At 30.5% G+C, this 43,099-nt stretch carries 39 protein-coding genes; 26 read left to right on the top strand and 13 right to left on the bottom strand.

The annotated features are described in order from the left end of the window. The coding region (locus ACFDSN_RS00195; RefSeq protein ID WP_375237794.1) for a hypothetical protein at nt 1–536 on the top strand (536 nt) is incomplete at its 5' end. A gap of 39 nt (nt 537–575) precedes the next feature. Here the strand turns inward: ACFDSN_RS00195 and gdhA are convergent. Continuing rightward, nucleotides 576–1,919 (bottom strand): NADP-specific glutamate dehydrogenase, encoded by a 1,344-nt coding sequence (gdhA, locus tag ACFDSN_RS00190; protein ID WP_375237793.1) that lies wholly within the window; start codon nt 1,917–1,919, stop codon nt 576–578. Between the two features lie 204 nt (nt 1,920–2,123). Between gdhA and ACFDSN_RS00185 the strand changes: the two genes are divergently transcribed. Further along, a complete protein-coding gene (locus ACFDSN_RS00185; RefSeq protein WP_375237792.1) occupies nt 2,124–2,930 on the top strand; it encodes a glutamate dehydrogenase in 807 nt (268 codons plus the stop codon). 168 nt (nt 2,931–3,098) lie between these two features. Here the strand turns inward: ACFDSN_RS00185 and ACFDSN_RS00180 are convergent, their stop codons facing one another. The 4 genes from ACFDSN_RS00180 to ACFDSN_RS00165 all read right to left on the bottom strand — a co-directional run bounded on the left by ACFDSN_RS00180 (nt 3,099) and on the right by ACFDSN_RS00165 (nt 7,340). Next, nucleotides 3,099–4,997 carry an amidophosphoribosyltransferase gene (locus ACFDSN_RS00180; RefSeq protein ID WP_375237791.1) on the bottom strand — a complete coding sequence of 633 codons (1,899 nt, stop codon included), beginning with the start codon at nt 4,995–4,997 and terminating at the stop codon, nt 3,099–3,101. A 79-nt stretch (nt 4,998–5,076) separates the two neighbouring features. After that, complete coding sequence (locus tag ACFDSN_RS00175; RefSeq protein ID WP_375237790.1) at nt 5,077–6,003, bottom strand: PfkB family carbohydrate kinase; 927 nt, start codon at nt 6,001–6,003, stop codon at nt 5,077–5,079. 91 nt (nt 6,004–6,094) lie between these two features. Further along, nucleotides 6,095–6,736 carry a viroplasmin family protein gene (locus ACFDSN_RS00170; RefSeq protein WP_375237789.1) on the bottom strand — a complete coding sequence of 214 codons (642 nt, stop codon included), beginning with the start codon at nt 6,734–6,736 and terminating at the stop codon, nt 6,095–6,097. A 40-nt stretch (nt 6,737–6,776) separates the two neighbouring features. Further along, nucleotides 6,777–7,340 (bottom strand): phosphoribosylglycinamide formyltransferase, encoded by a 564-nt coding sequence (locus tag ACFDSN_RS00165; protein WP_375237788.1) that lies wholly within the window; start codon nt 7,338–7,340, stop codon nt 6,777–6,779. Between the two features lie 181 nt (nt 7,341–7,521). On the opposite strand from ACFDSN_RS00165, the gene ACFDSN_RS00160 reads away from it, so the two are divergent. The 6 genes from ACFDSN_RS00160 (at nt 7,522) to ACFDSN_RS00135 (ending at nt 12,251) form a co-directional block, all read left to right on the top strand. Then, complete coding sequence (locus ACFDSN_RS00160; RefSeq protein ID WP_013869581.1) at nt 7,522–7,755, top strand: acyl carrier protein; 234 nt, start codon at nt 7,522–7,524, stop codon at nt 7,753–7,755. Between the two features lie 12 nt (nt 7,756–7,767). Beyond that, nucleotides 7,768–9,018: a beta-ketoacyl-ACP synthase II gene (gene fabF / locus ACFDSN_RS00155; RefSeq protein WP_375237787.1), complete on the top strand. Its 1,251-nt coding sequence runs from the start codon at nt 7,768–7,770 to the stop codon at nt 9,016–9,018. Between the two features lie 6 nt (nt 9,019–9,024). Continuing rightward, nucleotides 9,025–9,762: a ribonuclease III gene (gene rnc, locus ACFDSN_RS00150; protein WP_375237786.1), complete on the top strand. Its 738-nt coding sequence runs from the start codon at nt 9,025–9,027 to the stop codon at nt 9,760–9,762. 107 nt (nt 9,763–9,869) lie between these two features. Then, on the top strand, nt 9,870–10,358 hold the full coding sequence (locus ACFDSN_RS00145; RefSeq protein WP_375237785.1) for an IPExxxVDY family protein: 489 nt from the start codon (nt 9,870–9,872) through the stop codon (nt 10,356–10,358). After that, the gene (gene pyk / locus ACFDSN_RS00140) at nt 10,358–11,785 is read left to right on the top strand and encodes a pyruvate kinase (RefSeq protein ID WP_375237784.1); all 1,428 of its coding nucleotides are present in this window, start codon (nt 10,358–10,360) and stop codon (nt 11,783–11,785) included. Before ACFDSN_RS00145 ends, pyk begins: the two co-directional genes overlap by 1 nt. Before the next feature lie 178 nt (nt 11,786–11,963). Continuing rightward, nucleotides 11,964–12,251, top strand: coding sequence for a hypothetical protein (locus ACFDSN_RS00135; protein ID WP_375237783.1), 288 nt, complete (start codon nt 11,964–11,966; stop codon nt 12,249–12,251). Here the strand turns inward: ACFDSN_RS00135 and dinB are convergent, their stop codons facing one another. Next, nucleotides 12,252–13,352, bottom strand: coding sequence for a DNA polymerase IV (gene dinB / locus ACFDSN_RS00130; RefSeq protein WP_375237782.1), 1,101 nt, complete (start codon nt 13,350–13,352; stop codon nt 12,252–12,254). A gap of 88 nt (nt 13,353–13,440) precedes the next feature. Here dinB and ACFDSN_RS00125 point away from each other — a divergent pair, with 88 nt between their 5' ends. Both ACFDSN_RS00125 and ACFDSN_RS00120 read left to right on the top strand, forming a co-directional pair. Beyond that, on the top strand, nt 13,441–14,103 hold the full coding sequence (locus tag ACFDSN_RS00125; RefSeq protein ID WP_375237781.1) for a lysoplasmalogenase: 663 nt from the start codon (nt 13,441–13,443) through the stop codon (nt 14,101–14,103). After that, nucleotides 14,084–14,551 (top strand): CYTH domain-containing protein, encoded by a 468-nt coding sequence (locus tag ACFDSN_RS00120; protein WP_375237780.1) that lies wholly within the window; start codon nt 14,084–14,086, stop codon nt 14,549–14,551. Before ACFDSN_RS00125 ends, ACFDSN_RS00120 begins: the two co-directional genes overlap by 20 nt. A 7-nt stretch (nt 14,552–14,558) precedes the next feature. Here ACFDSN_RS00120 and ACFDSN_RS00115 read toward each other — a convergent pair whose 3' ends face one another. The 3 genes from ACFDSN_RS00115 to ACFDSN_RS00105 all read right to left on the bottom strand — a co-directional run bounded on the left by ACFDSN_RS00115 (nt 14,559) and on the right by ACFDSN_RS00105 (nt 23,012). Continuing rightward, a complete protein-coding gene (locus tag ACFDSN_RS00115) occupies nt 14,559–14,933 on the bottom strand; it encodes a hypothetical protein (RefSeq protein ID WP_375237779.1) in 375 nt (124 codons plus the stop codon). A gap of 16 nt (nt 14,934–14,949) precedes the next feature. Next, nucleotides 14,950–17,301, bottom strand: a complete 2,352-nt coding sequence (gene pbpC / locus ACFDSN_RS00110; RefSeq protein WP_375237778.1) for a penicillin-binding protein 1C — start codon at nt 17,299–17,301, stop codon at nt 14,950–14,952. Between the two features lie 134 nt (nt 17,302–17,435). Next, nucleotides 17,436–23,012, bottom strand: a complete 5,577-nt coding sequence (locus ACFDSN_RS00105; protein ID WP_375237777.1) for an alpha-2-macroglobulin — start codon at nt 23,010–23,012, stop codon at nt 17,436–17,438. Nucleotides 23,013–23,232: 220 nt separating this feature from the next. On the opposite strand from ACFDSN_RS00105, the gene ACFDSN_RS00100 reads away from it, so the two are divergent. From ACFDSN_RS00100 to ACFDSN_RS00090, 3 genes are all read left to right on the top strand, one after another. Continuing rightward, nucleotides 23,233–24,786: an aldehyde dehydrogenase family protein gene (locus tag ACFDSN_RS00100; RefSeq protein ID WP_375237776.1), complete on the top strand. Its 1,554-nt coding sequence runs from the start codon at nt 23,233–23,235 to the stop codon at nt 24,784–24,786. A gap of 161 nt (nt 24,787–24,947) precedes the next feature. Then, nucleotides 24,948–25,889, top strand: a complete 942-nt coding sequence (locus ACFDSN_RS00095; protein ID WP_375237775.1) for an OmpA family protein — start codon at nt 24,948–24,950, stop codon at nt 25,887–25,889. A gap of 15 nt (nt 25,890–25,904) precedes the next feature. Beyond that, entirely contained in the window at nt 25,905–26,438 is a 534-nt protein-coding gene (locus ACFDSN_RS00090; RefSeq protein ID WP_375237774.1) for a hypothetical protein, read from the top strand. A 93-nt stretch (nt 26,439–26,531) separates the two neighbouring features. On the opposite strand, the gene ACFDSN_RS00085 is transcribed toward ACFDSN_RS00090, so the two are convergent. Next, nucleotides 26,532–27,281, bottom strand: a complete 750-nt coding sequence (locus tag ACFDSN_RS00085; protein WP_375237773.1) for an SDR family NAD(P)-dependent oxidoreductase — start codon at nt 27,279–27,281, stop codon at nt 26,532–26,534. Nucleotides 27,282–27,439: 158 nt separating this feature from the next. On the opposite strand from ACFDSN_RS00085, the gene ACFDSN_RS00080 reads away from it, so the two are divergent. The 12 genes from ACFDSN_RS00080 (at nt 27,440) to ACFDSN_RS00025 (ending at nt 39,971) form a co-directional block, all read left to right on the top strand. Next, nucleotides 27,440–28,441, top strand: coding sequence for an AAA family ATPase (locus ACFDSN_RS00080; protein WP_375237772.1), 1,002 nt, complete (start codon nt 27,440–27,442; stop codon nt 28,439–28,441). Nucleotides 28,442–28,532: 91 nt separating this feature from the next. After that, complete coding sequence (locus ACFDSN_RS00075; RefSeq protein WP_375237771.1) at nt 28,533–29,396, top strand: DUF58 domain-containing protein; 864 nt, start codon at nt 28,533–28,535, stop codon at nt 29,394–29,396. 50 nt (nt 29,397–29,446) lie between these two features. Then, nucleotides 29,447–31,147: a hypothetical protein gene (locus ACFDSN_RS00070; RefSeq protein WP_375237770.1), complete on the top strand. Its 1,701-nt coding sequence runs from the start codon at nt 29,447–29,449 to the stop codon at nt 31,145–31,147. After that, on the top strand, nt 31,147–32,151 hold the full coding sequence (locus tag ACFDSN_RS00065; RefSeq protein WP_375237769.1) for a VWA domain-containing protein: 1,005 nt from the start codon (nt 31,147–31,149) through the stop codon (nt 32,149–32,151). The genes ACFDSN_RS00070 and ACFDSN_RS00065 overlap by 1 nt, the downstream gene beginning before the upstream one ends. A gap of 27 nt (nt 32,152–32,178) precedes the next feature. Next, on the top strand, nt 32,179–33,216 hold the full coding sequence (locus tag ACFDSN_RS00060; RefSeq protein ID WP_375237768.1) for a VWA domain-containing protein: 1,038 nt from the start codon (nt 32,179–32,181) through the stop codon (nt 33,214–33,216). Between the two features lie 59 nt (nt 33,217–33,275). Next, nucleotides 33,276–34,094, top strand: a complete 819-nt coding sequence (locus tag ACFDSN_RS00055) for a tetratricopeptide repeat protein (protein ID WP_375237767.1) — start codon at nt 33,276–33,278, stop codon at nt 34,092–34,094. Nucleotides 34,095–34,113: 19 nt separating this feature from the next. Continuing rightward, entirely contained in the window at nt 34,114–35,874 is a 1,761-nt protein-coding gene (locus ACFDSN_RS00050) for a BatD family protein (protein WP_375237766.1), read from the top strand. An 11-nt stretch (nt 35,875–35,885) separates the two neighbouring features. Continuing rightward, on the top strand, nt 35,886–36,644 hold the full coding sequence (locus ACFDSN_RS00045) for a tetratricopeptide repeat protein (RefSeq protein WP_375237765.1): 759 nt from the start codon (nt 35,886–35,888) through the stop codon (nt 36,642–36,644). A 50-nt stretch (nt 36,645–36,694) separates the two neighbouring features. Next, nucleotides 36,695–36,988: a hypothetical protein gene (locus tag ACFDSN_RS00040; protein WP_375237764.1), complete on the top strand. Its 294-nt coding sequence runs from the start codon at nt 36,695–36,697 to the stop codon at nt 36,986–36,988. 88 nt (nt 36,989–37,076) lie between these two features. Next, nucleotides 37,077–38,657, top strand: a complete 1,581-nt coding sequence (locus ACFDSN_RS00035; protein WP_375237763.1) for a SulP family inorganic anion transporter — start codon at nt 37,077–37,079, stop codon at nt 38,655–38,657. A gap of 2 nt (nt 38,658–38,659) precedes the next feature. Beyond that, on the top strand, nt 38,660–39,319 hold the full coding sequence (locus ACFDSN_RS00030) for a DUF2490 domain-containing protein (protein ID WP_375237762.1): 660 nt from the start codon (nt 38,660–38,662) through the stop codon (nt 39,317–39,319). Between the two features lie 22 nt (nt 39,320–39,341). Next, nucleotides 39,342–39,971 carry a carbonic anhydrase family protein gene (locus ACFDSN_RS00025; protein WP_375237761.1) on the top strand — a complete coding sequence of 210 codons (630 nt, stop codon included), beginning with the start codon at nt 39,342–39,344 and terminating at the stop codon, nt 39,969–39,971. Between the two features lie 48 nt (nt 39,972–40,019). Here ACFDSN_RS00025 and ACFDSN_RS00020 read toward each other — a convergent pair whose 3' ends face one another. Continuing rightward, nucleotides 40,020–40,556 carry a CvpA family protein gene (locus ACFDSN_RS00020; RefSeq protein WP_375237760.1) on the bottom strand — a complete coding sequence of 179 codons (537 nt, stop codon included), beginning with the start codon at nt 40,554–40,556 and terminating at the stop codon, nt 40,020–40,022. Between the two features lie 51 nt (nt 40,557–40,607). Here ACFDSN_RS00020 and ACFDSN_RS00015 point away from each other — a divergent pair, with 51 nt between their 5' ends. Then, entirely contained in the window at nt 40,608–40,964 is a 357-nt protein-coding gene (locus tag ACFDSN_RS00015; RefSeq protein WP_375237759.1) for a hypothetical protein, read from the top strand. A gap of 48 nt (nt 40,965–41,012) precedes the next feature. On the opposite strand, the gene ACFDSN_RS00010 is transcribed toward ACFDSN_RS00015, so the two are convergent. Further along, nucleotides 41,013–41,795 carry an enoyl-CoA hydratase/isomerase family protein gene (locus ACFDSN_RS00010; RefSeq protein ID WP_375237758.1) on the bottom strand — a complete coding sequence of 261 codons (783 nt, stop codon included), beginning with the start codon at nt 41,793–41,795 and terminating at the stop codon, nt 41,013–41,015. A gap of 3 nt (nt 41,796–41,798) precedes the next feature. After that, nucleotides 41,799–43,085 (bottom strand): PAS domain-containing sensor histidine kinase, encoded by a 1,287-nt coding sequence (locus tag ACFDSN_RS00005; protein WP_375237757.1) that lies wholly within the window; start codon nt 43,083–43,085, stop codon nt 41,799–41,801. Between the last annotated feature and the right edge of the window lie 14 nt (nt 43,086–43,099).

Raw genomic sequence — 43,099 nt, 5'->3', positions numbered from 1 at the left:
GTGTTAATTGCTTTAGTTTACATAAGTCTCTAATTAGTAAAAAAAGTAAAGTAGAGTTATACTACAAAACTGACTCTCATTGGAATTCTTATGGCGCTTTTATTGGTTATAGAGAGATAATGAAAAAAATAAATAATGAAAAACAAGTTAAAGTAGAAACTATAAACAATTACACAATAACAAAAAACAAAAACTTTAATGGAGGTTTATCAAGAATGTTATTCTCTAATAAACTAGAAGATAGCCTTGTATTTAAAAGAAAAAAAGAATTCGCCATTAAAACAATTAAAAACAATTTCACTTTTAAGCATTTTAAAAATCCTAATGGAATTGGCAAATTATTAATCTATAGGGATTCTTTCACTGATAATTTACTTCCTTTTTTAAACAATACATTTAAAGAAGTTATTTCTATTAAAGGCCATAATTTAGATAAAGATCTAATAGACTCTTTTAAACCAGATGTAGTTATACTTGAAAAAATTGAACGAAATTTAGAAAATTTAACTAAAATGAAATCGCCTTTAAACTTTTAGCTTAAAGGCGATTTTTATTTTTTATTGTATCAACAAATACTAGACAACTCCTTGCGCTAACATTGCATCTGCAACCTTAACAAAACCTGCAATATTTGCACCTTTTACGTAATCTACAGAACCATCATTAGTCTTACCATATTCAACACAAGATTCATGAATATCACTCATAATTTGTTTCAGTTTAGTGTCTACCTCTTCTCTAGTCCAGTTAAAACGTAAACTATTCTGACTCATTTCTAAACCAGATGTAGCAACACCACCAGCATTAGAAGCTTTTCCTGGAGCAAATAATACTTTTGCATCTTGTAAAACTTCAATTGCCTCAGGAGTTGTTGGCATATTTGCGCCTTCAGCAACAGCTTTAACTCCGTTTTTAACTAGACCTTTGGCTTCTTCTCCATTTAACTCATTTTGAGTTGCACACGGTAACGCTATATCACAAGCTTCACTCCATGGGCGTTTTCCTTCAAAATATTTAGCTGAACTATACTTTTTAATGTATTCACTAATCCTTCCTCTTTTAACATTTTTCAGTTCCATTACAAATGCTAATTTTTCTGCATCTATACCAGACTCATCTAAAATATATCCACCAGAATCAGATAAAGTAATTACCTTAGCTCCTAATTCAGTCGCTTTTTCACAAGCATATTGTGCAACATTACCAGACCCAGAAATCACTACTGTTTTCCCATCAAAAGAGTCATTTTTAGTAGCTAACATATTTTTTGCGAAATACACACATCCATAACCTGTAGCTTCTGGTCTAATCAAAGAACCTCCATAAGATAAACCTTTACCAGTTAACACTCCGGTAAACTCATTTCTTAAACGCTTATATTGACCAAACATATAACCAATCTCTCTTCCTCCAACACCAATATCTCCAGCTGGAACATCTGTATTTGCACCAATATGCCTAGATAACTCACTCATAAAAGATTGACAGAAGCGCATAACTTCATTATCACTCTTTCCTTTAGGGTTAAAATCACTTCCTCCTTTTCCTCCACCCATAGGTAAAGTTGTTAAAGAATTTTTAAAGACTTGCTCAAAGCCTAAAAACTTAAGAATACTTAAATTTACAGAAGGATGAAAACGTAAACCACCTTTATATGGTCCTATAGCTGAATTAAACTCTACTCTAAAGGCTCGGTTTACCTGAGTATTTCCAGCATCATCGATCCAAGGAACTCTGAATATAATAGTGCGTTCTGGCTCTACCATACGCTCTAATAACATCTTATCTTTGTATTGAGGATTATCTTCAATAAAAGGTATTACTGTTTCTGCAACCTCATGAACCGCTTGCATAAATTCTGGTTCATTTGCGTTTCTTTCTTTTACACTATTTATAAAAGTTTCAATTTTATGTTCCATAAAAACTATTTATGTTATTACTATTTTGATTAAAAAATATATTACAAATATACATTATCTATAAAATTACACCTCTTTTTTTATATATTTTGAATTAGAAATTTTTAAAAGGCTAAAAATTAACAGATATCTTAAGTTTTGTTTGTTTGCTTGGAGGGTTTTTATATATTTGTTAACTTACAAGTAGCCTCTAAACAATTAATTATGCTTAAATTTAAATACTTAATAACTGCTTTATTAACATTTTTAGCGTTTCAGCTAGGGTTTTCTCAACTAGGATTCTCTCACGAAATTGGAGTTATTACTGGTCCAGTCGCTTTTCAATCTGATTTTGGTGAACGTAAAGATTTAGAAACTAATAAAGGTAATACAGGTATTGGAATAGGGTTGGTGCATTATATTAATTTTGCTTACAGGGCAGATTGTAATTGTTATACTGCAGACAATTATTTTAATGACCATTTTAAATTACGATCAGAGATTTCTTGGAATAAAACAAAACTAAATCATTTTGGAGAATGGGTAAAAGATTCTAGAACATCTTCTGATGCTTTTAAACTTAGAGCACACGAAGGAGAAGCTACTAATTTAGATATTGGTATGCAATTAGAATATTTCCCATTAAGTATTAGGGCTTTTCAATCTTTCTCTCCAAAGTTTGCTCCTTTTGTTAGTCTTGGAGCACACTATGTATCTTATAACCCTAAAGTAAGTACTAGTTATGTTAGCACAGGTGTACCTAATGATGTTGGAAATATTGAAGATGAAAATAATTTCTATAGCTTTTGGGAAAAAGGATCTGTCTCTGCAGAATCTGGATCTACCTGGTCTGTTGTAGCAAGTGTTGGAACACGTTATAAGATAAATGTTCTTGCAGACATAATGATTGATTTAAGATGGCAATATTATTTTAGTGATGATGTAGATGGATTAAACCATCAATTAGAATCAAATAAAAATAATGATTGGTTAGTTTGGTTAAACTTTGGATATATTTATTATTTAGATTAAAAAAGCATACAGCTTTAATATATTTTAAAAGTACTGCAAAATGCAGTACTTTTTTTGTCATAGCCTTACATCTATCTTCGTTAAGAAATCCATATACTATTCCATAAAAAAAGGAATTAGAGCTTAAATCTAATTCCTTTTTTTATGTGTTTAAATCTTAACTAATAGTTAATAAGCACGTTCTTTATTTCCTTCAAAGAAATTAATAAAAGCTCTATTTACAACTCTGTTTCCTCCATCTGTTGGATAATTACCCGTAAAATACCAATCTCCTAAATCGTTTGGACAAGCTATATGCAGATTACTAACCGGTTGAAAAATAATCTTAACCTCTGCTTTTACGCTTTCATGTGTTAATAATTCAGAAATTTTAGCAGAGATTTGCTTGTCTGTAAATGGTGCATAAATTTCTTGCACATAATTAACAACTTCGGAATCTTTTAAGTCAACTTGTGTTAGACATTTATTATAGACTTCTTCCACTAAATCAAATTTACCAGTATCTTTTAATAATGCCAAAGCAGCCTGAAAAGCCACTAAACTTTCCAAGTTAGCCATATCTATACCATAACAATCTGGATACCTAATTTGAGGAGCAGAAGACACAACTACAATACTTTTTGGATGTAAACGATCCATCATTTTAATAATACTTTTCTTTAAAGTAGTTCCACGAACAATACTATCGTCTATTATAACCAAATTATCTGTTGGTTTAATAACACCATAAGTAACATCGTAAACATGCGCAACTAAATCATCTCTACTACTATCTTCCGTAATAAATGTTCTTAACTTAACATCTTTAATTGCAATTTTTTCAATTCTAGGTCTTTCGCTTAAAATATCTATAACTTCTTGCTTAGACAATTCACCATTTCCAGCAATAATGTCCTGAGTTTTACGCTCATTCAGGTGTTCTTCTACAGACTCAATCATTCCAAAGAATGATGTTTCTGCTGTATTAGGTATATATGAAAACACTGAGTTTTTAGTATCAAAATTAATAGCTTCCAAAACTTCAGGCATAAGTAATTTCCCTAATTCTTTACGCTCTTGATAAATTTCGGCATCACTTCCTCTAGAAAAATAAATACGCTCGAAAGAACAGGATTTTCGTTCTAGCGGTTCTAAAATCCTTTCTATAGAAACTTCGCCTGACTTCTTTGTAATAATAGCACAACCAGGTTCTAATTCTTTTACCTGATCAAAATCTAAGTTAAAAACCGTTTGAATTACAGGTCTTTCTGATGCTACAACAACAACTTCATCATCTTTATAATAATATGTAGGTCTAATTCCTGCTGGATCTCTTAAAACAAAAGAATCTCCATGACCTAAAAGTCCTGCCATAGCATATCCACCATCCCAGTTTTTTGCTGCCTTTTTTAAAATTTTAACTAAATTTATACGCTCTGCGATTAATGGTGATGATTCAATTTTATTGTAACCTTCTTTTTTTAATTTCTTATAAATTTTAGTTACAGATGCATCTAAGAAGTGACCTATTTTCTCCATTATAGTAATGGTATCCGTGTATTCTTTTGGATGTTGTCCTAAATCAACTAAGTTTCCAAATAGATCTTTAACATTTGTCATATTAAAGTTACCAGCCAATATTAAGTTACGATGCATCCAATTATTCTGACGTAAAAATGGGTGTACACTTTCTACACTATTTTTTCCAAAAGTTCCATAACGTACGTGACCTAAAAAAACTTCGCCTATATAAGGAATGTTCTTTTTTTGAGCTGCAACATCATCTGCATATTCTGGATGATTGGTTAACTCCTCATTAATACGTTCGTTAATTTGAGCAAAAATATCTTGAATAGGTTGTTGCGCTATAGACCTAACACGACTAATATACCTTTCCCCAGGCTTTGTGTCTAATTTAATACTTGCAAATCCAGCACCATCTTGACCACGATTATGCTGTTTCTCCATTAACAAATACATTTTATTTACTCCATAAAAAGCACTACCATACTTTTTTTTATAAAATTCTAAAGGTTTAAGTAATCTAATTTGGGCAATTCCACATTCGTGTTTTAAAGCATCACTCATATTGTTATAGTTATAAAAGTTATGGTCGTATTTAAATTATATATAATAAAAAAGCGCTCAAAATTTTGAGCGCTTTTTGTTATTTCAATTCTATATCAAATTGTGTTAATTCTTTAAATTGTTGAAGTCGTGTTTTAACTTCTTCTGGTTTTAAACTTAGCATTCGTTCTGTTCCAAATTTTTCAACACAAAAAGAAGCAAGAGTTGAACCATAAATTACAGCGTTTTTCATATTCTCGAAAGAAATGTTTCCTGACTTAGCTAAATAACCTGCAAATCCTCCTGCAAAAGTATCTCCTGCTCCTGTTGGATCAAAAACCTCTGCTAAAGGTAAGGCTGGTGCATAAAACATATCATTATTATGAAAAAGTAATGCGCCATGTTCTCCTTTTTTAATAACCACATATTTTGGTCCCATCTCGTGGATTTTCTTTGCGGCATTAACTAAAGAATACTCACCAGATAATTGTCTTGCTTCTTCGTCGTTAATTGTAATAACATCTATTTTAGATATTACTTTCTTTAAATCGTCTAAAGCAATATTCATCCAAAAATCCATTGTATCTAAAATAGTCAACTTAGGTTTTTTAGTCATTTGTTCTAAAACACCTAATTGCACTAATGGATGTAAATTTCCTAACATTACAATTTCGGCATCTCTATAGGCTACAGGAACAACTGGATTAAAAGTTTCTAACACATTTAATTCTGTAACTAAAGTATCTCGAGAATTCATATCGTTATGATATTTTCCAGACCAAAAAAATGTTTTTCCGTCTTTAACAATTTCAACACCATCTATATTTACATTTCTATCCGTAAGTAAATCTAAATATTCTTGAGGAAAATCTCCTCCGACTACTGAAACAGCTGCAGAATCCACGTTAAACTGAGAGGCAGATAAACCAATGTAAGTTGCTGCTCCTCCAAGAATTTTATCTGTTTTGCCAAAAGGTGTTTCAATTGCGTCAAAAGCTACAGTTCCAACAATAACTAATTTACTCATAATTCTATTTTGAAATGAATTGCAAATTTACATAATTTTTTTAGGTTTGAAAGATTTGTTTTATACATATCCAAAAGAATAAACTTTAATATTATTTTCTTCCAAAATCTGCTGGAATTTCTCCCCAAGCTTTAGTTTCCCACTTTACTATAGTTGTAGTATACGTATTAGTTTTAAGCCAAACTTCTGCACGATCCACCAAATCAAAAACAGATTTGTTTTTTTCGTTTCTTTCTAATTTAGTGTTACACTTCTTTTTTCTAATCCAACTCATAGCAGTTCTAGAATCAGTATAAATCAAGCGTTCACTCTTGTGTTTTTTAAGAAAACTTAATCCATGAACTAAAGCTAAAAACTCGCCTACATTATTAGTACCTTGAGCAAAAGGACCTTGAATAAAAAGCTGTTGTTTACTTTTAGTGTCTACACCTCTATATTCCATAACCCCAGGGTTTCCACTAGAAGCAGCATCAACAGATATAGAATTATAGTTAGGTTTACCAATTTTTTTTAGTTGTTCTGGAGTTAGTTCTGTTTTAAAATTATCTTTTTTTCCTACATAATCAAAATAATTACCTTTAAAAGCTTCTTCAGCAGCCTCTTTAGATACAAAAGATTTGTATTGTGCTCCACTAAAATCTTTAATGAGTTTTTTACACACGTTCCAAGATTCAAAAACACCAGTTTTGTGTCCTTGCCAAATCACATAATACTTTTTTTTACTCTTACTCATTTATCTATAGTTGAAGAATCTAATTCTAATAAAACTAATTTTAGTTTAATAACTTCTCTACTACTTCCGGAAAGTGTTTCATTTCTAATTTATGAATTTTTGCTGCAACATCATCAGGTACATCAGTTATTTCAACTTTACAGGTTGCCTGAAAAATAATAGCACCTTCATCATAATTTTCATTAACATAATGTATAGTAATTCCGGTTTTCGTTTCTTTTTGATTTATAACAGCTTTATGAACATTCATTCCGTACATACCTTTTCCTCCAAACTTTGGCAACAATGCAGGATGTAAATTAATTACACTTTTGGGAAACTCTTTCAATATGACTTCTGGGAATTTCCATAAAAACCCAGCTAATATAATAAGATCTGGGTTTTCAGCTTTTAAGACATTAAGTATTACATCTGAATCAAAAAAAGCAGGTTTATTAAAGGACAACGCAGGTGTTTTAAGTACTTTACAGCGACCCAAAACTTTGGCATAAGGATTGTTTGTAATAACAAGAGTAACATTAGCATTTTCACTGTTTTGAAAAAACTTTATTAAATTTTCAGCGTTAGATCCACTTCCGGATGCAAAAATCACAATTCGTTTCATATACAGCCAATAGGTTAGGTTTACACAACAAAAAAAAGAATAATAATTACAATTTCGACGCAAAAATCCAATTATTTAAATAAAAAGAATTAAATTTAATTACACATTTTCAATCTAAATGTGTGTTTTAAATGAAAGTTTTATATTTTTGCGACTTAATTAAAACTTAAAATTAAAAATTATGTCAGACATTGCATCAAGAGTTAAAGCGATAATCGTAGACAAATTAGGCGTTGACGAAAACGAAGTAGTAACTGAAGCTAGCTTCACTAACGACTTAGGAGCAGACTCATTAGATACTGTGGAATTAATTATGGAATTTGAAAAAGAATTCGATATCCAAATTCCAGACGACCAAGCAGAGAACATTGCTACAGTTGGTCAAGCTGTTTCTTATATTGAAGCTGCAAAATAATTAAACACATTTATGGAACTTAAGCGCGTAGTAGTAACAGGATTAGGAGCTCTAACACCTATTGGGAATACCAAAGATGAGTATTGGAATGCTTTACTTGAAGGTAAAAGTGGCGCCGCACCTATTACGTATTTTGACACTGAACACTTTAAGACAAAATTTGCTTGCGAGCTTAAGGACTTTAACGTGACTGATTTCATTAATAGGAAAGACGCACGTAAAATGGACAGGTTTACACAGTACGCAATGGTCGCATCTGATGAGGCTATTGCGGACTCTAAACTGGATTTAGACAAAATCAACAAATTAAGAGTTGGTGTTATTTGGGGTGCTGGAATTGGTGGTTTAGAAACATTTCAAAATGAAATGATAAACTATTGTGAAGGAAATGGTGCACCTAGATTTAACCCTTTCTTTATTCCTAAAATGATAGCAGATATTGCTCCTGGAAACATTTCTATTAAGAATGGTTTTATGGGACCAAATTACACTACTGTTTCTGCTTGTGCATCTTCAGCTAACGCTATGATAGATGCTTTAAACTATATTAGATTAGGACATTGTGATGTTATTGTTACGGGTGGAAGCGAAGCTGCAGTAACTATTTCTGGTATGGGTGGATTTAATGCTATGCATGCATTATCTACTAATAATGAAGATCCTCAAGGAGCTTCAAAACCATTTGATGCAAATCGTGATGGATTTGTATTAGGTGAAGGCGCTGGTGCTATAGTATTAGAAAGCTATGAACACGCAAAAGCAAGAGGCGCTAAAATTTATGCAGAACTAGTTGGTGGCGGATTATCTTCCGATGCACACCATATGACAGCACCACATCCTGAAGGAATTGGTGTTATGGCTGTAATGCGTAATTGTTTAGAAAATGCAGGATTAAAACCAGAAGATGTAGACCATATTAATACACATGGAACTTCTACGCCTTTAGGAGATGTTGCTGAACTAAAAGCAATTACTGAAATTTTTGGTGATCATGCTAAAAACATCAATATTAACTCAACCAAGTCTATGACTGGTCACTTGTTAGGTGCTGCTGGTGCTATAGAAGCTATTGCTTCTATTTTAGCAATGCAAAACGGTATTGTGCCTCCAACAATAAACCACAAAACTGCTGACGAGAATATTGATTCTAGTTTAAACTTAACATTAAACAAACCTCAAAAAAGAGACATTAAAGTCGCTATGAGTAACACCTTTGGTTTTGGTGGACATAACGCTTGTGTTGTTTTCAAGAAATTAGATTAATTCCGAATGTCTATCATTCGAAACATACTTAAACTCCAGTCCTCTAAAAAAGACAGGGAATTTACTGTATCTATAACCCAACTTATAGGATTTAAACCAAAAAAAATAAAACCTTACAAAACGGCTTTTACACACAGATCTTTAAATCTAAGGAACGAAAAAGGTCATTCTGTTAATTACGAACGCTTAGAGTTTTTAGGAGATGCTATGTTAAGTGCTGTTATTGCAGATCATTTATACAAAGAAGTTCCTAGTGGAGATGAAGGTTACTTAACTAAAATGCGTTCTAAAATTGTAAGTCGTGAACATTTAAATGAGTTAGGTGAGGCTCTAAATTTAGTAAACTTAATTCAAAGTAAAATACCTAAAACACAATTTGGACGCAATATACATGGAAATCTATTTGAAGCTTTAGTTGGATCTATTTTCTTAGATAGAGGCTACAAACAATGTGAGAAATTTATTTATAAAACTATAATTATTCCGCACGTAGACATCCCAAAATTAGAAGGAAAAGTTATTAGTTATAAGAGCTTACTTATAGAATGGTGCCAAAAAGAGAAAAAAACATTTACTTATAATGTTTATGACGATACTGGCATTGATGAATTAAGACATTTTGCTGTGAAATTATTAATCAACGAAAAAGTTGTCGCAAAAGCAAGAGCGACTTCTAAGAAAAAGGCTGAAGAAAAAGCTTCAAAACGTGCTTTTTTTGTACTTCAAAAAGAAATAGAAGCTTAGTTATTTTTTTAACACTTAATTCTTTCATAATAAATTATAGTTAAGAAACACCTCACTTCATTAATAAAATCGTTTTAAATCATATATTTACAATTAATTAGTACAATATGGCGATTCTTAAATTAAGTTTAGAAGATTTATTTGAACACGAAGAATTTACACTAATTGCTATTCATTGTGATTTAGAACAATATAGGATTGCGTATTTACTTAATAAGCATCTAAAGACAGTACTTAAAAGAGAATATATAGATGTAGTAGACATTAAACAAAATACAAATTATGCGTTATTTGAATATCTTGATATAAATGCAGATATTATCTATAATTTAGTAGCGAATCATTGTAAGATTTCTACAGAAAAAACAATCCATTCAACTAATTTATTTTCGAAAGAAAAAAACAATAGCGAAACAACATATTACTTAATTCCTGAACAAAAAAAAGTGACATATTTTTTAAAAATAAACACAGTACTTACAAGTGCAAAAACTCAGGTAATTTTAAATAAAATATTAGAAATACCACAAGTTATTACCGCATACTATTTAAATGCAGAAAACTTAAAATCAAAAAATAATTTAATATTTCACTAATGTTAAAAAGTAAAAAAACTAAAATAGTTGCAACTCTAGGACCTGCAACAAGCGATAAAAGTGTACTAAAAGCAATGTGTGATGAAGGCGTTAATGTCTTTAGAATAAATTTTTCACATGCGGATTATACAGATGTGGAAGAACGTGTAAAAATGATTCGTGAATTAAACGATGAATTTGGCTATAACGTTTCTATTTTAGGCGATTTACAAGGTCCTAAATTACGTGTTGGCGTAATGAAAAACGAAGTTATAGTAAACGAAGGTGACGAAATTATTTTTGCTACAGGAAAACGTTTTGAAGGCACAAAAAAACGTGTTTATATGACTTACGATAAGTTTCCTCAAGATTCTAAAAAAGGTGAACGTATTCTTTTAGATGACGGAAAATTACATTTCGAAGTGGTTTCATCTAACCAAAAAGACGAAGTTGTAGCTCGCGTTATTCAAGGTGGACCTTTAAAATCTAAAAAAGGTGTAAACCTTCCTAATACCAACATTTCTCAACCTGCTTTAACAGAAAAAGATATTGACGATGCTATTTTCGCATGTCAAATTGGTGTAGATTGGATGGCATTATCATTTGTACGTCATGCAGAAGATCTAATCCAATTACAAGAATTAATTAAAAAACATAGTGAACATAAAATTCCAATTATAGCTAAAATAGAAAAGCCTGAAGCAGTTACAAACATAGATAAAATTGTAGCTTATTGCGATGGTTTAATGGTAGCTCGTGGAGATCTTGGTGTAGAAATTCCAGCAGAAGAAGTACCATTGGTACAAAAACAATTAGTACTTAAAGCAAAGCAAGCGCGTATTCCTGTAATTATTGCTACACAAATGATGGAAACAATGATTACTAGCTTAACACCAACGCGTGCAGAAGTAAACGATGTTGCAAACTCTGTAATGGATGGAGCAGATGCAGTAATGCTTTCTGGAGAAACAAGTGTTGGAAAATATCCAGTACAAGTAATCCGACAAATGGCAAACATAATTCGTAGCGTAGAAGATTCGGATTTAATTAACGTACCTCATGATCCACCAACTATTAGAACAAAGCGCTATATAACAAAATCTATTTGTTATCATGCCGCTTTAATGGCAAACGAAATTGATGCCGCAGGAATTTCAACATTAACAAATTCAGGTTATACTGCGTTTCAAATTTCAGCATGGAGACCTAAATCTCATATTTTAGTGTTTACATCTAACAAACGTATTTTAACGCAATTAAGCCTACTTTGGGGCGTAAAAGCATTCTTTTACGACAAGTTTGTAAGTACAGATGAGACTATAGAAGATGTAAATAAAATGGCTACTGAATTAGGCTATTTAAAGAAAGGAGATATGCTAGTAAGCTTAGCAGCTATGCCAATACAAGAAAAAGGAATGGTAAACACATTAAGAGTTTCAGAAATATAACTTTGTATGGCGTTACTTGATTCTAAACTTAATTCAGTAAACTAGCTACATTACAAAACGCTTTAATTATTTAGTTAATTGAGGCGTTTTTTAATTTAAAATGAACTTTTTTAAGATAAACAGTAGTAAAATTTACAATTATTTTGTTTATTTAACTACTACTTAAACCCAAATCCAAATGTCTACTACAATTCAACATATAGAAAAAGAAGAAATTAAAGCCTTAAACTTCCCAAAAGAAGAAGTTTTAAAGACAAAAGCAGAACAAGAAGCTAGAGCTGTAATTTTAAAACGTGCTTTATCTTTAGGGAACTTAGAACAGGTTAAAGTTAAAATAATATTTCAAGATAGTATTAATGTAAAAAGTGTAGAAACTACTATTTGGGGTTTAACGACAACTGGCGTGATTTTAAAAGAATCTACTGTGGTTCCTTTAAATAGAATTCTAGAAGTTTTAGAGAAATAACTAAAACTTAAACTCTAACTGAACACTTATAGGTTTTTCAATCTTAGGTGTTTTTTTCTTTTCGGTATTTAGATTAGATATAGAAATTCCTAAAAGACGTACAGAGTTACTCATTTTTTCTTGATACAATAAATCTTTTGCGGTTTCAAGAATAATAGCATCATCACTAATAAAATAAGGTAATGTTTTACTTCTTGTTTGTAGCGTAAAATCGCTATACTTAATTTTAAGTGTTATTGTTTTTCCTGCTACGTTACTTTTTTTTAATCGTCTTGAGACTTCTTCTGCAATTTGCTTTAAACGTTCTAACATAAAAATTTCAGACGACAAATTCTCATTAAATGTACGTTCTGCTGCTAAAGATTTTCTAATTCTGTTTGGTTTCACTTCGCTATTATGAATTCCTCTTACAATGTGATAATAGTAGTTGCCAGATTTTCCAAAATTACTCTGTAAATACTCTAAAGTTTTTCTTTTTAAATCCAAACCTGTATAAATTCCTTTTTGATACATTTTTTCGGCAGTAACTTTACCGATACCATAAAACTTTCTGATATCTAAAGCTTCTAAGAATTCTAAAACCTCTTCAGGATTAACCGTTTTTTGTCCGTTAGGTTTGTTATAATCACTAGCTACTTTAGCTATGAATTTATTAATACTAATTCCTGCCGATGCAGAAATGCCAACTTCATTTAAAATACGCGTTCTAATTTCTTCGGCTAATAAAGATGCACTTGGATTTCCTTTTTTGTTTTCGGTAACATCTAAATAGGCTTCGTCTAAAGATAACGGTTCTACTAGATCTGTATAATCGTTAAAAATACGCCTAACTTGTTTGGATATTTCCTTGTATCTGTCATAACGTGGTTTTACAAAAATAAGTTCAGGACATAGACGTTTTGCTAAAGCACCAGAAATTGCACTTCTAACACCAAATTTGCGCGCTTCGTAACTTGCAGCACTAACAACACCTCTGGTTTCACTGCCGCCAACAGCTAATGGTTTTCCAATAAGACCTGGATTATCCATTTGTTCTACAGATGCATAAAATGCATCCATATCTACATGAATAATTTTTCTAATTGGAAATGTATCTGACATAATTTGTAAGGCAAAACTAAATATTAAAACCTGAAGCAAATAAAATTACTTATATTATATTTACTTAAGTAAGTTACACTAATAAACTATGGGTTTAAAATATTTTATTGCATTAATTATAATAGCGGTTGGAAGTTATATTTATGCTTCAAACAAAGCACTTACAACGTTAGCTATTATTTTAAAGCCTTTAGCTACTCTATTAGTTATCTTAATTCCACTAATATATTCAAAAACTCAAACCAAGTATAAAACACATATTATATTTGGTTTGATTTTCTGCTTAATTGGCGATGTATTATTGCTATTTAATTCTATGTTTATATTTGGATTAATTGCATTTCTAATTGGACATTTAATTTTTATTAAAGGATTTATTTTAAAAGAAGGATTCTTAGTTAATTATAAATCGTTAGCCATATTAATTTTATACGCTTGCGGTTTCTTCTGGTTTATTAAAAATGATTTAGGCGACTTACTAATTCCTGTTATTTTTTATATGACTTGCATCCTACTTATGGCTTGGCAAGGCATAAATTTATTCCTATCTAAATCAGATTATTTTTCCAAGTTAATAATTATTGCTGTTTGCTTGTTTGTTTTGTCTGATACTATTTTGGCTATAAATAAATTTAAAAACACATTACCTTTTGCCAACGAATTAATTGGAATTACTTATTGGTCTGCTATAACATTAATAGGTTTGTCTACAACACACTTTACACATCGAAATGCAAGAAATAGAACGTAAATTTTTAGTAAAAACTTCCGATTATAAATCTGAAGCTTTTAAACAAACCAGAATTACTCAAGGATTTCTTAACACACATCCAGAACGCACAGTTAGAGTAAGAATTAAAGGAAATACTGGTTTTATAACCGTAAAAGGAAAATCTAACCAAAGTGGAACGTCTCGTTTTGAATGGGAAAAGGAAATACCTTTAAATGAGGCTGAAGAATTACTACAACTTTGCGAAACTGGCGTAATAGACAAAACACGTTACGAAGTAAAAAACGGACATCATATTTTTGAAATCGATGAATTTTACGGAGATAACGAAGATTTAATTGTTGCTGAAGTAGAGTTGAATAATGAAAATGAAGCCTTTTCAAAACCCAATTGGCTTGGAGAAGAAGTAACTGGAAATATTAAATACTATAATTCACAGCTAAGTAAGAAACCTTTTAAGGATTGGTAGGTTTATTTTAATTAAAATCTAATTTTATATTTTCACAATCTAACTCAGGATTAAACAATTTTATTTTCCAATTAGGATCATAAGCTTGCTTCATATAAGCATCTATCACAGTATTGTATGAGTTGATTTTATCAATTAATTCTTTTGAAATTTCACAACCTAATTTGTGTATTTTTAAGCTATATTTTTTTAATATTATAGCCTCACAGGCATAATCGTTTAATTCACCATAAACAATCCAATACATTTTTGTGTTATAATGAATATCATTTATAGCCGATGCTTTTGAAATTTCTTGCCCATCAGGAAGTTTCAATTCTTGTGCCTTACTATTAAACATAAATAATATTAGTAATATAAAAAGTGCTTTTTGTAAATCCATTATTTATTATTTTAACTTACTCACTAACCTCAAACTCTCTTAAAATCTCATTTCCCTTTTCGTCTATAACGGTTACCAAATGAGTTCCTTTTTTAGGCTGAATTGCTATTTCGTGTATAGATTTAGTGGTTTTTATATACTGATTATCAATATACCAAAACAATTTTTTTTCTGGTGTATTACAAGCTACTTTAAGAACTAAATCTTTAATCACCTCATCCAAACCTTTAGGTAAATAAACCACGCTGTTTTTCTTTGGATAAATAAACTGCATATTCGGTTGGCTTTCAGAAATACAATCGTTTCTAAAAGGCGGCATATCTTTATAAAACGGATTTTTGGACTTATAATAATACGCCATCAACGCAGGTAATTCAAACCAAGATGTAGACGTCATATTCTGTAAAGTTTCGCAAGAAGAATTAACTTGATACAATCCAGATTGATCTAAGTGTATTTGTTTATGATATTTACAAGGTGCTAATTTTAATCCAGATGTTGGAATAAATTCTTTTACCGTTTCATTACATAAATCGGTTGCTCTGGATCCGCTTTTTTTACAAATTGAAACTTCTGTCATATCATCAAAAGGCTTACTAAACCAACTACTTTTTGGTAAAGCATCAAATACATCAAACAATAATGGCGCAGCGGCTTGTACACCAACTAATCCTGGTCTTCCTTCGCCATCTGCATTTCCAACCCAAACACCAACTATATAATCTTTGGTGCTTCCAATTGCCCAAGCATCTTTAAAACCATAACTGGTTCCTGTTTTCCACGCAATTTGCTTAGAATCATCAAAAAACGACCAATTTTCGTCTTCTTCAGGTCTATTAACTTCTTTTAAACTATCAAACGTTAAATACGTTGCTGCTGCTCCAAAAATGGTTTTACTATGCGTTAAATCGCCAAAATTAACCTTGTAATTAGCAAACAAGTTTGGTTCAGAAAACTCCTTGGTATAATACTGACTAGAAAATTCATTATAATGATTTATTGTCCCAGCAAAACCTGCATAACTTTTGGTTAAATCCCATAAATTACTTTCTGCTCCACCAAGAATTAGAGTTAATCCATAATGATTTGCATTTCTATCTATATCCTTCAATTTTAAAGCCTTTAAATAATGGTAGAATCTATCCAATCCAAAATCTTGAAGCATTTTTACACTAGGAATATTTAAAGAACGAGACAAAGCTTTTTTTGCAGGAACTGCGCCATCAAAAGTTTTGTTATAGTTTTGAGGTGTATAATTCCCAAATTGAGTTGGTACATCTGGAATTAACATGTTTGGTAACAACTCGCCCGCATCTATTTGTGCAGCATATAAAAATGGTTTTAAAACGCTTCCAGTACTTCTACCTTTTGTAATAATGTCCACATCTTTTTGATGTTGTTTTGTGGTTGGTGTATTTCCAATATAGGCTAAAACATTTCGTGTTTTTACATCTAAAACAATAACTGCAGCATTATAAATTTCATTTTGCTTTAAATTATTATAATGTGTTTTCACTAAATCATTTACTTGGTTTTGTAATCTTAAATCTAAAGTCGTTTGAATTTGCTCACCATTATTACTTAAACTTAAACGTTGCAATAAATGTGGCGCAATTTGAGGTAAAGCATAAGGTTTTTGAGGTAACGTTTCCTGAATAGCTAACTTATAAGTTAAATTGTCTATAAGCTCTGCTTCCATTAACTTTTTTAATAATCTATTACGTTTTTTTAATAATCGTTCCTGATTTTTTCCTGGAAAAATTAAACTTGGTGCATTAGGCAAAACTGCTAGTGTAGCACTTTCTGCCCAAGACAAATTTTTAGAATCTCTATTAAAATAACGCCAAGAAGCAGCTTCTAAGCCTACTACATTTCCACCAAAAGGCGCATTGTTAGTGTAAAACTTTAAAATGACCTCTTTAGAATACTTAACCTCAACACGAGTTGATAATATTAATTCTTTAATTTTTTCAAAATAGGTTCTGGGTTTGTTTTTTCGAGATAACCTTACTACTTGCTGCGTTAATGTACTTCCGCCTCTTTTAATTGAATTAGATTTTAAGTTTTGTTGAATTGCTTTAAAAATAGAAATAGGATTAAAACCTGGATGCTTATAAAAATATTCGTCTTCAAACTGAAGTAAACAAATTTTAAATTTCTCAGGAATTGTATCTGTTGCTGGAAAACGCCATTGGCCATCTTTTGCAATTTTTGCGCCTAATAACGTATTATTAGAACTTGTAATTACTGTAGATGTTGGATTATTAAATAACTCTTTTGGCAAACATAACGCATACCAAATTAAAGCTATAACTAATATTATAGCTTTAATTTTATGCTTTTTAAGGTATGTTATTAGGTTTTGCATAAGTATTTTAATTTCAAATGAAACCTCTCGACTGTGCTCGAGGAGACATTCTAGTAACTTCATAATTATATATTATCTTAGTGCTGTCTGGTCGAGCGCAGTCGAGACCTCAAGATATAATTAACAATTCAAACCTATTTCACTACTTCAATCCATTGTCCTTTATTCCTTACTAAAAAGTCATTGTCATACATTGCTTCAGCTTGTAGTCCAGGTAAGTAATATGTTCCTAAATACGATGCATTAAGCATAACATTAAATGTTTTTGATCTACTATTTCCTGTTCCTAAGTCAAAATAGAAATTTACACGATCGTCTCTAATATCTGTATAATCTGCCTTACTTGTGGTTGTACTTCCAAAAGACGTAAATCTAGTGTTTACAATATCCCAACCAGATGGAAACAATTGTGTTAATGCAACATCATTAACGTTATAATTTTTCTGATTAGTAATAGTTACACTTGCTATAAAGTCTTGTCCTTGCATCAACTTAGAAATATCAATCCTGTTTCCTTTTAAATCTTTATAAACTATTGAAGCAGATAAACCGCGTTGTTCAGTAAGTTCTTCGCCTAAAGGTAATTTTCCTGAATTTAACACACGAACAAAAACGATATTGTCTTTATTATTTTTAAGCTGAAGTGAGTTCTCGCCATCATTCACTTTTAAAACACGTTGAGCAATAGCATTTTTAGTAGAAATAGTTTCGGATTTCCCATTAATTGTAAACGATACATCTAAAGCTTTTCCTCCATTAGCATTTACCATTTTTGCCATAGACATTAAGCAATATGCAGTAGTTTGTGTACTCATCCATCTATTACTAGATAAATCTTTAGCCAATTCTTTAGCTAATTCTCTAGTTCTACTGTCTTTAGTAATTACCATAGTTTCTAGAGCCATAGCTTTGTTTCTATCGCGAGAGCCATAGGTGTAATAATTATACTTTGGTGCTTTAAAATTAATTGAAGCTGTATTTATAATAGCTTGACTTGCTTCTTTCTGACTTGCCAACGCATAAGCTGCTGCTAAACGCCATTTTGCCGTATTAGAAATTTCTTTAAATTCTCTTAATCTATTCATTGCTGCCAATTCTGGTTGTCCAGCTAAAGCTAATGTATAAAGTCTGTAAGCTTGAGCAACATCACTTCTGTATTGGTTATAACTTGGTCGCCAATTACGAGCAGCATCTTTTTGGTAACGCAACCAATTACTCTTAAAAGTAAGCGGTAAAACATAGCCTTTTTTCTCAGCTTCTATTAAAAAATGACCAGCATAACTTGTTCCCCAATCGTTAGCTGTGTTTTGACCAATCCAGTAACTTAATCCGCCATTTGGTTGTTGAAAATTTCCTAAACGTTTGATTCCTTTTTTAATGTTTTCTGTAATTTCCTGCCTCTTATTGTAATCAATATCAAAAATATCGGTTAAATATAATTGAGGGAAAACTGAAGATGTTGTTTGTTCTACACAACCATGCGGATACTGAATTAAGTATTCCATACGTTTACTAAAATTCATTGGTGGCAAAGTAGAAAACTCAACCGTTGCAGAGTTTGTTCCATCAACACCAAACGTATTAAAATTAGATATTTGATTTGCGTTTGCTTCTAACTCAACATCTATAGCTTTAGATGTGATTGGGTTAGCATTTATAACATCTATTTCTACTTTATATGATGCTTTTTCGCCATTTCCTTTAGCGATAACCTCAATAGTATTAAAACCTTTTGCTTTGCTGACATCTAAATTAAAATATGTCATTTTCTCGTCTGGATTAGAAAAAGTAATACGTTGTGTATTTTCTCCAACAACTTTAATTCCGTTGCTTAATTTTAAGCTTACCGTTACACTTTTAACGTGTTTTTCCATAGCAAAAAGCGTAACAGGTAATGTTACTTTCTCGCCAGGACTTAACTTACGTGGTAAACTGGCTAAAACCATTAAAGGTTTTTTTACAGATGTTGTTTTATCTACTTTACCATAAGCTTCTGTGTTTTCGTCTCCAGCAATAACCATAGTTCTAACTGAGCCTACATAATTTGGTAATTTAATTTTATGTGATTTTGTATCACCTTTGTCAATTGTAAAAGGTCCTAAAAATCGAACTACAGGTTTAAATCTGTTTGCCTTTTTATTCTTTCCTTTTTCTAAATTGCCATCTCCACCAATAGCAAATACTTGCTCTATACTTCCAGAATAAGCTCCAATAACCTCATCGAACATATCCCAAGTTTTTACACCTAAAGCTTCACGCGTGTAAAATGCATCCCAAGGATTTGGTGTTTTAAATCGTGTTAAATCTAATAAACCTTCTTCAACTAAAGCAATAGTGTAAGTCATAGCTTTATTGTTTTTTTCTGAAACCTTAACCGTAAATTCTTGTTCTGGTTCTAAAGAGTTTGGCATATCTAAAACAGGTTCCAAAATGGTGTTTTTATCTTGAACCATTAATGGAATAAGTCCGTACATACGTAGTGGCAAATCGTTTGCAGTAGATGCGTGCGGTTGCAACAACGAAATATTTACAAACACATTTGGCGCCATTTCTTTAGTTATAGGAATTTTAACTTGTGTCTCGCCTTTAGAAGACTCAACCCATTGATAATCTAAAACCTCGCTTCCGTTTTCTACACTTACTAAAGCACGACCATTTGTTCCTGATGGAAATGTAACTGTTGCTGTTTCGCCAACATTATAATTGTCCTTATCTGCTGAAAATACTAACATTTTAGCAGCTTCTTTATCTCCACCAGATTGACGTTTCCACCAATTTTTGTAGAAATATGTTGTTTTTCCTGTAGCGTGACCACTTTTTGGATCTCTAACACGAATTAAATAGCGTCCGCCTTCATCATCTGGAACATTAATTTTAAATGATGCTTTTCCGTTAGGGTTTGTAGAAACCTTAGCATCCATATAAGGTTTATGAAATGTACTTGATGTATATTTTGATAAATTATCTCGTGAAGAGTTCCACCACCATCGCCATTCTATCTTATAAACTTTAACTTCTAAATTGTTGCGTTTTATTGGTTTTCCATCTTTATCTACAGTAGCTATGTCAAACGTATGACTTTGGTCTGTATCAAAAGAACCATACACTTTTTCTTTAGGAGATTTTAATCCTACAAAACTTTCATAAGGTGCATAAGGCATTGTAAAAGCATCTATAGAAAAGTCGCCTCCATTCTCAAATGCTCTAACTAAAAACTGAGCATTTAACATTCCTGGTGCGTTTTTACCAATTTTAAGTGGATTATTAATTGCTATGTTTCCTTCTTCATTAACTTTAGCATCTAAAAGTGTCAATTCTTCTGTGTTAAAACGCTTAGTTGGATCGTTAAAAACATAATTTTTATAGTTCTTAAATCCTGAATTATTAACGCTAAACTTCGCTTTAACTTCTGTTCTTAGATTTTTTGCTGGCGCTCCATGTAACCAATTAACTTGAAGTGTTCCTTTTGCCGGTTTTGAAGTACTAAGGACATCATCTTCAAAATTAATTTTAAGCTTTAATCTATTTGGTTTTACGGTTTCAACTTTTAAAGTTTTATAAAATTTAGCGCCACCAACACTTACTTTAGCTGACCAGTTTCCAGTTTTATCGTCTGGATTTGTGGGAATTGTAAATGCATAAACATGATTTAAGTGATTAGTTGTAATCTGTTTATTAACTAATTTTCCAGTAGCGTCTGTAACTTCTAATTTTACAGGATGATTATCTGGTAATGGATTTGCAATATCATTTAGCATAAACGTAAAAAAAACACTATCTCCTGGACGCCAAACGCCACGTTCCGTATATAAAAATCCTTTTAACCCTTTTTGAAGTGTTGCTCCAGAAACATCAAACTTACTTAGAGATAAACTATTTCCGTCGTTGAGTTTAAGGTACGTGGTGTTTTTTCCTTTTGAAATTATTGCGAATGATGCATACTTAGGTGAGTTTAGAACTACAAAACCATCGGCATTTGTAGTAGTAGAGATTAACTCTTGCTTTTGGTAATTATATAAAGTGACTTTTGCATCGGATTCTGGTTGTGTATTTAAAATATTAGAGACCGCAAAATGATATGTATTATCTGATCCACGTTTTACAATAACTCCAAGGTTTGATGCAATTAAATTTTGAGAAACAATACGATTTCTATTATAGTAAGCTTCATGACAAGGATTATCTCTTTCTCTCCAATTATAAGGGTAATCTTTATAATTGTACGTTAGATTATCCCAATAAGCTTCTTCTCGTTCTTCATCGTTAGCATTTTGTAAATCAATGTCATTTTCTTGGTAATCGTCGTAGTAATAATCGTCTTCGTAATAGTCATCGTCATTAGAGTTATTATTTGTGGTAGCTACATCACAATTAAATAGCGCATATTCTTTTTTGTATTCTAATTCTACACGATAAATAGCTCCTTTTTCTGCCTGAAAAAAGTTAGCTAAATCTATACTGTAATTTTTAAATTTTCCGGTATTGTCAAAATCATTCTCTATTAAAGTAATGGTTTGCTTGGCGACACGTCTTCCAACTTGACGAATACTGTTGCTATTATTTGAATTTAAACTATTATTTTGTAAAAATTGTAAAACATTATTTTGATACACTTTAATTACTCTAACATCTACCTTTTTTAAATTTACGGCTTCAAAATTAAAATTCAGTTTTTCAGAATTTGGTAAAAACACACCAGAAGTCACCAATCTAACTTGTGGTTTCAAATCTTGAAATGCAATAGTTTCAGAAAAAGAAGTTTTTAATTTATAGCCATCTGTATTTTTAATTCCTTGGAATACATCAACTAATAAATTACCAGACAACTTATTATTTGGATATACTTTTAGAACATTTCCATCTACTACATATTTAGCCGATTTACTTTTTTGGATATTAACTAAACCATCAAAATTCTGCTCCTTTTTTAAAGGATCAGAAAAATTAATACTTAAATACTGCTCTGGTTGTTGTAAAACCTCAACATTAATAATCTTAAAATTGTTTTTCCCAGGAATTGCAATTGTATTTTCACCTTTATTATCTGCATTTATAGCACTTCCATTCCATTTTACATTAATTTCAGAATCGTTAATTTCTCTTTTAATACTATCTATTTTAAATTCAAAATAAGTTGCTAAGTCATTAGATTCATTCCATTCAATTTTTAAATCATTATTGTTTTGTGAAGCTGATATTAATTCTTTGGCTTGATTTGGAGATATAACATCTACAGATTTTAATTCACCTAACAAATATTGCCATTCACGAGAATATGATTGCAAATTTTTAGTGTTAATAGAAAAATTAGGTTTTTTTGTTTTAAACTTAAATACGTACTCAGACAAGTCACTTTCAATTTTTGGAAACATTTTATCCAAGAGTAATGTCACTGTATATTCTGTATCTGCTTTAAACGTTGTGTTTGGAGTAAATAAAAACGAGTTATCGTTTTTAGCAGTTATTATCCCGCCTACTTTAGGTAAAATAGAAATTAAGTTAAGATCTAAAGGTTTATCCGCATCCCAACCTTTTACCGGCTTTGCTAAACTAACTTGAATAGGATTAACTACAGATTGTAATCCAGTTGTAGTGTAGCTTACATATTCTCGATATTTAAAGATATTATCTTGTGGCTCTTGACTCTCTTTTTTACAAGAAAAACTAAATACACAAATTAGAATTAGTGTTAAAATAGATTTAAATTTCATAGAAATAGATGGTTTTTAATTAATGACTATAATTTAAGTTACGTTCAGAATTAAATTATAGATGTAGGTAATGCATTAAAATTACATTTTTTTCATTAATTATAAGCTAGAAATACATAATATAACTCAGAATTTTATTAAACCAATATGCATCTTACAAGAAGTATAATTATTAGTATATTTGCATAAAATTTTAATAAAACTTAAAAATCAAGATATTATGGCAGACGTTTCGGCTCAATTCGGAATTAAAGAGGCTTTACAACAGCTTGGAATTAAAGATCTAAACCACGGAACTTCAACTGGTTCTAATAACTTTGGTAGCGGAGAAGCAATAGCTTCTTATTCTCCAACAGATGGATCTTTAATTGGAAAAGTTACTACAACTACAAGAGCAGATTATGATAAAGTTATGGATGCTTCAACTACAGCTTTCAAATCTTTTAGAACAATGCCTGCACCACTAAGAGGTGAAATTGTTCGTCAATTTGGAAACAAATTAAGAGATTTAAAAGAGCCATTAGGTAAATTAGTATCTTATGAAATGGGTAAATCTTTACAAGAAGGTTACGGAGAAGTTCAAGAAATGATTGATATCTGTGATTTTGCTGTTGGTTTATCAAGACAATTAAACGGACAAACAATTCCTTCAGAAAGACCAGGACACGTAATGAGAGAGCAATGGCATCCAATTGGTGTTGTTGGTATCATTTCTGCATTTAACTTTCCAGTAGCAGTTTGGGCTTGGAATACAGCTTTAGCTTGGATTTGTGGAGATGTTTGTGTTTGGAAAGGTTCAGAAAAAGCACCAATCTGTGCTGTAGCTTGTCAAAACATTATTGCAGAAATTTTAAAAGAAAATAATTTACCAGAAGGAATCTCTTGTATTATTAATGGAGATTACAAAGTTGGTGAATTTATGACTACAGATTCTAGAATACCTTTAGTATCTGCAACTGGTTCTACAAGAATGGGACGTATAGTTGGTGCAACTGTAGCAGAACGTTTTGGAAAATCTTTATTAGAATTAGGAGGAAACAACGCAATTATTATTACACCAACAGCTGATTTAAAAGTGGTAGTTCCTGGTGCAGTATTTGGAGCTGTTGGAACTTGTGGGCAACGTTGTACTTCTACTCGTCGTTTAATTATTCATGAATCTGTTTACGATAAAGTTAGAGATGCTATTGTTGGTGCTTACGGGCAATTAACTATTGGTAACCCATTAGACGAAAAGAATCATATTGGACCATTAATTGATCATGATGCTGTAAATACATATTTAGCTGCTATTGAAAAAGCTAAAGCTGAAGGCGGAAACGTATTAGTTGAAGGTGGCGTTTTAGAAGGTGAAGGATACGAATCTGGATGCTACGTAAAACCAGCAATTATTGAAGCTGAAAACCATTTCGAAATCGTACAACATGAAACTTTTGCTCCAATTTTATATTTAATGAAATATAGCGGAGATGTTGAAAACGCAATTGATGTTCAAAATGGTGTTGCTCAAGGATTATCTTCTGCAATTATGACAAACGAAATGAAAGAAGCTGAAAAATTCTTATCATTTTCAGGATCTGATTGTGGTATAGCAAACGTGAATATTGGAACTTCTGGTGCTGAAATTGGTGGTGCTTTTGGAGGAGAAAAAGAAACTGGTGGCGGACGCGAATCTGGTTCTGATTCTTGGAAAGTTTATATGAGAAGACAAACTAATACAGTTAACTACTCGGACGAATTACCTCTTGCTCAAGGAATTAAGTTCGATTTATAGTAGAATTTATTTTATAAAAACAAAAAAGCCACCTAAATTTAGGTGGCTTTTTTGTTTTTTGTCGATTCTTTAAATGGTTTTACCGAATTTATTTTAGATAATCGTCTAAATAAATACAAAAATTGTAGCTTTAATAGAAATAAACCAATAGCTACACTAAAATGAATAAAAAATCATCTTATCTATTAGGTATCATTTTAACCATAATAATCGGTTGTTTTCTTCAGTATTTCTTATGCTGTAAAAACTGTAAAGATACATGTCAAGCTAAAAAGGAATCAGAAAAAAATATTGATGTAATTACAGAAACGCCTGTAATTAAACCAACATCTAAAAACAGTTTTAACATTTTAGATAATAGTAGTGGTTTAGCTTTTAAAGCAGATAACAATTTTATTTTTTTAAGAGACAGCTTCAACATTAAAGATTCTTTATCTTCTAATATGGATAATCAAATAGATAAACTAGCTGTTTACTTTAACGATAATTCTAATAAAAGATTAAACATTGAAAGTTTATACAATTCAAACGAAATTAATAATTCTATATTTCCTAATTTAGGTTATGCTCGTGCTAATAGCATTAAAAATTATTTTGTCTCAAAAGGAATGTCTTCTAAACAAATGAATATTTCTGGTCGATTAGATGACAATTTTATATCGGACTCCTTAAATGTATTTTATGGACCTGTTAATTTCACTATTAACGCTTTAAAAGGTGGCAGCAATAATAAAGAACACCTTAAAAATCTTAAAGATAGTTTAGTTGCTAATCCATTAACACTTCATTTTAAAACAGGTTCAAATAAGCTTACACTTTCTAATGTGCAAAGAAAAAAAATAGCCAATTTATTAACCTATGTAGAAAAATCTGATAATGATAAACTTATTGTAACCGGACATTCAGATAATACAGGTCTTAGAGATAATAACATTGCACTCTCATTTGAAAGAGCAGATTTTGTTAAAAATATTCTTATCGAAAATGGTATTTCAGAAACATATATGACTACAGATTCTAAAGGTCCAGATATGCCTATTGCAGATAATACAACTAAAGAAGGTAGAGCAAAAAACAGACGAGTAACCGTAACTATTAACTAACTTAAATATTTAACTATGATTTGGTGCATACTAATCCCATTACTAACAGGTCTAATTTGTGGTATTCTTGGCTACTTATTAGGTAAAATGCTAAATAAAAATGGTCAATTTGACGATTCTGTTTATAAAAATAGAATTTCAAAATTAGAAACAGATTTAGAACTTTGTGAAGCAGCTCAATCAAAACCAAATTCAGGAAACACTACTGCTTCAACAAACATAGCTTCTTCTATGACGCCAGCTACAACAATAGTTTTTAATAGTGATGCTGCTAAAGCTGTTTTTGGAAAAAAAATCAAAGAAAATGATTTAACTGTTGTTGAAGGTATTGGTCCAAAAATTAAAGAATTATTTCATAACCATAACGTAAACACTTGGCAAGCCTTATCTGAATGCTCTTTAGAAAAATGCCAAGAGGTTTTAAACTCTGGTGGAAATAGATATAAAATACATAAGCCAGCTTCTTGGCCTAAACAAGCAGGAATGGCTGCACAAGGAAAATGGCAAGACCTTAAAGATTGGCAAGACCAATTAGATGGCGGAAAATAACCAACCACTTATTGTAAACTAAACCAACCTAAAAATCCGTTTTATTTTTATAAAACGGATTTTTTTATTGGATTAGTGTTTTTAAGAATAAATCTAATCTTTCTTTACAATAGTACTACTTGCTTGTGCAGTACAAAACACTAATAAATCAGCAATATTTACGTGGCTTGGTCTAGAAACTACAAACTGTATAATTTCTGCAATATCTTCGGCTTGTAAAGCTTTAAAACCAGTATATACATTATTAGCAGCTTCGTTACCTTTAAAACGCACTTGAGAAAACTCTGTTTCTACCATTCCAGGATTAACAGCACCAACTTTAATTCCGTATGGATTTAAGTCTATGCGCATACCTTCGGTAATTGCTAAAACTGCGTGCTTAGTAGCACAATACACATTTCCTTTTGGATACACTTCTTTACCAGCACTAGAACCAATATTAATAATATGTCCGCTTTTTCTATGTGTCATTTGTGGAATAATGGCTTTACTAACATAAAGTAAACCTTTTACGTTTATATCCATCATTGCATCCCAATCTTCTGTATTTCCAGTTTGTATAGGATCTAATCCGTGCGCATTTCCAGCATTATTAATTAGAATATCTATTTCACTAAATTTTTCGGGTAGAGACGCTATAGTATTTACAACATCTTCATTGCTTCTAACATCAAAACACAAAGTATGTACTTGTGTTAATTTAGATAAAGCCATTTTTATAGTTTGCAGGCGTTCTTCTCTTCTACCACAAATTATTAGATGAATACCATTTTTAGCAAATTCAAAAGCAGTTGCTCTTCCTATCCCACTTGTTGCTCCAGTAATTAAAGCTGTTTTAGTCATTTTTTAAAACTTTTTACTAAGTTATTAAAAGCAAAATAGACCAAATTGAATATGTTAAAATATTTTTAACCAATTGTTAACAGCTTTGCGCCTTTTTTTTTAATTATTTGCACCTACGAAAAATTTTATTTTATTTCGCCCACAAATTACACAAGGATATGGAAGAAAATGCAACAATAGACATTAAATCTATTAACGAAAAAATTGAAAAAGAAAGTGCTTTTGTAGACTTATTAACACTTGAGATGAACAAAGTTATTGTTGGTCAAAAAGGAATGATTGAGCGCTTACTAATTGGTCTTTTAGGTCAAGGACATATTTTACTTGAAGGAGTTCCTGGATTAGCAAAAACATTAGCAATTAATACATTATCTAAAGCTATAGATGCAAGTTTTAGTAGAATACAGTTTACGCCAGATTTATTACCAGCAGATGTTGTTGGTACGCTAATCTATAATATGAAAGAAAACGACTTTAAAATTAAGAAAGGTCCAATTTTTGCAAATTTTGTATTAGCAGATGAGATTAATCGTGCGCCAGCTAAAGTGCAATCTGCTTTATTAGAAGCAATGCAAGAAAAACAAGTGACTATTGGAGACGAAACTTTTGTTTTAGATAAGCCGTTTTTAGTAATGGCAACTATGAATCCTGTAGAACAAGAAGGAACATATCCGTTACCAGAAGCACAAGTGGATAGATTTATGCTAAAAACAGTTATAGATTATCCAAAACAAGATGAAGAACAACTTATTATGAGAGCCAACTTAAAAGGTTCTTTTGAGAAAGTTAATCCTGTAGTTTCTATTGCTCAAATTAAATCAGCTCAAAATGCTGTTCGTGAAGTTTATATGGATGAAAAAATTGAGAAGTATATTCTTGATATTATTTTTGCTACACGTTACCCAGAAAAATACAGATTAGACGATTTAAAACCGTTAATTTCTTTTGGAGCATCGCCACGTGGAAGTATTAACTTAGCTACAGCAGCAAAATGTTATGCTTTTATAAAGCGAAGAGGTTATGTTATACCAGAAGATGTTAGAGCGGTTGTTTACGATGTATTAAGACACAGAATTGGTATTACTTATGAAGCTGAAGCTGAAAACATTACTTCGGAAGATATTATTACCAAAATTGTAAACGAAATTGAAGTACCATAGTCAGTAATTTAGTCAATAGTACTCAGTAAGTAATTGCTTACTCAAATTATGACTAAAAGAATTACTAACTAACACTGCATACTTTAAAATAATGGATACTAAAGAATTACTTAAAAAAGTTCGAAAAATAGAGATTAAGACAAGGCGTTTGTCTGATCATATTTTTGGAGGCGAATACCACTCGACCTTTAAAGGTCGTGGTATGACTTTTTCTGAAGTAAGACAATACCAATTTGGAGATGATGTTAGAAATATAGATTGGAATGTAACCGCACGCTACAACGAACCTTATGTTAAGGTTTTTGAAGAAGAACGCGAATTAACTATGATGTTAATGGTAGATGTTTCGGCTTCAGAATTATTTGGTACGGATCAACAAATTAAAAAAGAAATTATAACAGAAATAGGTGCAACATTAGCTTTTTCAGCAACACAGAATAACGATAAAATTGGTTTAATTTTATTTACAGATCAAATAGAGTTATTTATTCCACCTAAAAAAGGAAGATCGCATGTGCTTAGAATTATTAGAGAACTTATAGAGTTTAAACCACTAAGTAAGCAAACCAATATTTCTGATGCACTTAAGTTTTTGTCTAACGTAATGAAACGAAAAGCTATTGTTTTTGTTTTAAGTGATTTTATTGCTGATGACTATAAACAAACACTTAAAATAGCAGCTAACAAACACGATATTACTGGAATTAGAGTTTTTGATAAGCACGAAGAAAGTATTCCAAACCTTGGAATGGTGCAAATGCAAGATCAAGAAACGGGTGAGTTAATGTTAGTGAATACCAATTCTAAAAAAATACGTCAAGATTACGCAAACTATTATAGTAACAAAGTAAATTTTTATAAAGATACATTTGCAAAATCTGGTGCTGGCGCTATTAATTGTAGAACAGATGAAAGTTATGTTAAAAAATTATTAGGCTATTTTAAAAGAAGATAATCTCTGGTCGAGCATAGTTGAGACCTATAAATACGATTTTAGATTTATTAATGACAAATTATAAAAATACATATATCAAAAACAAGCAGACTAAAAACTTAGTTCTGTCATTTTTATTTGCATTTATTTATTTCTTCGCATTTAGCCAAGTTAAATCTTCTGTAGACTCTACTTCTGTAAAAATAGGACAAGAAATTATTTATAAAATTGAAGTTGAAACAGATTCTACTAATAGTGTCGTTTTTCCTGAAGGACAAACTTTCTTACCTCTAGAGATGATAGAATCGTATAAAACAGATACGGTTAAAAAAGATGCTAAATTTCAACTTATAAAAAAATACGGACTAACACAATTTGATTCTGGACGCTATTTTATTCCAAAGCAAAAAGTAATAATTGGAGATAAAACGATTCTTCTAGATTCACTTTTAGTAGAAATTAATCCTGTTAAAATTGATACTACAAAACAAAAACTATATGATATAAAACCTATTATTGAGGTTAAATCACCTCGTAGTAATTGGTGGAAATATGTTTTGATAGCATTCTTAATTGCAAGTATTCTTGGGTTTTTACTGTATTGGTTTATTTGGCGTACAAAACCATTAACCGAAGAAGAAAAAATAGCTCTATTACCGCCATATGACAGAGCTCAATTAGCCTTAAAAAAACTTGATGAGTCTGGTTATTTAGAAAAAGAAGCTATAAAAGATTATTATTCAGAATTAACTTTAGCTATTAGAAAATATTTAGATGAGAAAGTTTATGATAAAGCTTTGGAAAGTACTACAGACGAATTAATTTCTAAATTAAATTTACTTAAAGAAGGCAATCAAATAGATTTAAGTCAAGATTCTTTAAAAAACTTAGAATCAATATTAAAACGTGCCGATTTAGTAAAATTTGCTAAATCTGCTCCAGATATTGAATTGGCTAAATTAGATCGTAAAGTAGTAGCAGAAGAAATAGATCACGTAAAAGAGGCTTTACCAGAACCAACAGAAGAAGAGAAATTACTTGACGAAAAATATAAAAAAGAACAAGAACGCAAACAAAAACGAAATAAAGTTATATTAACTATTGCTATTATCTTAGCTTTAATTACAGCAACATTTATTGGTTTTGGAATTAAATACGGTTTTAGATATACTGTAGATACTATTATACAAAAAGACACTAAAAGTTTACTTGAAGGCGAATGGATTACTAGTGACTATGGTTTTCCTCCTATTCATATAGAAACACCAATAGTTTTAAAACGAACTATTTTAGAATTGCCAGAAGAGTATAAAGACAAAGTAAAAACTTCTGTATTTACATACGAATTAAAAGAGAAGTTTACTGTAGTAGCATCCACAACTCAATTTAGTAAACCTAAACAAAACCCTCAAGATCCAAATGCAAAACAGGATGCACCAAAGATTGATGTAGAACAAGCGGTAGAAGGTAGTTTAAAACAAATTGAAGCTAAAGGGGCAAGAAATATTCTTTCTACTAACGAGAAGTTTACAACACCAAATGGTGCTGAAGGTTTAAAAACTGCTGGAACTTTAGAATTACCTATTACAGAAGGCTCTGATGTTTATGTGTATGGTAACTTCACTATTTTAACTTTTGAAGCTGATAAAGATCAAGTGTTACAACAGATATTTATAACCTATTTAAAAGATGACGTTTATTTAAAAGATATTCACGAGCGTATTATAAACTCTTTAGAATTAAAACCTAAAGAAGATAAAAACGATAACTGATGCTAGAAGGAATTACATTTGCTAGTCCATTATTTTTCTGGTTATTACTGGTTTTACCATTAACCATAGTTTGGTATATTCTAAAAAACAAACAACAAACTGCTGAATTAAATATATCTAGCTTAAAAGGTTTTAAGGTAACCAACTCTATTTTACCAAAGTTAAAACATTTGCTTTTTGGATTACGTTTGTTAGCTTTAGGTTTATTAATTACAGCTCTAGCAAGACCACAAACATCTCAAACTACATCAAAAACTAAGACTACAAAAGGAATAGATATTGTAATGGCAATAGATGTTTCAGCAAGTATGTTAGCAAAAGATTTAAAACCTAACCGGTTAGAGGCTTTAAAAAATGTAGCTTCAGAATTCATAAAAGGAAGACCTAACGATAGAATTGGTTTAGTTGAATACGCAGGAGAAAGCTATACAAAAACACCAATTACAACAGATAAAAGTATCATTTTACGTTCTTTAAATGACATTAATTTTAACACATTAATAGATGGAGGAACTGCTATTGGAATGGGTTTGGCCACATCTGTAAACCGCTTAAAAGACAGTAAAGCAAAAAGTAAAGTTATTATTTTACTTACCGATGGTGTAAATAATTCTGGCTCTATAAATCCAGAAATCGCAAGCGAATTAGCTAAAGAATACGGTATAAAAACATATACTATTGGATTAGGAACAAATGGAATGGCTTTATCTCCAGTATCTATTAGACCAAACGGAAGTTTCCAATACGGAAGAACCAAAGTAGAGATAGATGAAGTGTTACTTAAAAAAATAGCTACTACAACTGGCGGAAAATACTTTAGAGCAACTAATAATAAAAAATTAGAACAGATATATAATGAAATTAACAAGCTAGAAAAAACAGATGTGGAAGAAATAAAATTCACATCTTACCAAGAGTTGTTTCGTCCGTTAGTTTATATAGCTTTAATGTTACTTTTATTAGAATTAACACTACGTTTCAGCGTGTTTAGAAGTTTTGTGTAAAAAAAAATAATATAGATATTAATACAAATGATTCAATTTGAAGAAAAAATATGGTTTTGGGTTTTACTTATTATTCCAATATTATGGTTGGGGTTTTTAGTGCTTCAATTTTGGAAAAAAAGAACTCAAAAACAGTTTTCTAACCCAGAATTATTAAAAAAATTAAGTCCTAATAAGTCCTTTTTTAAATCTATTTTAAAAATCTTCGTTTTAAGTTTAGCGTTTGGATGTTTTACGATTGCTTTAGTAAATCCAAAAATGGGAACTAAATTTAAAGATGTTAAACGAGAAGGCTTAGATATTGTTTTTGCGGTAGATGTATCTAAAAGTATGCTAGCAGAAGATATGGCACCAAATCGCTTAGAAAAATCTAAACAATTGGTTACTCAAATTATAAATAGTTTAGCTAGCGATCGTGTTGGGATTATTGCTTACGCAGGAAAAGCATTTCCTCAACTTCCAATTACAACAGATTATGCTGCTGCAAAAATGTTTCTTCAGAATATGAACACAGATATGATGTCTTCTCAAGGAACAGCAATCAACGAAGCTATAGAATTAGCAAAAACGTACTATGATAAAGAACAAGAATCAAATCGCGTTCTAATTATAATTTCTGATGGAGAAGATCATAGTACAGCTTCCGAAGATATAGCAGAAGAAGCGCATGATGAAGGTATACAAATTTTCACTATTGGTGTTGGAAATGTAAAAGGCGGACTAATTCCAATTAAAAGAAATGGTATTGTCCTAAACTATAAAAAAGACAGACAAGGTGAAACCGTAATCACTAAATTAAACGAAGAAACCTTAAAAAGTATAGCTAAAGCGGCTAATGGAATTTATATAAATGGAGCAAGCACTAAAACAGTTGTAGATAGTATAAAAACACAATTAGACCAATTAGACAGAACCGAATTAGAAGCAAGTCAATATGCAGATTTCGAAGACCAATTTCAGTGGTTTTTAGGTCTAGGTTTTATATTTTTACTAATAGATATTTTTCTTTTAGAACGCAAAACAGCTTGGTTAAAAAAATTGAATTTGTTTAATGAGAATTTATAAGTCTTTTAACTAAATACTATATGTTAGTTTCTTAATTTAGATACTCCAAATCCTTAATAATGAAATACTTTTTTACATATATTTTACTTTTTATAAGCATAGTTAGTTTTGCTCAGGACGAAGATCAAACTCAAGAAAAGTTAAACAATAAAACTATTTCTTATATAGCTCAAGCAAATAAGTTAGCAGATTCAAGTTATATTGAAGCAGAGGCTATTTATAGAAAAGCTATTTCTACAAAACCATCAAGCGTAGCAGGCACATCCAATTTAGCTCATAGTTATTATAAAAACAAAAATTATGAAGAGGCTTTATTTCGTAATCAGCAAGCAGCTAAAAATTCATCAGATAAAATAGAAAAACATAAAGCATTTCATAATATTGGAAATATATTAATGAAAAACAAAAAGTGTAAAGAAGCTGTAGAAGCTTTTAAAAATGCACTTAGAAATAATCCTAAAGATGATGAGACACGTTACAATTTAGCTCTAGCACAAGAATGTGCCAAAGGACAACAAGACGAGCCACAGGAAGAAGACGAAAATGGTGATGATAATAAAGACAAAGAGGAAAACCAAGATAAAGACAACAAAGAAAATAACGATAAGAAAGAAGAAGATAAAAGTGATGATGGTGATAAGAAAGATGAAGAAAACAAAGATAAAGATGATAATGGAGATCCTAAAGAAGATAAGAAAAATGAAGGTGACAAAGGAGATCAAGAACAACAGCAGCCACAACAACAAAAAGGTAAATTATCTCCACAGCAAATTAAGAATTTGTTAGAGGCAATGGAAAACGAAGAGAAAAAAGTACAAGAAAAAGTAAATGCTCAAAAAGTAAAAGGAGCAAAAGTACAAACCGAAAAAGATTGGTAAACAAGTAATAGTTTAAACATTGAAGGCCTTAAAACACATACTATTTATTTGCTTTATACTTGGTGCTACAACATTACAAGCACAAGTTAGTTTTGAAGCGCTTGTAAGTAAGAAAAAACTTGGCGTTAATGAACGTTTAAGAGTAGATTTTAAAATGAACCAAGATGGTGATAATTTTAGTCCGCCAAGCTTTGCAAATTTTAATATTGTTGCTGGACCAAATCAATCGGTTAGTCATTCTTGGGTAAATGGAAAAAGAAGTTTTAGTAAAACCTACAGTTACTTTTTAGCACCTAAAAAACAAGGTCGATTTACTATTAAGCAAGCGAGCATTGAAGTTGAAGGCGAAACTTACAAAACAACACCAATAAACATTACTATTACTAAAGCAGTAAAAAAACCAAAAGACAGTAATAGTGCTGACTATATTGCTGATAATAATATACATTTAGTAGCGCAGATATCTAAAACAAAACCATACCTAAACGAAGCTGTTACTGTAGAATATAGACTTTATGTTGCACCAAATACAGGAGTAAGTAATTGGAGAGAAACAGACAGTCCAAAATATAATGGCTTTTGGAGTCAAAGTACAGATTCTAAAACACAAAACGTACAACGTGGTGAATATAATGGAGAAGAATATAGATATGTAGTTTTAAGACGAACAATTTTATATCCTCAAAAAACAGGAGAATTAAAAATAGAGCCTCTAAGTTTAGATATTACCATAGATATACCAACTAATAGACGTGACTTTTTTGGGAATAGGTTAATGCAACAAGTACATAAAACGATTAGTGCAAAAACAAGAGTTTTAGATGTAAAACCATTACCTGAAGAAAACAAACCTGATAGCTTTACTGGCGCAGTTGGAAACTTTAATTTTAAAACAACCTTATCTAAAACAGAACTTAATGCTACAGAATCTTTAACATTAGCATTAGAAGTTGCAGGAAAAGGAAACTTAAAATTATTTAATCTTCCAAAAATAACGTTACCTAGCACTTTAGAAGTTTACGAACCTGAACATTCTGAAAGAATAAGTACCAATTATAATGGAATGCAAGGTCGCATTTCGGATAATTACACTATTGTTCCTCAATACAAAGGAAAATATCCTGTGCCAACAATTAACTTTTCTTACTTTGATCCAAGTACAGAAACTTATAAAACAGTTACATCTAAAGATTTAACCATTAATGTTATAAATGGACCAAATGTTGAAGAGAAAACAACAGCATTAAATAATAACTCTAAAGAAACAGGGAACAATTATACATTTGCCGACATTAAAACAGAAACCGATTTTATAAATAAAAACGCTATAAAATTCTTTAAATCTACCAACTTCTGGATAGTTTTAGTGGTATCACTCTTAGCTATTCCAATAGCATTGTTTATTAGACGTAAAAAAGAAGATTATGCCTTAGATGTAGTTGGTAGCAAAACTAGAAAAGCAAACAGATTATCTAAAAAATATTTAAGTTCTGCTAAAAAATCTTTAGGAAAAAAAGAACCATTTTACATTGCCTTAGAAAAAGCGTTACACAATTATTTAAAAGCAAAGCTTAGAATTGAAACTAGTGAAATGAGTAAAGACAAAATTTCAGATCTCTTAGATAAAAGAAAAGTGGAAAGTGAAACAATCTCTAATTTTATTTCGATTTTAGAAAACTGTGAGCAAGCAAGATATTCTCCATTTACAGATGTTACAATGCAACAAGACTTTAGTAAAGCCGAAAAAAGCATTACAGCTATAGATAAAGAGATTACTTAAACAAAAACTTTATGAAACATATTATATACATATTAATGTTTTGCTTTAGTTTAATATCTACTGCTCAAAACACATCGCTTTTTGAAAAAGGTAATACATTTTATAAAAATGGAAAGTATGCCGATGCCATAAGTGTATATAGTTCAATTTTAAAAACTAATCAACATTCTGCAGAGCTGTATTTTAATCTTGGAAACTCGCATTATAAATTAAATCATATTGCACAAAGTATTTATAACTACGAAAAAGCATTATTTTTAAAACCTACAGATAAAGAGATTAAACAAAATTTAGCATTTGCTAATGCTATGAAAGTTGATGCAATAGAAGTTTTACCTGAAATTGGTTACACTAAATATTTCAATAAATTTACAAGTGTTCTAAAAACCGATACTTGGGCTGTTTTAACTGTAATTTTCTTTGGGATATTCGCAGTATTACTAATCATTTACTATTTTACATTAAGTACCAAAACAAAGCGTATTTTATTTACATCAAGTTTTAGTTTTCTAATATTAACACTTATTACATTAAGTTTTTCTTATTACAAAGACAATCAAGAAACAGCTAAAAGCCCTGCTATTATTTTTGCGAAAGAAACTAATGTTAAAACAGAGCCAAACTTTAAAAGTCAAGATGCTTTTTTACTTCACGAAGGCACAAAAGTAAATGTTTTAGAAACTGAGAGTAATTGGACTAAAATTAAATTAAGCGATGGTAAAACAGGTTGGATTCTAAAAGAAGATTTAAAACAGTTGAGTTTCTTTTAGAAAAAACAAGACAATATGTTATATTTACTTTTTAATTTCTTTTATAGAATATGTTTAAACGTTTACTTTCAATAAGTTTTATACTATTATTTATAGCAACAATATCGTTGCCATCTATAGTATTACTTATAGATGATTCTATAGACATTACATTGTTATTAGATATTTCTGAAGAGGAAGAAGAGAATGAGAAGAATAAAGAATTAGAAATTTTCCAAGTAAACATAGAAAAATCTAAAATATTTCATCAAAATAAAAAACTAAAAAACAAAACAAATTACGTGTTTAAAACATATCCAACACCTTATTTAAATCTAATTTTCCCTCCTCCAGAATTGGTATAGTAATTTCTGTAATTATTTTTTAGCTAATAAAAATTAGCATTTTCCTTATCAGTTTGTAATATAAATTACAAACACAATTTATTTATGTATGTTTAAAACATTAAAACAAGATATCCCATCAAGTATTGTTGTGTTTTTTGTTGCATTACCTTTATGTTTAGGTATTGCATTAGCCAGTGGTGCGCCACTTTTTTCAGGATTAATCGCCGGTATTATTGGTGGAGTTGTCGTTGGGGCATTGAGTGGCTCTAAAATTGGCGTTAGTGGTCCAGCAGCAGGTTTAGCCGCTATTGTATTATCAGCAATAACAGACTTAGGAAGCTTTGAAGTTTTTCTAGTAGCAGTAGTTTTAGCCGGAATAATACAAGTCCTTTTTGGAGTACTTAAATTAGGTATTATAGCTTATTACTTCCCATCTTCTGTAATTAAAGGTATGTTAACTGGTATAGGAATCATTATTATCTTAAAACAAATCCCACACTTTTTTGGCTTGGATAAAAATCCAGAAGGTGGCTGGGATTTCTTTCAAAGTGATGGTCAAAATACCTTTTCAGAAATTCTTAATATTGGGGAATATCTTCAAACAGGTTCATTACTAATTGGATTAATTGGTTTAGCAATTCTATTACTTTGGGATAAAGTATTATCTAAAAAAGGCAAGATATTTACCATTATTCAAGGTCCACTAGTTGCTGTTGCTATTGGTATTATTTTTTATATAATAACAAAAGGTAATTCAACTATAGGTATTGAATCGTCACATTTAGTTAGTGTTCCAGTTCCAGACAGTATAGACTCATTTATAGGTCAATTTAGTTTTCCAGATTTTAGTGCTATAACAAATAGTGCTGTATGGTTAATTGCATTTACTATGGCTTTAGTTGCCAGTCTTGAAACCTTATTGTGTGTAGAAGCAACAGATAAATTAGACCCAGATAAAAACGTAACTCCTACAAACAGAGAACTGTTAGCGCAAGGAACAGGAAATGTAATTTCTGGATTAATTGGTGGGTTACCAATAACACAAGTAATTGTTAGGAGTTCTGCGAATATTCAATCTGGTGGAAAAAGTAAACTTTCTGCAATTATACATGGTTTATTATTACTAGTTTCGGTTGTTATTATTCCTAATTTATTAAATAAAATACCTTTATCTGTTTTAGCTGCGATATTATTAGTTGTTGGTTATAAACTAGCAAAACCAGCAGTGTTTAAAACTATGTGGAATGCAGGATGGAGACAATTTATCCCTTTTATAATTACAGTAGTAATACTTCAATACAACTTGCTATTAGGTGTAGGAATTGGTTTAGCTGTTGGAATTTTAATTACTTTATTTCAAAGTTTTAAAAATAGTCATTTTTTACATAAAGTAGAGGAAAATACAAATAGCGAACATCATGTTAAAATGACATTAGCTGAAGAAGTTACATTCTTTAACAAAGCAACAATCTTAAAAGAATTAGATGCATTACCTAACAACACCTATTTAGAATTAGATGTTAGAAAAACAAATTACTTAGATTATGATGTTATAGAAATTCTTGAGGATTTTGCCTATAAAGCAAAACAAAGACAGATTGACATTAAATTGATATCTGAACGTGGAACAGTTGAAAATCCAGATAGTTTTATTGAGTTTTTTAAACTAAGACCAAAGATTACTTAATTATGAAAAAGCTACTTTTAATTTTAAGTTTAAGTTGCTTGCCATTATCTAACTTTGCTCAAGACAGTGATTTTGGAAATTGGCTAATTTATATTGGAAGCAAGCAATTAAACGAAAAGTGGAATTTGCATCACGAAATCCAATATAGAAATTACAATGCTATTGGAGATTTAGAACAGCTTCTATTAAGAACTGGATTAGGTTATACTTTTAAAGAGAGTAAAGCTAATTTACTATTAGGTTATGGCTACATTTTAAGTGAGAATTACACAACTAGTTCTGACGATAAAACATCTATAAACGAGTATCGGATATTTCAGCAATTTACAACTAAACAAAGCTTAGGTAAATTAAATATTTCTCACCGGTATAGATTTGAACAACGTTTTGTAGAAGATGATTACAAAATGCGTTTTCGCTATTTTTTAAGTCTAAATCATCCAATAATTAAAATAAAAGATGGCGAAAAACAAGTCTATGTTTCAGCATATAATGAAATCTTCTTAAATACAAAATCAAGTGTTTTTGATAGAAATCGTTTGTATGGTGGATTAGGCTATAAATTCAATAAAAAATTAAAAATAGAATTAGGTTATATGAATCAATTCTTTGAAAATTCAGGAAGAGATCAATTAAATATCATCACATTCTATAATTTCTAAACCTTTATAAAATATATTAAAAATGAAAAATCAAGCGATAACAAAAAATATTCAAGATAGTTTAACTCCAGACAATGTATTAACTGATTTATTAGAAGGTAATCAACGTTTTACAACTAATAAAAATGAGGCTGTAGACAATACTGCACTTATTTCTCAAACAACAACTGGTCAATTTCCAAAAGCAGTTGTATTATCTTGTATAGACTCTAGAGTTCCAGTAGAAACTGTTTTAGATCAAGCTATTGGAGATGTTTTTGTTGCACGTGTAGCAGGAAACTTTGAAAATGCAGATATTTTAGGAAGTTTAGAATACTCTTGTAAAGTTGCAGGAAGTAAATTAGTGTTAGTTTTAGGCCATGAAGCTTGTGGTGCAGTAAAAGCAGCTTGCGATGGTGTAGAACTTGGAAATATAACTCATTTATTAAGTAATATTTTACCAGCTGTTAAAAAGTCTTCTGATGAAGTTGATGGCGATTTAGATTCTTCTAACAAAAAATTCGTTGCAAAAACAGTTGAAAACAACGTAATGTTAACTATAGATCGTATCCGTGAAAAAAGTCCTATTTTAAAAGAAATGGAAGATGTGGGAGATATTAAAATTGTTGGTGGTGTTTATAGTTTACAAACTGGAAAAGTAGAAATGATTTAATCAATTTTGAACACCAATAAAAAAAGCGAACTAATTAGTTCGCTTTTTTTATTTATCTATAACTTCTTCTAAAAGAGTTTTTTCATCCTCAACGCTATCTTCATCTGCTTTAATAATATTTGGAAATATTAATGGTGCTAAAGCTTTAACTGGTTTGTAAAGTATAGACTCTTCTAAGTCTTCTTTTTCTACAAAAGGAATAGTGTTATTCATTTTACTAAAAACAATTAATAACACACTTACAATTAATCCAATTTTAAGCGCCCCAAAAACGCCACCTAATAATTTATTTATAATTCCTAAAGCTGCAAAATCAGCTAACTTAGTCAATGCTTTTCCGGCAAGACTAATAACAATAATTATAAGTACAAATGTAATAGCAAATGCAGTTACATTAATAGTTTTTTCGTTCCATTCAGTTTTAGACTGTAATAAATCAGCAATAAAATAACTAAAATGAATTGCGCCATAAACTCCAGCAACTAGTGCAACTAATGAAGCAACTTCTACAAATAATCCTTTAAAAATTCCGCGAACTAAACCAAAACCTAATAATGCAATTAGAATAATATCTAAAACTGTCATAATCTGTAATTTTTGGTAAATATAACCTAACTTTGCGACTTTAAAAACGCTATGGCAAGAGATGAAAAATTAAAGGAACGTTGGCAAACTGTTGTAGATAAATTATCTAAACAATTTGCTGATGGTGACACTTTAGACTTAGATGCAATTATATATTTAATTGGCGTTCAAGAATTAGGTCAATTCGATAAAAAATTCAAAAAAGATCACAAATTAGATTTAATGCATATTGCTATTTGTAAATTACTAATGCCTTATGGTTATTATGAATTAGATTTTGTAGATAAAGATGGTTGGCCACATTATAAAACAATTGCAGAATTACCACATTTAAAAGCAGGAGAACAAAGTGTATTAATGAAAGAAGCTATTGTAAATTACTTTTTAGAAAGTAATTATATTTCATAAAAAACGCTCGAGATATCTCGAGCGTTTTTTATGAATTGGTAACAATATTTATTCGCCTTTAAAATTTGCTTTACGCTTTTCTAAAAACGCTGTAGTTCCTTCTTTAAAATCTGCAGTACCAAAACAAGCACCAAATTCTTCAATTTCTACATTAAAACCATTTACGCCATCTTTAAAATTTGCATTTACAGCTCTTATCGCCTTACCAATAGCAACAGATGAATTACGCATAATCTTACTCGCAATTTTTTCTGCTAATGGTATTAATTCTTCTTGTGCAACAACGTGATTTACCAACCCATAATTTAAAGCTGTTGGCGCATCTAACATACCAGCAGTCATAACCAATTCCATTGCACGACCTTTTCCAATTAATTGTGGTAAACGTTGCGTTCCGCCATATCCAGGGATTACTCCTAAAGATGTTTCTGGTAATCCCATTTTTGCATTATCGCTTGCTATTCTAAAATGAGCACTCATAGCTAATTCTAATCCGCCACCAAGAGCAAACCCATTAACTGCAGCAATAACTGGTGTTTCTAAATTCTCTACAAAATCGAATAATAATTCTTGTCCTTTAGCTGCTAATTTCCCGCCATTTTCTATACTAAAATCGGCAAATTCACTAATATCTGCTCCAGCAACAAAGGCTTTTGTTCCGCTTCCTGTTAAAATAATAACTTTGGTTGTAGCATCTATGTTTGCTACCTTAAAAGCGTTATGTAATTCTTGTATTGTGGCTTTATTTAAAGCGTTTAACTTTGTTGGTCTGTTAATTGTAATGGTTGTTATTCCATTATTAGATTCTGATAAGATATTCTCGTAATTCATAATTTATTCTTTTGGAAAAGTGACTAAAAATGTGGTTCCTATTTGTTCTTTTGTTGTAAAAGTAAGTGTTCCGTTGTAAGTTTCAATAATTTTTTTAATCATTGGTAAACCTAATCCCATTCCACTAGATTTTGTAGTGAATTTAGGTTCAAATATTTTAATAATATTTTCCTCTGTTATTCCTGTACCATTATCTGAAACAGAAATAATTATAGTGTCTTTATTTTCTACTAAATCAACTATAACTTCTGCTGTTTTATCTTTTGGTATGGCTTGAAAAGCATTCTTTACTAAATTAGTAACCACTCTTATTAATTGAGTTCTATCAAATTTAGCTATTATAGTTTCCTTATCACAATTAAAAGTAATGTCGTCTTCACTAAAAATATCCAACGCCAAGTCTACAACTTCTACCATATTAATTTCTTCTTTCTGTTGTGCTGGCATTTTAGCAAAATTAGAAAAAGCACTTGCAATAGAGCTCATAGTATCTATTTGCTGAATTAAAGTTTTAGAATACTCGCTTAACTTAGTATGAATATCTGGATCTTCTGGATTAAATTTTCGTTGAAAACTCTGAACCGTTAAACGCATTGGTGTTAAAGGGTTTTTTATTTCATGTGCTACTTGTTTTGCCATTTCTCTCCAAGCTTGTTCACGTTCTGAAGTTGCAAGTTTCACAGCACTTTCTTCTAATTCATCAATCATAGAATTATAAGAATCTACTAAAGTAGAAATCTCTTCTGTTGTAGTTCCAATATCTATCTTCTGATTACGTTTTTCTAATCTTGTTTGGTTTATTTTATCACTTATGGTCTTTAATGTTTTAGTTATATATTTAGATAAAAAATACGCCAGAACAACTGCTATAAAAAGCATAAAGACATATGTATAACCTAAGCGCTCAAAAAATTCGTATAGTTCTTTTGCTAAAAAATCGTCATTTTCTAAATATGGTAAATTTATTATTGCTAATGGTTTAAAATTCTGATCTGTAATATAACTATAGGACGATTGAAAGTTTGCGCCTGCTTCTTTTCGCTCTACTACAACTCTATGATTTACAGTATTTAATAATTTATTTAAAACCTCAGCAGAAATACAAGTTTCTACTGTGTCTTGAGGCAAAGCTGCTTTAGATGATTTTAAAATAGAACCTTCTAAATCGTATAAATTAATTTGAATATTATGTACATCTGCAACCTTGTGTATTTCCTTTTTAAAGATTAAAGGGATTTTATTTGTTGTAACCTCGTAAGTTGTTTCTCTAATAACAAAAGGATTGTTCACCAACGAGTATCAAT

This window comes from Aurantibacter sp., assembly GCF_042094015.1.
In the GTDB taxonomy this organism is placed as follows: domain Bacteria; phylum Bacteroidota; class Bacteroidia; order Flavobacteriales; family Flavobacteriaceae; genus Aurantibacter.
Note: the sequence above shows the minus strand (reverse complement) of the source record. Positions and strands in the feature narration are given on the sequence as shown.

Coding starts and splice junctions, on each gene's coding strand:
- ACFDSN_RS00090 (WP_375237774.1), top strand. CDS start 25,905: ATGATTTGGTGCATACTAATCCCATTACTAACAGGTCTAATTTGTGGT.
- ACFDSN_RS00160 (WP_013869581.1), top strand. CDS start 7,522: ATGTCAGACATTGCATCAAGAGTTAAAGCGATAATCGTAGACAAATTA.
- rnc (WP_375237786.1), top strand. CDS start 9,025: ATGTCTATCATTCGAAACATACTTAAACTCCAGTCCTCTAAAAAAGAC.
- ACFDSN_RS00065 (WP_375237769.1), top strand. CDS start 31,147: ATGCTAGAAGGAATTACATTTGCTAGTCCATTATTTTTCTGGTTATTA.
- ACFDSN_RS00180 (WP_375237791.1), bottom strand. CDS start 4,997: ATGAGTGATGCTTTAAAACACGAATGTGGAATTGCCCAAATTAGATTA.
- ACFDSN_RS00060 (WP_375237768.1), top strand. CDS start 32,179: ATGATTCAATTTGAAGAAAAAATATGGTTTTGGGTTTTACTTATTATT.
- ACFDSN_RS00015 (WP_375237759.1), top strand. CDS start 40,608: ATGGCAAGAGATGAAAAATTAAAGGAACGTTGGCAAACTGTTGTAGAT.
- dinB (WP_375237782.1), bottom strand. CDS start 13,352: ATGTCAGATACATTTCCAATTAGAAAAATTATTCATGTAGATATGGAT.
- ACFDSN_RS00045 (WP_375237765.1), top strand. CDS start 35,886: ATGAAACATATTATATACATATTAATGTTTTGCTTTAGTTTAATATCT.
- ACFDSN_RS00035 (WP_375237763.1), top strand. CDS start 37,077: ATGTTTAAAACATTAAAACAAGATATCCCATCAAGTATTGTTGTGTTT.
- ACFDSN_RS00120 (WP_375237780.1), top strand. CDS start 14,084: ATGCAAGAAATAGAACGTAAATTTTTAGTAAAAACTTCCGATTATAAA.
- ACFDSN_RS00175 (WP_375237790.1), bottom strand. CDS start 6,003: ATGAGTAAATTAGTTATTGTTGGAACTGTAGCTTTTGACGCAATTGAA.
- ACFDSN_RS00095 (WP_375237775.1), top strand. CDS start 24,948: ATGAATAAAAAATCATCTTATCTATTAGGTATCATTTTAACCATAATA.
- ACFDSN_RS00170 (WP_375237789.1), bottom strand. CDS start 6,736: ATGAGTAAGAGTAAAAAAAAGTATTATGTGATTTGGCAAGGACACAAA.
- ACFDSN_RS00145 (WP_375237785.1), top strand. CDS start 9,870: ATGGCGATTCTTAAATTAAGTTTAGAAGATTTATTTGAACACGAAGAA.
- ACFDSN_RS00085 (WP_375237773.1), bottom strand. CDS start 27,281: ATGACTAAAACAGCTTTAATTACTGGAGCAACAAGTGGGATAGGAAGA.
- ACFDSN_RS00075 (WP_375237771.1), top strand. CDS start 28,533: ATGGATACTAAAGAATTACTTAAAAAAGTTCGAAAAATAGAGATTAAG.
- ACFDSN_RS00125 (WP_375237781.1), top strand. CDS start 13,441: ATGGGTTTAAAATATTTTATTGCATTAATTATAATAGCGGTTGGAAGT.
- ACFDSN_RS00070 (WP_375237770.1), top strand. CDS start 29,447: ATGACAAATTATAAAAATACATATATCAAAAACAAGCAGACTAAAAAC.
- ACFDSN_RS00010 (WP_375237758.1), bottom strand. CDS start 41,795: ATGAATTACGAGAATATCTTATCAGAATCTAATAATGGAATAACAACC.
- ACFDSN_RS00165 (WP_375237788.1), bottom strand. CDS start 7,340: ATGAAACGAATTGTGATTTTTGCATCCGGAAGTGGATCTAACGCTGAA.
- ACFDSN_RS00105 (WP_375237777.1), bottom strand. CDS start 23,012: ATGAAATTTAAATCTATTTTAACACTAATTCTAATTTGTGTATTTAGT.
- gdhA (WP_375237793.1), bottom strand. CDS start 1,919: ATGGAACATAAAATTGAAACTTTTATAAATAGTGTAAAAGAAAGAAAC.
- ACFDSN_RS00025 (WP_375237761.1), top strand. CDS start 39,342: ATGAAAAATCAAGCGATAACAAAAAATATTCAAGATAGTTTAACTCCA.
- ACFDSN_RS00030 (WP_375237762.1), top strand. CDS start 38,660: ATGAAAAAGCTACTTTTAATTTTAAGTTTAAGTTGCTTGCCATTATCT.
- ACFDSN_RS00100 (WP_375237776.1), top strand. CDS start 23,233: ATGGCAGACGTTTCGGCTCAATTCGGAATTAAAGAGGCTTTACAACAG.
- ACFDSN_RS00115 (WP_375237779.1), bottom strand. CDS start 14,933: ATGGATTTACAAAAAGCACTTTTTATATTACTAATATTATTTATGTTT.
- fabF (WP_375237787.1), top strand. CDS start 7,768: ATGGAACTTAAGCGCGTAGTAGTAACAGGATTAGGAGCTCTAACACCT.
- pbpC (WP_375237778.1), bottom strand. CDS start 17,301: ATGCAAAACCTAATAACATACCTTAAAAAGCATAAAATTAAAGCTATA.
- pyk (WP_375237784.1), top strand. CDS start 10,358: ATGTTAAAAAGTAAAAAAACTAAAATAGTTGCAACTCTAGGACCTGCA.
- ACFDSN_RS00055 (WP_375237767.1), top strand. CDS start 33,276: ATGAAATACTTTTTTACATATATTTTACTTTTTATAAGCATAGTTAGT.
- ACFDSN_RS00080 (WP_375237772.1), top strand. CDS start 27,440: ATGGAAGAAAATGCAACAATAGACATTAAATCTATTAACGAAAAAATT.
- ACFDSN_RS00040 (WP_375237764.1), top strand. CDS start 36,695: ATGTTTAAACGTTTACTTTCAATAAGTTTTATACTATTATTTATAGCA.
- ACFDSN_RS00135 (WP_375237783.1), top strand. CDS start 11,964: ATGTCTACTACAATTCAACATATAGAAAAAGAAGAAATTAAAGCCTTA.
- ACFDSN_RS00185 (WP_375237792.1), top strand. CDS start 2,124: ATGCTTAAATTTAAATACTTAATAACTGCTTTATTAACATTTTTAGCG.
- ACFDSN_RS00020 (WP_375237760.1), bottom strand. CDS start 40,556: ATGACAGTTTTAGATATTATTCTAATTGCATTATTAGGTTTTGGTTTA.